49 protein-coding genes are annotated in these 52641 nt (G+C 72.6%); 25 read left to right on the forward strand and 24 right to left on the reverse strand.

What is annotated here, in order from left to right; all coding sequences use genetic code 11:
* Window positions 1-147: 147 nt before the first annotated feature.
* Genes AB0O53_RS32240 through AB0O53_RS32255 form a run of 4 tightly spaced genes read right to left on the reverse strand, consistent with a single transcriptional unit; the run spans window position 148 to window position 2802 of the window.
* Window positions 148-657, reverse strand: coding sequence for a GNAT family N-acetyltransferase (locus AB0O53_RS32240; RefSeq protein ID WP_365200338.1), 510 nt, complete (start codon window positions 655-657; stop codon window positions 148-150).
* Window positions 645-1751 (reverse strand): hypothetical protein, encoded by a 1107-nt coding sequence (locus AB0O53_RS32245; RefSeq protein WP_365200341.1) that lies wholly within the window; start codon window positions 1749-1751, stop codon window positions 645-647. The genes AB0O53_RS32240 and AB0O53_RS32245 overlap by 13 nt, the downstream gene beginning before the upstream one ends.
* Window positions 1748-1954: a DUF397 domain-containing protein gene (locus tag AB0O53_RS32250; protein ID WP_351001275.1), complete on the reverse strand. Its 207-nt coding sequence runs from the start codon at window positions 1952-1954 to the stop codon at window positions 1748-1750. The genes AB0O53_RS32245 and AB0O53_RS32250 overlap by 4 nt, the downstream gene beginning before the upstream one ends.
* Window positions 1951-2802, reverse strand: coding sequence for a helix-turn-helix domain-containing protein (locus AB0O53_RS32255; protein ID WP_365200344.1), 852 nt, complete (start codon window positions 2800-2802; stop codon window positions 1951-1953). Before AB0O53_RS32255 ends, AB0O53_RS32250 begins: the two co-directional genes overlap by 4 nt.
* Window positions 2803-2894: 92 nt before the next feature.
* On the opposite strand from AB0O53_RS32255, the gene AB0O53_RS32260 reads away from it, so the two are divergent.
* Complete coding sequence (locus AB0O53_RS32260; RefSeq protein WP_365200347.1) at window positions 2895-3704, forward strand: ATP-binding protein; 810 nt, start codon at window positions 2895-2897, stop codon at window positions 3702-3704.
* Complete coding sequence (locus AB0O53_RS32265) at window positions 3701-4552, forward strand: helix-turn-helix domain-containing protein (RefSeq protein WP_365200409.1); 852 nt, start codon at window positions 3701-3703, stop codon at window positions 4550-4552. Before AB0O53_RS32260 ends, AB0O53_RS32265 begins: the two co-directional genes overlap by 4 nt.
* Window positions 4553-4699: 147 nt before the next feature.
* Here AB0O53_RS32265 and AB0O53_RS32275 read toward each other — a convergent pair whose 3' ends face one another.
* A complete protein-coding gene (locus AB0O53_RS32275; protein ID WP_351001264.1) occupies window positions 4700-5269 on the reverse strand; it encodes a hypothetical protein in 570 nt (189 codons plus the stop codon).
* 628 nt (window positions 5270-5897) lie between these two features.
* Between AB0O53_RS32275 and AB0O53_RS32280 the strand changes: the two genes are divergently transcribed.
* Window positions 5898-6683: a CAP domain-containing protein gene (locus AB0O53_RS32280; RefSeq protein WP_365200350.1), complete on the forward strand. Its 786-nt coding sequence runs from the start codon at window positions 5898-5900 to the stop codon at window positions 6681-6683.
* Window positions 6684-6741: 58 nt separating this feature from the next.
* Here the strand turns inward: AB0O53_RS32280 and AB0O53_RS32285 are convergent, their stop codons facing one another.
* From AB0O53_RS32285 to AB0O53_RS32305, 5 genes are all read right to left on the reverse strand, one after another.
* Window positions 6742-7257, reverse strand: coding sequence for a hypothetical protein (locus AB0O53_RS32285; protein WP_351001259.1), 516 nt, complete (start codon window positions 7255-7257; stop codon window positions 6742-6744).
* Window positions 7258-7259: 2 nt separating this feature from the next.
* Window positions 7260-7757: a hypothetical protein gene (locus AB0O53_RS32290; protein ID WP_351001257.1), complete on the reverse strand. Its 498-nt coding sequence runs from the start codon at window positions 7755-7757 to the stop codon at window positions 7260-7262.
* Window positions 7758-7771: 14 nt separating this feature from the next.
* On the reverse strand, window positions 7772-9112 hold the full coding sequence (locus AB0O53_RS32295) for a hypothetical protein (protein ID WP_365200355.1): 1341 nt from the start codon (window positions 9110-9112) through the stop codon (window positions 7772-7774).
* A gap of 8 nt (window positions 9113-9120) precedes the next feature.
* On the reverse strand, window positions 9121-9558 hold the full coding sequence (locus AB0O53_RS32300) for a hypothetical protein (RefSeq protein WP_351001248.1): 438 nt from the start codon (window positions 9556-9558) through the stop codon (window positions 9121-9123).
* A 142-nt stretch (window positions 9559-9700) separates the two neighbouring features.
* On the reverse strand, window positions 9701-12718 hold the full coding sequence (locus AB0O53_RS32305) for a bifunctional [glutamine synthetase] adenylyltransferase/[glutamine synthetase]-adenylyl-L-tyrosine phosphorylase (protein WP_365200357.1): 3018 nt from the start codon (window positions 12716-12718) through the stop codon (window positions 9701-9703).
* A 191-nt stretch (window positions 12719-12909) separates the two neighbouring features.
* Here AB0O53_RS32305 and AB0O53_RS32310 point away from each other — a divergent pair, with 191 nt between their 5' ends.
* Entirely contained in the window at window positions 12910-15894 is a 2985-nt protein-coding gene (locus AB0O53_RS32310; RefSeq protein WP_365200359.1) for a PIG-L family deacetylase, read from the forward strand.
* 24 nt (window positions 15895-15918) lie between these two features.
* On the opposite strand, the gene AB0O53_RS32315 is transcribed toward AB0O53_RS32310, so the two are convergent.
* Window positions 15919-16929, reverse strand: coding sequence for a quinone oxidoreductase family protein (locus tag AB0O53_RS32315; RefSeq protein ID WP_351001239.1), 1011 nt, complete (start codon window positions 16927-16929; stop codon window positions 15919-15921).
* 286 nt (window positions 16930-17215) lie between these two features.
* On the opposite strand from AB0O53_RS32315, the gene AB0O53_RS32320 reads away from it, so the two are divergent.
* Window positions 17216-19276, forward strand: coding sequence for a PIG-L family deacetylase (locus tag AB0O53_RS32320; protein ID WP_351001237.1), 2061 nt, complete (start codon window positions 17216-17218; stop codon window positions 19274-19276).
* Window positions 19277-19342: 66 nt separating this feature from the next.
* Here AB0O53_RS32320 and AB0O53_RS32325 read toward each other — a convergent pair whose 3' ends face one another.
* The 3 genes from AB0O53_RS32325 to AB0O53_RS32335 form a co-directional block, all read right to left on the reverse strand.
* Window positions 19343-20008, reverse strand: a complete 666-nt coding sequence (locus AB0O53_RS32325) for a histone deacetylase (protein WP_365200363.1) — start codon at window positions 20006-20008, stop codon at window positions 19343-19345.
* Between the two features lie 190 nt (window positions 20009-20198).
* Window positions 20199-20453: a hypothetical protein gene (locus tag AB0O53_RS32330; protein ID WP_351001231.1), complete on the reverse strand. Its 255-nt coding sequence runs from the start codon at window positions 20451-20453 to the stop codon at window positions 20199-20201.
* Between the two features lie 139 nt (window positions 20454-20592).
* The gene (locus tag AB0O53_RS32335) at window positions 20593-21468 is read right to left on the reverse strand and encodes an arylamine N-acetyltransferase family protein (protein ID WP_365200365.1); all 876 of its coding nucleotides are present in this window, start codon (window positions 21466-21468) and stop codon (window positions 20593-20595) included.
* Window positions 21469-21588: 120 nt separating this feature from the next.
* On the opposite strand from AB0O53_RS32335, the gene AB0O53_RS32340 reads away from it, so the two are divergent.
* The gene (locus tag AB0O53_RS32340; RefSeq protein ID WP_351001226.1) at window positions 21589-22206 is read left to right on the forward strand and encodes a DUF7691 family protein; all 618 of its coding nucleotides are present in this window, start codon (window positions 21589-21591) and stop codon (window positions 22204-22206) included.
* A gap of 286 nt (window positions 22207-22492) precedes the next feature.
* On the opposite strand, the gene fdxA is transcribed toward AB0O53_RS32340, so the two are convergent.
* Window positions 22493-22816 carry a ferredoxin gene (gene fdxA, locus AB0O53_RS32345; RefSeq protein WP_351001223.1) on the reverse strand — a complete coding sequence of 108 codons (324 nt, stop codon included), beginning with the start codon at window positions 22814-22816 and terminating at the stop codon, window positions 22493-22495.
* 96 nt (window positions 22817-22912) lie between these two features.
* Here fdxA and soxR point away from each other — a divergent pair, with 96 nt between their 5' ends.
* The gene (gene soxR, locus AB0O53_RS32350) at window positions 22913-23377 is read left to right on the forward strand and encodes a redox-sensitive transcriptional activator SoxR (protein ID WP_351001220.1); all 465 of its coding nucleotides are present in this window, start codon (window positions 22913-22915) and stop codon (window positions 23375-23377) included.
* A gap of 121 nt (window positions 23378-23498) precedes the next feature.
* On the opposite strand, the gene AB0O53_RS32355 is transcribed toward soxR, so the two are convergent.
* A complete protein-coding gene (locus AB0O53_RS32355; protein ID WP_007263785.1) occupies window positions 23499-24860 on the reverse strand; it encodes a glutamine synthetase family protein in 1362 nt (453 codons plus the stop codon).
* A gap of 172 nt (window positions 24861-25032) precedes the next feature.
* Between AB0O53_RS32355 and AB0O53_RS32360 the strand changes: the two genes are divergently transcribed.
* The 4 genes from AB0O53_RS32360 to AB0O53_RS32375 all read left to right on the forward strand — a co-directional run bounded on the left by AB0O53_RS32360 (window position 25033) and on the right by AB0O53_RS32375 (window position 27498).
* On the forward strand, window positions 25033-25452 hold the full coding sequence (locus AB0O53_RS32360; RefSeq protein WP_365200370.1) for a hypothetical protein: 420 nt from the start codon (window positions 25033-25035) through the stop codon (window positions 25450-25452).
* 56 nt (window positions 25453-25508) lie between these two features.
* Window positions 25509-26210 carry a thioredoxin-like domain-containing protein gene (locus AB0O53_RS32365; protein WP_381897745.1) on the forward strand — a complete coding sequence of 234 codons (702 nt, stop codon included), beginning with the start codon at window positions 25509-25511 and terminating at the stop codon, window positions 26208-26210.
* Entirely contained in the window at window positions 26207-26884 is a 678-nt protein-coding gene (locus tag AB0O53_RS32370; RefSeq protein ID WP_351001212.1) for a DUF305 domain-containing protein, read from the forward strand. The genes AB0O53_RS32365 and AB0O53_RS32370 overlap by 4 nt, the downstream gene beginning before the upstream one ends.
* Before the next feature lie 194 nt (window positions 26885-27078).
* Window positions 27079-27498 (forward strand): CBS domain-containing protein, encoded by a 420-nt coding sequence (locus AB0O53_RS32375; protein WP_351001210.1) that lies wholly within the window; start codon window positions 27079-27081, stop codon window positions 27496-27498.
* Between the two features lie 16 nt (window positions 27499-27514).
* On the opposite strand, the gene AB0O53_RS32380 is transcribed toward AB0O53_RS32375, so the two are convergent.
* Window positions 27515-28516: an alpha/beta fold hydrolase gene (locus AB0O53_RS32380; RefSeq protein WP_351001207.1), complete on the reverse strand. Its 1002-nt coding sequence runs from the start codon at window positions 28514-28516 to the stop codon at window positions 27515-27517.
* Window positions 28513-29214 (reverse strand): DUF998 domain-containing protein, encoded by a 702-nt coding sequence (locus AB0O53_RS32385; RefSeq protein ID WP_351001204.1) that lies wholly within the window; start codon window positions 29212-29214, stop codon window positions 28513-28515. The genes AB0O53_RS32380 and AB0O53_RS32385 overlap by 4 nt, the downstream gene beginning before the upstream one ends.
* Before the next feature lie 75 nt (window positions 29215-29289).
* Between AB0O53_RS32385 and AB0O53_RS32390 the strand changes: the two genes are divergently transcribed.
* From AB0O53_RS32390 to AB0O53_RS32405, 4 genes are all read left to right on the forward strand, one after another.
* Window positions 29290-29673 (forward strand): hypothetical protein, encoded by a 384-nt coding sequence (locus AB0O53_RS32390; protein ID WP_365200374.1) that lies wholly within the window; start codon window positions 29290-29292, stop codon window positions 29671-29673.
* A gap of 102 nt (window positions 29674-29775) precedes the next feature.
* On the forward strand, window positions 29776-31365 hold the full coding sequence (locus AB0O53_RS32395; RefSeq protein WP_365200377.1) for a multicopper oxidase family protein: 1590 nt from the start codon (window positions 29776-29778) through the stop codon (window positions 31363-31365).
* Between the two features lie 114 nt (window positions 31366-31479).
* Complete coding sequence (locus AB0O53_RS32400) at window positions 31480-32787, forward strand: DUF4190 domain-containing protein (protein ID WP_365200379.1); 1308 nt, start codon at window positions 31480-31482, stop codon at window positions 32785-32787.
* A gap of 51 nt (window positions 32788-32838) precedes the next feature.
* A complete protein-coding gene (locus AB0O53_RS32405) occupies window positions 32839-34593 on the forward strand; it encodes an NAD+ synthase (protein ID WP_365200381.1) in 1755 nt (584 codons plus the stop codon).
* Between the two features lie 82 nt (window positions 34594-34675).
* On the opposite strand, the gene AB0O53_RS32410 is transcribed toward AB0O53_RS32405, so the two are convergent.
* Window positions 34676-35704, reverse strand: a complete 1029-nt coding sequence (locus AB0O53_RS32410) for an endonuclease/exonuclease/phosphatase family protein (RefSeq protein ID WP_351001190.1) — start codon at window positions 35702-35704, stop codon at window positions 34676-34678.
* A gap of 288 nt (window positions 35705-35992) precedes the next feature.
* Between AB0O53_RS32410 and panB the strand changes: the two genes are divergently transcribed.
* The 3 genes from panB to AB0O53_RS32425 all read left to right on the forward strand — a co-directional run bounded on the left by panB (window position 35993) and on the right by AB0O53_RS32425 (window position 38930).
* On the forward strand, window positions 35993-36862 hold the full coding sequence (gene panB / locus AB0O53_RS32415; RefSeq protein ID WP_328740151.1) for a 3-methyl-2-oxobutanoate hydroxymethyltransferase: 870 nt from the start codon (window positions 35993-35995) through the stop codon (window positions 36860-36862).
* Window positions 36863-37059: 197 nt separating this feature from the next.
* Window positions 37060-38082, forward strand: a complete 1023-nt coding sequence (locus AB0O53_RS32420) for an ATP-binding cassette domain-containing protein (protein WP_381897719.1) — start codon at window positions 37060-37062, stop codon at window positions 38080-38082.
* Entirely contained in the window at window positions 38079-38930 is an 852-nt protein-coding gene (locus AB0O53_RS32425; RefSeq protein WP_351001185.1) for an ABC transporter permease, read from the forward strand. The genes AB0O53_RS32420 and AB0O53_RS32425 overlap by 4 nt, the downstream gene beginning before the upstream one ends.
* A 57-nt stretch (window positions 38931-38987) precedes the next feature.
* On the opposite strand, the gene AB0O53_RS32430 is transcribed toward AB0O53_RS32425, so the two are convergent.
* On the reverse strand, window positions 38988-42479 hold the full coding sequence (locus tag AB0O53_RS32430) for an AfsR/SARP family transcriptional regulator (RefSeq protein ID WP_365200386.1): 3492 nt from the start codon (window positions 42477-42479) through the stop codon (window positions 38988-38990).
* A gap of 73 nt (window positions 42480-42552) precedes the next feature.
* On the opposite strand from AB0O53_RS32430, the gene AB0O53_RS32435 reads away from it, so the two are divergent.
* Window positions 42553-43353, forward strand: coding sequence for a site-2 protease family protein (locus tag AB0O53_RS32435; protein WP_351001180.1), 801 nt, complete (start codon window positions 42553-42555; stop codon window positions 43351-43353).
* Between the two features lie 70 nt (window positions 43354-43423).
* Window positions 43424-44317, forward strand: a complete 894-nt coding sequence (locus AB0O53_RS32440) for a S41 family peptidase (protein ID WP_351001177.1) — start codon at window positions 43424-43426, stop codon at window positions 44315-44317.
* A 31-nt stretch (window positions 44318-44348) separates the two neighbouring features.
* Here AB0O53_RS32440 and AB0O53_RS32445 read toward each other — a convergent pair whose 3' ends face one another.
* Entirely contained in the window at window positions 44349-44537 is a 189-nt protein-coding gene (locus AB0O53_RS32445) for a hypothetical protein (RefSeq protein ID WP_030849047.1), read from the reverse strand.
* Window positions 44538-44772: 235 nt separating this feature from the next.
* Between AB0O53_RS32445 and AB0O53_RS32450 the strand changes: the two genes are divergently transcribed.
* Window positions 44773-46872, forward strand: a complete 2100-nt coding sequence (locus tag AB0O53_RS32450) for a TerD family protein (protein WP_365200390.1) — start codon at window positions 44773-44775, stop codon at window positions 46870-46872.
* A 58-nt stretch (window positions 46873-46930) separates the two neighbouring features.
* Here the strand turns inward: AB0O53_RS32450 and npdG are convergent, their stop codons facing one another.
* Complete coding sequence (npdG, locus tag AB0O53_RS32455) at window positions 46931-47635, reverse strand: NADPH-dependent F420 reductase (RefSeq protein ID WP_351001171.1); 705 nt, start codon at window positions 47633-47635, stop codon at window positions 46931-46933.
* Window positions 47636-47719: 84 nt separating this feature from the next.
* Here npdG and AB0O53_RS32460 point away from each other — a divergent pair, with 84 nt between their 5' ends.
* Together AB0O53_RS32460 and AB0O53_RS32465 are read left to right on the forward strand one after the other, a co-directional pair.
* On the forward strand, window positions 47720-48328 hold the full coding sequence (locus tag AB0O53_RS32460) for a hypothetical protein (RefSeq protein WP_351001169.1): 609 nt from the start codon (window positions 47720-47722) through the stop codon (window positions 48326-48328).
* A 382-nt stretch (window positions 48329-48710) separates the two neighbouring features.
* The gene (locus tag AB0O53_RS32465) at window positions 48711-49922 is read left to right on the forward strand and encodes an IS110 family RNA-guided transposase (RefSeq protein WP_365200394.1); all 1212 of its coding nucleotides are present in this window, start codon (window positions 48711-48713) and stop codon (window positions 49920-49922) included.
* Between the two features lie 28 nt (window positions 49923-49950).
* Here the strand turns inward: AB0O53_RS32465 and AB0O53_RS32470 are convergent, their stop codons facing one another.
* Both AB0O53_RS32470 and AB0O53_RS32475 read right to left on the reverse strand, forming a co-directional pair.
* Window positions 49951-50358 carry a hypothetical protein gene (locus tag AB0O53_RS32470; protein WP_365200412.1) on the reverse strand — a complete coding sequence of 136 codons (408 nt, stop codon included), beginning with the start codon at window positions 50356-50358 and terminating at the stop codon, window positions 49951-49953.
* Window positions 50359-50514: 156 nt separating this feature from the next.
* Window positions 50515-50772 (reverse strand): hypothetical protein, encoded by a 258-nt coding sequence (locus AB0O53_RS32475; RefSeq protein WP_351001167.1) that lies wholly within the window; start codon window positions 50770-50772, stop codon window positions 50515-50517.
* 93 nt (window positions 50773-50865) lie between these two features.
* On the opposite strand from AB0O53_RS32475, the gene map reads away from it, so the two are divergent.
* A complete protein-coding gene (gene map, locus AB0O53_RS32480) occupies window positions 50866-51723 on the forward strand; it encodes a type I methionyl aminopeptidase (protein ID WP_351001164.1) in 858 nt (285 codons plus the stop codon).
* A gap of 132 nt (window positions 51724-51855) precedes the next feature.
* Window positions 51856-52503 (forward strand): biliverdin-producing heme oxygenase, encoded by a 648-nt coding sequence (locus AB0O53_RS32485; protein WP_031146183.1) that lies wholly within the window; start codon window positions 51856-51858, stop codon window positions 52501-52503.
* Window positions 52504-52641: the final 138 nt, after the last annotated feature.

Genomic DNA, 52641 nt, shown 5'->3' on the forward strand with positions numbered 1-52641 from the left:
GGGGTGACGACCTCTGCTTCGTTCGCGGGTGGTGGAGCGCTCACAAGAACAGCGCGCCCGGAGGACCGGAGAGGGTGCCGGATGTGACGTCGGCGGGTACGGCAGGCGAACGAAGGGCGGATTCCACCGGAGTTCGGCGCGCCGCCCTCAGCACCCCCGTTCGTACTCGACCTGGGTGAGGGGGTTGCCGTCACCGAAGTCGTAGGGGCGGTCGGCGCCGGTCTCCGCGAAACCGCACTTGATGTAGAAGCGACGGGACTGCGGGGTGTCGCGCAGGGTCCACAGGTGGGTGCGGGTGACGCCGTCGGCGCGCAGGTGCTCCAGCGTCCCGGTCATCAGGGCCGCGGCGACGCCCGTTCCCCAGCTGTCGGGGTGGCTGTAGAAGGAGAGGATCTCGGCGAGGCCGGGTGTGGTCGAGGACGGGCGGTAGACGGACATGGCCATCGGCCGACCGTCCCCTTCGGCCAGCAGGATCGTGGAGTCCTGCGCCGCGAGCCGTGCGTGCCAGCGGGTGCGCCTGCTCGCGATCCCGTCCGCGGCGAACTCCATCGCGAAGAACGGCGCGTACGCCGCCTCCCAGGCGGCGGCGTGGATCCCGCCGAGGACGTCCCCGTCGCCCGGGCCCGCGCGACGCACCGCGAACTTCACTTCCCCCACCCGTCGATCCCTTCCAGCGCTTCGGTGAGCGTGCGGACGTAGGCCTGGTCGGCGAGGATCCGTACGCCGTCCCAGGGCCGGCCGAGCCGTTCCTCCTGCGCGAGGATCCTGCGCAGCAGGGGCGCCGCCGAAACGGCCGGGGCACCGATCGCCCCGAGGATCCGGACGGCCTCCCGTACCGGTCGGGCCGGATTGCCGTCCCAGGCCGGGTCCACCTGCGCCAGCAGCACCGGCACGGCCGGCTCCGGGTCGCCGGTGATCCGCCAGTACGCGTGCGCGGCGTACGTCCTGGTCCACGCTCCGGGCGAATCCATCAGGCGGCGCACGGGCGTTGCGTGTACGGCGGCCGGCGGGCCGAGGTCGGCGAGGAAGGGCAGGCCGTGGCTGGCGGTCCCGGACCGTACGGCCGCCCCGCACACGTCGAGGGCGAGGGCGGGATCGCCGGTGACCTTCCAGTGCGCCCAGGCCGCGCGGCGCGGGTGGGAGCCGCGGGCCCCCTTGCCCCGGCCGGTGGCGTACGCGGCCAGCCGGTCCGCCGTGGCGGCGGCCGGCGGGCCGATCCGGCCGAGGACGCGCATCGCGTCGTAGGCGTACTGCGTGTCCAGGCGCACGGCCACGTCGTCCACGGCGAGTGCGGCGTCGGCACCGCAGAGCGCGAGGACTTCGAGGGCGGTGGTGTTCCCGTGGTAGCGGTCGCCGTCGCGCCGCAGCGTGGTCCGCATGACGGCGGCCAGCTCGGCCGGGGGCAGGGCGGCCATGATCCGGGCTTTGGGGCGGCTGTACGGAAGCCCGCCGTGCGTCGCGAGGGAGTGCAGGGCCGGGAGGGCGCGCAGGTCACCCGCCCCCGCAAGAGCGAGGGCGCGCACGGTCACGCCGTGGCCGACGGCAGTCCCGAAGGACCCCTGCTGTCGGCGGAGGTCCGCGGCGATCCGGTCGGCGTGCCGGGCGATGGCCGTGCCGGCCTGGATCAGCGCCTGGTCGGCGTCGTAGCTCGACTCCTCGGAGCACACCGCGTCGACCACGGCGTCCCAGCAGGCCGGGTCCGGCCACCGCTTCCGGAGCACGGTCTCGACGGCCGCGTCCCGGCGGCTCACACGAGGGCGGCGTGCGCCACGAATCCGGTCCAGGCGTCGGGGGTGACGGCGAGGCGTGCGCCCTCGGGCCGCTTGGAATCCCGGACGAGGACCGTGCCGGGGGTGTGGGCGACCTCGACGCACTCGGGCCCGTCGTTGGTGCTGTAGCTGCTCTTCACCCACGTCAGTGCGGAGAGGCCCTCGCCCGACGGCTTGATGCTCATGTCTCCCCCAGTACCTTTTCGATGAACGTCAGCGATTCGCGAGGCGTCAGAGCCTGTGCTCGGATCATGCCATAGCGCATGTCCAGGACCTGGACCTCCTTGGGTTCAGTGATCAAGCGACTGACCAGCTGAACTTCATTGTGTCCGACCGTCGTTCCATCCCTGAGGCGCATCAGCTGGAGCGACCCGGCCAGACCGGCATGCTCCTCGACGGCCGTGGGCATCACCTGGATCTCGACGTGCCGCAGCCTGCCCATCTCAAGCAGGTGCTCCAGTTGGCGGCGCAACACCATCCTGCCCCCGATCGGCCGTCGAAGCACCGCCTCTTCCTGCACAACGGTCAGCAACGGGCTCGCAGTTTGGCGCAGAACCTTCTGACGGTCCATGCGGGCGGCGACGAGGCGCCCGATCGCCTCCTCCGCGTAGGCGGGGCGCCGCAGCCCGTACAAGGCCCAGGCATACTCCTCCGTCTGCAGGAGCCCGTGCGCGACGATGTTGGCGTACGCGCCGATCTCCACCGCCTCGGACTCCAACTTGGCCAGATCCCGGACCTTCTTGGGATAGCGGGCCCTTTCGATGTCGGCCTTCATGGCGGCGATTTTCCCGCCCGCCCCGAGGACCTCGTCCGCCTTGTCCAGGAACTCCGGGCGCGGAATACGGGCCCCTCGCTCGATCTTGTAGATCAGGTTCGCCCCGTATCCCATCCGCTCACCGAATTTGGTTCGGTCAAAACCCGCCGCCTCACGCCACATCTTCAGCTGGCGCCCCACCGTGGCGATGACCGCCCCGGATTCGTCCTCCGGATCGAGTTCCCAACTCGATTCGTCGGCACCGTCCGTCGTGTTCACATCCGCCTCCCCTTGGACCGCGAGGACACCACGGGACCGCTCTGGACAACCGTCGTACACAGCGCCCTCAACTCTGTTCAGGGTACGCACGGATGGCCACGCTCAGTCACGTGAATCAGGAAACCTCACTCGTCGCCACGCTCCCGTCCACCCCGCGCGGGGCCCGCGCCGCACGCGCGCTCACGGTGGCCCAACTCGCGGAGCGAAAGCTTCCGTTCGAGGACGCAGCACAGGTCGTCGCCGAACTCGCCGCGAACGCCGTGACCCACGGCCGGGTGCGCGGGCGGGACTTCCGGCTCGTGCTGCACCTCGCGCAGGGGCCTACGCTCCGTATCGAAGTGTCTGACACGCGCCGGGAGTTCGAGCCGGCCGCAGCCTGCGGGGCGCCGGACCCCGAGGCGGAGTCGGGGCGGGGGCTGGTGCTGGTGTCCGCGCTCGCCTCGCGGTGGGGAACGGATCTCGGACCGACGCCACTGAAAACCGTGTGGGCGGAAATGGATTTGGCGAGTCCGATTTTCACCAGATCGAGGTTTCCACGACCCGGTGGATCAATATCCGGTCCCGCACGACGCTTAAAGACTAACCACCGGGAGAAACGACCTTCCACACCTCCCCCCTCCCCTCTCACTCGGTCGGGTGAATCACCTCAACCGGGCTGGCGCATACGCCAATTCGCCGGGCACTCTGACTCCCGACAACCCCATAAAACGCAATCGGCCCCCGGCCGGGACGGCAATCCCGGGCGAGGGCCTGACCACATCGGAAGTAAGCACCCTTCCCCATGGCTGACCAGCAGCTTAGCGCGCCGTCGCGCGTCCCGTCGGGTATCCGGCACGTCAACCACGACCACCGTCGCGGCTACGTCAAGATCGGCAACCATCTCGCCCAGCACCGCCGGCTGAGCCTGGCGGCGATCGGCCTGGCCGCGCACATCCAGTCGCTCCCGACCGGCTCCAAGGTGACCATCAAGGACCTCGCCGTACGCTTCCCGGAGGGCGAGGTCCGCATCGCGGCAGCCCTGCGCGAGCTGGAGCGGTACGGCTACCTGGCCCGCTTCCAGGAGCGGCTGCCGACGGGGCGCGTCGTGACCTGCACGATCTCGTACAACAACCCTCCCGCGATGGCCGAGGCCAGCCGCCGCGAACGGCAGGATCCGCCCCGACGACCCGAGCCGAAGCCGACCCCCCAGCCGGACCCCGAACCTGATCCGGACCCGGAGCCCGAACCTGACCCGGACCCGGACCCTGAACCCCGGCCCGACCCGGAACCCGCGCCCGCGCCCGCGCCCGCGCCCGAAACCGTCACCCCCGAGCCCGTCACCCCTGAGCCCGTCACCCCAGAGGCCGAGTCGGAGGCGCGGCAACTCCTCGCCCGGCTGCGGCTGCGCGATCCTCGGCTGACGCTGTCCGAGCGGGACACCGTACGGCTGGCGCCCGCCGCGGCGGAATGGCTGGACCGCGGGCTGGCCCCCAGCGCCGTCACCGCGGCCCTCACGCGCTCGCTCCCGACGCAGACGATCCACTCCCCCGCCGCACTGCTCGCCCACCGCCTGCGGGAACTGCTGCCGCCCCGCCTACCGGACGACCCCTGGGCGCCGCGCCCGGCGGGCGGCCCGGACCGCACCTTCCACCCCCTCCGCACGTGCGACGGCTGCGAACGCGCCTTCCGCTCCCCCACACCCGGCCACTGCCGCAGCTGCGCGCCACCGACACCGACACCGACGGCCGCAACGGCGACCGCCGCCGCCTGAGCCGCGCCGTAGGTATGGCCCGTCACGGGTACGCCCGCTTGCTGACGGGCAACCGCGCCCGTGTCCGAGCAGGCCACGGTGGTGGAGGTGGGGTGCGGCACGGGCTACTACCTGGCCAGGCCACCGCCTGCCGGACGGTGACACGACCTAGAGCGATTCGTCGGCGGCCCGGTCCATGAACGTCTGCACCGCGGCCAGCTGCGCCCGTACCGCCTCGGCGAACTCGGCGTCGGCCTTCGCGACATCGACCCCTTCGGGGCCCTTGCCGTACCAGTCCGTCGCCAGCTGCCCCACGCGCGCGGACCGGGTGTCGATCGCCGCCAGGTCCTTCCGCCCCTCGGGCGGTGCCACGAGGCGCGCCGTCGTGACGGCGCGGGCGAGGTCGGTGTTGGCCGGCGCGTATCCGTTCTCGAACTGGCGCCTCCGCTCCTGCTCGGACTTGGCCGGGTCGAGGCTCACGGTCAGCAGCTGGGTGGCCTGCTGGACGTACGTGTTCGCGGCCCCGGCCAGGTCCACGTAGGCCGCCCGGCGGATGTCCGAGCGGCGGTCCTGGGCCTCCTCCCGGCGAGTGTCCTTGGCCTCGAAGTAGGCGAGCGTGCTCCCGGTGAGGCCGGCCAGGGCGCCGATCAGTGCCCCCGCGAGCGCGGCGGTCGTCGTACTCGGCTGCCTCCGGCGGCCATTCGACCCGTCATCGGCCTTGTCCTTCTTCTGCGTCATGCATTTACCCGTACCGCGGCCGGCCCGGCGCGGCACCTGCAACCACCTGGAGGCACGAAGCCGCGAACACGCCGGGACCGCTCGAAGGAATTACCCGGGCGATCACGCCCCCTCCTCACTCTCGCCCTCCCCTCACTCTGATCATTTACCGGTTCGGCAATTCCTCCGAATGGGCCGCGGGGAATGCGGGCAGGTTCTCGGCGCACCCTTCGCAGGTGGCGCGGGCCCCGACGCCACGATCCGCGGCCCGGTTGCGTGACATGCGTCACGACGGGAACCTCGGCGCCGGAGGGCTTCCCGGGCGCGCCACCCCCTCGACATTTCGACATTTGTCCGTTTTGGATTCGACATTCCCCTCTCCTGCGGGAACGGAATCTCGGCTACCGCCTTACCCGGCCCCTACTTCCCTGGTCACGGGCGTTCCTGAATGCACATCACATGGTTGTGCCAGTGACCAGATCGTGACCATGCACGATCAACGGCCCGTTTCAAGCCGCGAGCCGAATCCCCCGTGTGAGCGCGAAACGGAAACTTGCCAGGTCAATGGCGGGCTTCTAAGAATGTCGACCATTCCGGCGTCCCGCAGTTCCGGCGCCGGGAGCTTCGCGATCACCGAATGAGGTTACGCATGCAGAAGCATCGGAAGAAGAAGCAGTACCGCAAGATAATCATCGGCGTCAGCGCACTCGGAATCGTGGGTGTCCCCACGGCCGCCATGGCCTGCTTCGACACGGGCGGCGACGACACCGGCCGCACCCGTACCGCGAGCCACCAGGCGCAGCGCCCCTGGCAGTACCAGCCCTCGGGCAACCCGGACCTCATGGTCCCGGCGGACGTCCCGACGACGCCGAGCAGCCCCACCGCGCCCGCGCAGCCGGTCGAGGAGACCTCCCGGCCGACGCAGGCCCAGCCCCCGCAGACGGAGGCGCCGCAGCCCTCGCAGCCGCCGCAGGCACAGCCGCAGCCCGCGAAGCCGCCGGTCACCAAGAAGCCGCAGGCGCCGCAGCCGCCGAAGACCTCGACCGCGCCGACCGCCTCCGGCTCCGTCGCCGCGGTCCTCGCCCTGGTCAACCAGGAGCGCGCCGCCGCCGGATGCCAGGCCGTCACCCTGAACGCGAAGCTCACGAAGGCCGCGCAGGACCACAGCGCGGACATGGCCGCGAACAGCAACATGTCCCACACGGGCTCCGACGGCTCCGACCCGGGCGCGCGCATCACCCGCGCCGGCTACGCGTGGAGCACGTACGGCGAGAACGTGGCCTACGGCTACAGCACGCCCGAGAAGGTCATGGAGGGCTGGATGAACAGCCCCGGCCACCGCGAGAACATCCTGAACTGCTCCTTCAAGGAGATCGGCATCGGCCTCGCCCAGCCGAACTCCTACTGGACCCAGGACTTCGGCACGGCCCGCTGACCCCGCCCCGAGCCGCGACACCGGACGGCAGACCCACGAAGGGTCTGCCGTCCGCCTGTCAGAACCGGTACACCACTCCGCGCCAGGTCCAACCCGCGCCGAGCACCATGTCGCGCAGGCGGTTCTTCATGTCCCGCGAGTCAAAGCGGAACGTCTCGACCTTGCGCCGCCGGCCGTCGGGCCCCTTCTCGAAGGTCCACTCCCGGGCGACCCTGGGCGCAGGGCCGCTCCCGGACTCACGCGACACGGCCAACTTGGGCGGATCCCCGACCCACGTCACCTGCACTTGCTCGTCGAGCGTGCGCACCTCGCGCTCCCCCGGGATGAAGCGCATCCGGATCTTGAGCCTCAGCTCCACTTGCTTGCGGGAGAGGCCGGAGCCCGAGGCCGGCTTCATCACCCGCCACTCCGCCACCAGGTCGGCCTTCTCCTTCGGGAAGGCATACCGGATACGGAACGGCACATCCTGGCCGTTGAGCGCAAGAAGTGCTTCCCGGAGCTCCATGGTCGGCAGCGGCGCGACACCGCTGTCGGGGTACCGGGTGCCGGTGTACTTGTCCCAGAGACGTCCCATCGTCAGCTCACCACACCGTTGTCCGGGCGTACCGAGCGTACGAAGTCTTGGAATTGGTGCAGGACTTCGCCGTGTTGGGCCGTGGTGGCAGTCAGGGCCAGACGGATCATCGCCCGCTTGTGCGGGTTCTCCGTGTCCACGAGGGACAGGTACACCTGGGACTGGACGAGCTCATGGCGGGCGCCGTCGGCCACGGCCGAGAAACCCAGCCGCTGGGTCAGGGCGGGCGCGTCCTCGGAACCGACCTCGCTGCGGTGGACCAGCTCCACCGACTCGGCGAACTCACGCAGTCGCTCCACCGACGCATCGGCGATCTCGGCCAGAGTCACCCCGTCCTTCGGGAACCCGCCGTCGATGGTGATGTTTGCGGTGAACCCGGCGCCCGGCCGGGAATGCACCGCGGCGAAAGCCACATCTGACACCCCGGCCCCCTCCGAACGGGCCGGGAGCCACCCCTCCGGCAGCCGGAACTCGATCGGCACCGGCAGTACTGTGGGCATCTCCAACCTTCCCTTCACTGAGACAGACGTAGGTCGATCAACCAGTTTCTGAAGTCGCCGACCGCTTCGCCGACCGAGTCGGCCGCGGCCCCGACGGCCTCCTTCACCTTGGCAGGATCGACGGTGATCTCGAACCCCAGTGCGCCGCCCCTCGGGAGGGAAGCACCCGCGTCGGCGTCGAGCCTCCACACGCCCGTCGTCTCGTCGTGCTTCCAACCCGCCCATGCCTTGGCACCGGGCCCGTTCCACCCCTCGGCAGTTCCGCCGATGCCGATCCCCGCATACTCCAGCCCCCCGGCAACACCGGCCTTCGCCCCGGCGAACGCCTTCACCCCCAGCGTGACCTCTTCCTTGGTCGCCTGGGCAGTGCCGCTCACCTCGCCGCCCGCGAAGCCCTCGAAACGCCCGTATGTACCGAAACGACCGGTCTCGGCACGTCCCTCGGCCAGTGCCCGTAGTCCCACGGATCCCTCGGCTTTGGCGACGACGCCCTCGCCGGTGACGCCGTAGTTCGCGGTGGCTCTGGCACCCCCATAGACATCGGCGATCCCGGACAGCGCCCAGTCGCCCTTGGGCATCGATCCTTCCGCGGTCACATGGAAGAGATCGGCGTACGCCTTGACCGAGCCCTCCTTGCCGTACTTGACACCGCTGACGGTGAAGCCCAGATCGGGCCCGGTAACCGTCACCCTTCCCTCGGGTCCGCCGGTCTTCGCAGGCGCGGCCTCGGACTTCTCGAACCTCTTGAGGTCGCCCTCCGCGTAGTTGTTGAACCCGGTGAGGGTCCCGTCCGCGCCGCTGCCCTTGCCGAGGGCATCCTTGTTCCTGTCGACCACGGCCGCTGTGAGGGCGTCGTGGACGTGTTGGTCTGCGTCGGCGGCGGCCTTCACCCGGTCGTCGATGTGCTTCTGCCACTTGCCGACCGCCGTCCGAACGGCCTCCTGGCCGTCGGGGTCGTGGTGATAGGCACTGCGTTCGGCGGGCGTCAGCTTGGAGTAGTCGAATGCGACACGCCCCTGCTCCGAAACGGTCATGCCAGCGGCGATCGCGTCGTCGCGGGCACTCTCCAGCTTCTTCCTGAGATCCGTGAGCAGCTCGTGCGCACCCCGTAGCAGGCTGGCGACGGCCTTGGCCTGGCGCTGCGCGGCGGAGTACTCGTAGCGGGTCGCCGTAAACTTCACCCGGGCGGTCTGGACGCTGAGGCCGGACCAGGTGTCACCCATGGTGATCTTCTGGACGGTGTCGCCGTAGTGGGTCTCGATCTTCTGCAGCTCGCCCGCCATCGCCTCCCACTTGGCAGCGGCCGTCGTCAGCAGGCCCAGATCCGTGGTCAGGATTTCGTAGTAGGTCAGCACCGGAACCCCTACATCCGGCTCAGTTGCGACTGCGACGCGAACTGGTTGCCCAGGCCGATGTCGTTGCTCGCGAAAGAACCCGAGGCTCGGCGCAGGTCGTCCTTCTCCCCGGCGAGGCGACCCAACAGGGTCGCGACCTGCTGGTCCCAGGTGTCCGCCACCTTCTTCAGGGCGGCCGCGGTCTGCCAGCCCTCGAAGCCCTTCCGGGCGGCCTCGGTGGCCTCGTCCGCGTCCCCGGTGTGCTTCTTGGTCTCGGGCTCCAGATAGGTCTGTATCGTGCTCGCCGCCGCGTTCTTCTCGGCGGGCGACGAGGCGAAGTCCGAGGCCCCGCCCCGAACGAACGGCCCGGACGGCGACGGGGTCACGCCCGGGGCGTACGGCACCACCGACGGCGCGGTGGCACCCGGAGCGTACGGGCCCGACCGCGGACCGCTGTTCACACGCATGTCGACCTGCTGATCCGGTATCGGACCTGCCGCGTCTGTCATTTCTGCGCCTCCCCCATGATCGGAGGCTGATCCTATGCAAACTGCGAAGGTACTTGCCAGGCACAGCAGGCTCGTTGGGCGGCTTGGCCTCCGGAATCGGCTACCCCCCGTAGAACCGTTCCTCGACCACCGCGCGGGCGCGGCGCGTGATGCGGCGGTAGTCGTCCAGCAGCTCGCCGACCGTGCCCTCCGCGTAGCCGAGGTAGCGGCCCACCGCCGCCAGTTCGCGGGCCTCGGACGGGAAGGTGTCCCCGGCGCGGCCGCGTACCAGCATCACGGCGTTGCGGACCCGGGTCGCCAGGACCCAGGCCTCGTCCAGGATCTGCGCCTCGTCGGTCGGGAGCAGCCCGGCCGCGTGGGCGGCGGCGAGGGCCTCACGGGTACGGGTGGTCCGCAGGCCCGGTTCGGCCCAGGCGTGCTGCATCTGCAGCAGCTGCACGGTCCACTCGACGTCGCTCAGGCCGCCGCGGCCCAGCTTGGTGTGCAGGGTCGGGTCGGCGCCGCGCGGCATCCGCTCCGACTCCATCCGGGCCTTGAGGCGGCGGATCTCCCGTACGGCGTCCTCCCCGAGGCCCTCCGCCGGGTAGCGCAACGGGTCGATGAGCTCGATGAAGCGGCGGCCCAGCTCCTCCTCGCCGGCGACCGGCTCGGCCCGCAGCAGCGCCTGGCTCTCCCAGGTCAGCGACCAGCGCCGGTAGTAGGCGGCGTAGGAGGCCAGGGTGCGCACCAGGGGGCCGGAGCGGCCCTCGGGGCGCAGGTCGGCGTCGATGAGCAGCGGCGGGTCCGCGGTGGGCAGCTGGAGCAGTCGGCGCATCTCGGCGATGACGGTCTGGGCGGCCTTGGCGGCCTCCTGTTCGTCGACGCCCTCGCGGGGTTCGTGGACGAAGAGGACGTCGGCGTCTGATCCGTAGCCCAGTTCGTGGCCGCCGAAGCGGCCGACGCCGATGACGGCGAAACGGGTGGGCAGGGTGTCGCCGAAGTGCGACTGCACGGCGGCGCGCAGGGCGCCCGCGACGGTCGCGGCGGTGAGGTCGGAGACGGCCCCGCCGACCCGGTCGACGAGGGCTCCGTGGTCCTCCTCGGCCGGGTTGTCCTCCGTACCGTACGAGCCGATGATGTCGGCCGCGGTGGTGCGGAACAGCTCGCGGCGGCGCACGCCGCGGGCGGCGGCGACGGCGGCCTCGGGGGTCTCGGCGCGCCCGACGGCGGCCAGGACCTCCTGTTCCAGGGCCTCGTGCGTACGGGGCTGCAGGCCCTCGGGGTCGCCGAGCAGGGCCACCGCCTCGGGGGCCCGCATCAGCAGGTCGGGGGCGAGGCGTCCGGCGGACAGCACGCGGGCGAGGTTCTCGGCGGCGGCGCCCTCGTCGCGCAGCAGGCGCAGGTACCAGGGGGTCTTGCCGAGGGCGTCGGAGACCTTGCGGAAGTTCAGCAGGCCGGCGTCCGGGTCGGCGGAGTCGGCGAACCAGCCGAGCATCACGGGCAGCAGGGTGCGCTGGATGGCGGCCTTGCGGGTGACGCCGGAGGCGAGGGCTTCGAGGTGGCGCAGGGCCGAGGCCGGGTCGGCGTAGCCGAGGGCTTCCAGGCGCTGGCCGGCGGCGCGCGGGGAGAGCCGGGTCTCGCCGGGGGTGAGCTGGGCGACGGCGTCGAGCAGCGGCCGGTAGAAGAGCTTCTCGTGCAGGCGCCGGACGACGGAGGCGTGGCGGCGCCAGGCCTTGTTGAGTTCGGCGACGGGTTCGGTGCGCAGGCCCATGGAGCGGCCCAGGCGCCGCAGGTCGTTCTCGTCCTCGGGGACCAGGTGGGTGCGGCGCAGCCGGTAGAGCTGGATGCGGTGCTCCATGGCGCGCAGGAAGCGGTACGCGTCGTGCAGCTGGGCGGCGTCGGCGCGGCCGACGTAGCCGCCGGCGGCGAGGGCGTGCAGGGCGTCGAGGGTGCTGCCGGAGTGCAGGGTGGCGTCGCTGCGGCCGTGGACGAGCTGGAGGAGCTGGACGGCGAACTCGACGTCGCGCAGGCCGCCGGGGCCGAGCTTGAGTTCGCGGTCGACCTGGGCGGCCGGGATGTTGTCGACGACGCGGCGGCGCATCTTCTGGACGTCGGCGACGAAGTTCTCGCGTTCGGCGGCCTGCCAGACCAGGGGGCTTATGGCGTCGATGTAGTCGGAGCCCAGGGCTTCGTCGCCGGCGACGGCGCGGGCCTTGAGGAGGGCCTGGAACTCCCAGGTCTTGGCCCAGCGCTGGTAGTAGGCCAGGTGGGAGGCGAGGGTGCGGACGAGGGGGCCGTTGCGGCCCTCGGGGCGGAGGTTGGCGTCGACGGGCCAGATGGTGCCCTCGACGGTGGTCTCGGAGCAGATCCGCATCAGGTGCGAGGCGAGGCGGGTGGCGGCCTGGAGCGCCTTGCCCTCGTCCGCTCCGTCCCCTACGGCTCCGCCGTGGGGAGACCCCACTGCAGCATCCCCGACGAAGATGACGTCGACGTCGGAGACGTAGTTGAGCTCGTTGCCGCCGCACTTGCCCATCGCGATGACGGCGAGGCGGCAGATGGCCGCGTCCTCGGGGGCGGCGGCGGTGGCGATCCGCAGGGCGGCGCGCAGGGTGGCGGTGGCGAGGTCGGCGAGCTCGGCGGCGGTCTGGGCGACGTCGATGGTGCCGCAGACGTCGCGGGCCGCGATGGAGAGCAGGCAGCGCCGGTAGGAGACGCGCAGGGCGACGGGGTCGTGGGCGTCGGCGAGGCCGCGCTCGAACTCGGGGAGACCCGGGTGCAGGTCGGCGGCCTCGTAGGTGACGAGGTCGATCCAGTCGCGGGGGTGGCGGGCGAGGTGGTCGCCGAGGGCCTCGGAGGCGCCGAGCACGCCGAGGAGGCGGTCGCGCAGGGGCTTGGCGCTGACGAGGGTGTCGAGGAGCCCGGGGAGTTCGCCGTCGGGCTGCGCCTCGGCGAGGCGGACCAGGCCGCGCAGGGCCAGGTCGGGGTCGGCGGTCGCGCCGAGGGCGTCGAGGAGCACGGGATCGGCGCGTACGGCGGCGAGCGCGTCGGAGTCGAGCAGCCTGGCGGCTGCGGAGGGGTCGGTGAAACCGCTGCGGAGCAGCCGGATGAAGGTGCTGCTCCTGCGTCCCGGGACCGTCATCCCGCCGCCTCCCGCGGTCGTCGCTGCCACTGCCTTGGCTCTGCGTTGCACTGCCCTGACCTGCCTGGGTCGAGCCTAGCCGGAGCAGGCGTTCGACTCACCGGGACGTACCATGGCCTGGATTATCGGATTATCCGAACATTTATGGCGTCATGGGGCCCGCTCCTCGCCGACCGGCCACGAGGAGCCCCATGCCCGACGGACACCCCGGCCCCGGTCCCGCCGCGGGCGACGGTGTCCCACCGGTGTACGGGCCGTACGGGCAGTACGCGTCGTACGAGCAGCACGGGCAGTACCAGTGGAACCAGTGGGACCAGTGGACCGAGTGGAACCAGCAACCCCAGCAGTACCACCAGCCCCACATACCCCACCAGCACCAACACCCCGAGCCCGTACGTGAGTTTCACCATGCCCCGCAGCACCCGCAGGGGCCCCAGGGATTCCCACAGCCCTTTCTGTCGCAGCAGGTCCACGGGACGCCCACCCCGGAGACCCGCCTCCCGCCCGACGCGGCCGTAGCCGCACGCTCAGCCGCGGAGGCAGCGGCCGACCCCGGCACCGCCGACAGCCCGGCACGGGCCTCCGCACCGCCGGAACAGCACACCGGCCGCAGGGCCACCCGGCGCGCCCGCGAAACCGACGCCGCACCCCCGAAGCAGCAGGGCCGCAGAGCCGCCCGCCGGGCCGGCGGGCCCCCGCCACAGGCACAGGACGCGGCCGAGGCCGCACTGCCGGAGCAGCGCGGCCGCAGAGCCGCACGCCGGGCCGGCGGGCCCCAGGCCGCGTCGCAGACCGAGCGCGGGCGGGCCGCCGCACGCCCCGGCGGCCAAGGCGCGGCCGAGGCCGACACCACCGCCCCGCACACCGCCGGCAGAGCCGCACGCCGGGCCGCGCGGGGCGAAGCCGAAGCCGCACCCCCGGAGCAGCGCGGCCGCAGGGCCGCGCGCCGGGCCGGCGGAGCGTCGCCGCAGGCGCGGGACGAAGCCGAAGCCGCACCCCCGCAGCAGCAGGGCCGCAGGGCCGCGCGCCGGGCCGGCGGGCCCGGGGTCACACCGCCGGCCCGTGGAGCATCGCCGCAGGCGCAGCGGCAGGCGCAGCGGCCCCACCGCTGGGCCCGCCTGGTCAAGGCCGTCGCCCTCTGTGCGGCCCTCGCCGCCACCGGCATGCTCGTGCTCCGCGGCAACGAAGCCCTCGCCGGCCTGGCCGCCCACCCCCCTGCCGTAGCAACGCCGCAGGCGACCGGCGCCGTACCCGACCCCGGCCGCATCGTCCAGATCGTCGCGCACCCCGACGACGACCTGTACTTCATGAATCCGGACCTGCGTTACTCCATATCCGCCGGCCACCCCGTGGCCTCCGTCTACCTCACCGCGGGCGAAGCCGACGGCATCAACGCCACCGCCGCCAAAGGGGCGGCCGCCAAGCCCGACAAGCCCGCCTACGCCGAGGCCCGCCAGAACGGCATCCGCGCCGCCTACGCCCAGATGGCCACCGGCGACCGCACCAGCGCCTGGCAGCGCACCGTCGTCCCGACGAAGGGAGGCGGCCACGCCGAGGTCGACGTCCTCGTCGCGAAACCCCAGGTCAACCTCGTCTGGCTGCAGCTGCGCGAGGCCGGCCACGGCTACGCCGACGTGCCCGACAGCCTGCACGGCCTGTGGAACGGCAAGGTCGCCCGCCTGGAGTCGATGCTCTCCTCCCGCACCCCGGTCAAGCAGCGGTTCGCGTACTCCAAGGAGCAGGTCGTCCAGACCCTCGTCGGCGTCCTGGAGCAGTACCGGCCGACCACCGTCCGCTTCCAGGACCCGACCCCCGGCCGGTACCCCGACACCAAGCAGTACACCGACCACCAGGACCACTTCTACGGCGCCCGGTTCGTGCAGATGGCCACCGCCGCCTACGCCAAGGACGTCAAGGACCGCCCGCACTTCGCGGTGCAGAACTACGTCGGCTACTTCAACGGCTCCCTCCCCAGCGCCCTGGACCCGCAGGAGGCCAAGGAGAAGCTGGACAGCCTCGACACCTACGCCTGGCTCGACCGGCAGAACCACTGCGGCAGCGACGCCGGCTGCGGCGACCTCAAGGTGTCCGACCGGCCGTCCGGCAACCGGTGGACGGACACCGTCAACTACGCCCGCGGCACCGGCACCGACTGGCTGACCTCCGACAAGGACCACGGCCTGTGGGCCTTCAAGGTGCTCGACGGCCAGGTCGCCGTCTGGCACCGGCCCGGCCCGGTCGGCCCCTGGCGGGGACCGGACCTGCTGCCCGGCACCGGGATGGACCCGGGCGCCGGCGCGGTGACGCTGAAGGACGGCCGCATCGCGGTCTTCGGCACCCGCACCTCCTTCGGTGCCCGGCCCGCCGACTACCGGCGCGAGGTCGTCTACACGGTCCAGACGCAGCCCGGGGCGGACGGGTTCGGCGAGTGGCAGTCGCTCGGCACCCCCGAGACCTCGGACGAGACGTGGACCTCCGACATCAGCGCGCCGGCCGTCTCGGTCGACGGCACCGGGCAGCCGGCGGCGTACGTGCGCGACGGCGCGTACGGCCTGCGCGGCCGGGTGCAGCGGCCGGACGGCGGCTGGGGGCCCTGGGAGAAGCTCGGCGGCGAGGACCTGCACGGCGCCCCGGTCACCGCGACCGACGGCGCGGGGCGGCGCATGGTCCTGTCCGCGACGTCGAAGACGGTCGTCGGCTGGGCGCAGCCCGGGCCGGGCGCCCCGCTGGGCCCCGTCACCGCCACCGGGCTGCCCGACACCGCGCTGCCGCTGACCGCGGCGGGCCGCGAGGGCGGGGTGCGGCTGTGGTTCCGCAAGCCCGGCTCGGGCAACGTCCGTACCGCCCTGCTGACGGCCGACGACGGGCTGAAGGTCAACAACATGACCGACCTCGGCGGACTGAACGGCTTCGGCTCGGTGACGGCGAGCGGGCACGTGCTGGCGGGCCGCGCGGCGGGCGGACAGCTCGGCTCGGAGGTCGGGCCGGGCCGGCCGTGGGGGCGCTCCCCGCTGATGTTCGTCGGCGCGCCCTCCTCCACGACGACCGGGCGGAACCTGGTCAGCCTGGCGGTGGTGGGGCTCGACGCGCGGCTGTACGTGACCTCGTCGGCGGACGCCCCGGACGCGTACCTCGCGCCGTGGCAGCCGGTGGGCCCGCGCAACGCCGCTCCCTGAGATCCCCGCCCCCGTCCCCCGCGATCAGCTCCGCGTCTCCTCGCGGGGTCCGGCAGCGGCCGCATCGGGTACGAGGAGCAGCTTGCCGGTGGTGCGCCGGGCCTCCAGATCGCTGTGGGCCCGGGCGGCCTCGGACAGTGCGTAGCGGCCCGTCACGGTGACCTCGAGCGCCTTGGAGCGCACCCACTCGAACACATCGGCGGCCCGGCGCAGCAGTTCGGACCGGTCGGCGATGAAGTCCCCGAGGCTGGGCCGGATCAGGGTCAGCGAACCGCCGTGGGCGAGCCTGATCGGGTCGAACGGCGGCACGGCACCGCTTGCCGCGCCGAAGAGCACGAGATGGCCGCGGGTCCGCAGGCTGGCGAGGCTCGCGTCGAAGGTGTGCGCGCCGACGCCGTCGAAGACGACCGGCAGTCCCTGACCGCCGTTGAGCCGCCTCACCTCGGCTGCGAGATCGTCGACCGCGGAGGAGAGGATCACCTCGGCGGCCCCGGCGCGCTTCGCCAGCTCGGCCTTGGCCGCGGTCGACGTCGTGCCGATCACCCTGCCGCCGAGATGGGTGATGAGCTGGGTCAGAAGCAGCCCCATGCCACCGGCGGCCGCATGCACGAGCACCGTGTCGCCGCCCCGAACCGGGTAGGCGTCCTTGATGAGATAGTGCGCGGTCATGCCCTGGAGGAGCACGGCGGCGGCCGTCTCGAAGTCGATGTCGTCGGGCAGCGGCACCAGCCGGGAGGAGTCCACGACGGCCCGTTCGGCATACGAGCCGGGAATCTCCACCCAACCGACCCGGTCCCCGACCGCGACGTCGGCGACACCGGGTCCGACTTCGACGACCGTGCCGACGCCCTCGGCGCCCGGGGTGAAGGGCAGCGGGAGGCTGTAGCGGCCCTCGCGGTGATAGACGTCGAGGAAGTTGACCCCGGACGCGGCGACCTCCACGACCGCCTCGCCCGGACCCGGCCGCGGCAGGTCCACCTCGGCCTCCTGCAGCACCTCGGGACCGCCCACCTCGTACACCTGAATCGCTCGCATGACCCTCCGATCAACAGCTTGTCCCCCCACCAACCCCCTTGATGGCGATCCGATTCCCGGCCGGCAGACCGGTCCGCGCGTCCGCACCACCACCGCCACCGCCACCGCCACGGCCACCGCCTGGAGTGGACGAACAGCCTCCGCTTTGGCGGCACTTATCCGCCCCGTCCCCGGCTTTCCGCACAACAGGAGTCATCGGCCGCTCCGGTGAACCAAGTCCGCCGATTCGGCCTCTCTCTGACTGCTCAGTCATTTCTCCTGCCGGAACGAACCCGAGGCGTGCCCGATGCCGTTGACCCGTCGCCGCTTCGCGGCCCTGCTCACCGTGCTGACAGCCGGCACCACCGGCGTACTGTCCGTGGCCTCCGGCCAGCAGACCTCCGCCGGGGCCACCCCGGGGAAGGCCCCGACCGTCGTCCTGCCCGCGAGCGTCACCACCGGCTCGGTCGTGCAGGTCGTCGCGCACCCCGACGACGACCTGTTCTTCATGAACCCCGACCTCAGCCGCTCCCTGCGCTCCGGCACCCAGGTCACCACCGCCTACCTCACCTCGGGCGAGTCCGACGGCCGCAACGAGGCGCACGGCGACGCGGCCAGCGATCCCGAACAGCCCGCCGACCGCGCCCACTACGCGGAGGCGCGGCAGAACGGCATCCGGTCCGCCTACGCCCAGATGGCCACCGGCGACCGCACCAGCGCGTGGCGGCGCACCGTCGTCCCCACCGCCGGCGGGGGCCGTGCCGAGGTCGACGTACTCATAGCCAAACCGCAGGTCAACCTGGTGTGGCTGATGCTGCGCGAGGCCCGCAGCACCGGCCAGGAAACCCCCGAGAGCCTGCGCGGCCTGTGGAACGGCCGGATACCCGCGCTGGAATCGCAGCTGACCTCCGGGACCCCGGTCAAGCAGGGCTTCTCGTACACCAAGGACCAGCTGATACAGGCGATAGCCGGGGTCCTGGAGCAGTACCGGCCCACGACGATACGCATGCAGGACCCGACGCCAGGCCGGTACGGGGAGAACGGCCGCTTCACCGACCACCAGGACCACATGTACGGCGCCCGCTTCGTGCAGGCCGCCACCACCGCCTACGCCGAACAGGTCCAGCGGCGCCCGCACTTCTCGGTCCAGAGCTACCTCGGCTACCACAACAGCACGCTCCCGCACTCGCTGGACCCGCAGACGGCCGAGACGAAGACCGGCTACCTGCGGACCTACGCCTGGCAGGACCACCAGGACTACTGCGGAAGCCCCTCCGGCTGCGGCGACCGCAAGGTCGCGGGCAACCCGACCGGGCGCAACTGGGCCCAGTCGCTGCGCTACACCCGCGCCGACAACGCGTCCTGGCTGACGGAGGGGGCACCGGGCACCCTGTGGGCCTTCACCGTCCTCGACGGCCGCATGGCCTACTGGCGGCGCGACGCCGACGGGCTCTGGGAGAAGGCGGTCTTCCTCGCGGGCACGGGCATCGACCCGGGGGCGACCGCCGCCCGGATGCCCGACGGCCGCGTCGCCGTCCTCGCCACCCGCACCGTCCTCGGCCCCGCCCCCTCGGACTACCGGCGCGAGGTCGTGTACGCCGTCCAGGTCTCGACCGGCGGGGCCTTCGGCGCGTGGCAGTCGCTGGGCACCCCCGAGAAGGGCGACGACGACGGCACCTCGGCGATCAGCGCCCCCGCGGCGGCGGTCGACGCCCGCGGCCTCCTCACGGTCTACCTCCGCGACTCCCGCCGCACCCTGCGCGCCGTCGTCCAGCAGCCGGACGGCGGCTTCTCCCCCTGGCAGCGCCTGGGCGGCGAGGACCTGCAGAGCGACCCGGTCGCGGCGGTCGACGCCGCCGGACGGCGGCACGTGTACGCGACGACCACGGCCTCGGTGCTGGCCTGGACCCAGGCGGACCCGGACGGCCCGCTGCGCGGCCCCTCGCCGACGGGCCTGCCCGCCACGACGGTCCCCCTGACGGCCTCCCCGGACGGCGCGGGCGTCCGCCTGTACTTCCGGCGGCCCGACTCGGGGGTGGTGCGCACCGCCGTGGTCACGGCGGGGCCCGCGACCAGGCCCCAGGTCTCCGCCGTCACGGAGGCGGGCGGCCGGGCCGGCTACGGAGCGGTCGGCGCGGCGGGCCGCCACGTGGCGGGCCGCGCCGACAGCGGCACGGTCAGCACCTCCGGCCTCGGCGGCCCGCCGGCCTGGGCGGAGTCCCGGATGCTCTTCGCGGGCGCCCCGGCGGCGGTCCTGGAAGCGGGCGGCACGACGACCACGGCGGTCCTCGGCCTCGACGCCGAACTCCACACCTTCACCACCCCGTCCACCCCCACCCGCCCCACCTGGCACCGCGCGGTCCGCTGACGCTCAGGGGGGGCTGTACCCAGGGGTGGCTGCACCTAGGGGGCCGTGCCCAGGAGGTGGCCGTGCCTAGGGGGTGGCCGTCAGGAGGGCGTGGACACGGTCGGGGGTCCAGGTGCCGGCAGCTCCGGGGCAGGCGGAGAGGTACTCGGCGGTGTCCTGCCGGCTCCAGGGGCCGGAGTCCAGGAGGCCGGTGGCCAGGTGGCGCAGGTAGGCGGCGGCCGGGGTGCGCAGGGCGACGTCCCCCAGGGTCCACGGCGCGGTGAAGGTCACCACGGGGATCCCCTCGATCGTGCCCGGGCAGACGAGGGTCTCGTACCGGCCGGGGCCGAGGGCGTGGCGGCCGTCCCGCAGGACCGTCGTGAGGTCGAGGTCCGCGCCGGGTTCCCGGGCCATCTCCTGCGCGGCGATGTCGGACAGCTGGCCGGTGGTCACCAGGTGGGCCCGGCCGCGGAGCCGGCCGGGGGCGGTGGGGTCGTAGTAGCCGCGCCCGCCGGTCCACACCAGGGACTCGGTGGCGAAGTACAGCCGGCCGTCGAGCTCGACCGGGACGGAGCGCTCGGGCGCGCGCCGGTCGCGGCAGCCGGGGTGGGCGTGCGTCGCCCCCGGCGGGCTCCCGCCGGCGATGTAGGCGGTGAGGCGGTCCATGTGCATGTTGGAGCCGTAGGAGGCGTACCAGACCTGCTCGGGGGCGGGTACGGCCCGGGTGAGCGGGCGAACGGTGTGTACGGCCATGCACGGTTCCTCGGGGTCCTCGGGGCTGCGCGGTACGGCTTCCACCGGTTCGCCTGCTCGCGCCGGGCGGAACGTATGCGACACACCGGGCAAAGTTCTCCCCAAAGCTCTGGGTGCGCCGGAGCCCGGGTACGCCGCGGGGGCGGCCGACGTGGGTGTCGGTCCGCCCCCGCAACGCGGGCCGCCGGGGTCAGGCGCCCAGGTGGTGACCCTTCGCCCACTCCAGCTCGCCGTCCGCGACACAGTTCGAGGTGTAGACCGGGCCCGTGAACGCCGGGCGGCTGGCGGGCACCGCGGCGAGCGAGGAGCAGTTCGACGAGTAGCCAGCGCGACCGCCGGAGAAGTAGTCGATGTCGACCCCGTCGTTGGCCAGAGCGGCACCGGCCCCGCCCAGCAGGATGCCGGCGGCCAGGACGGACGCGGTGACAGCAGAACGAATACGCATGACTCCCCTAAGGATCTGTGGAACGACGACGCGCTGGTGAATGTGCGCGTCGGCCGGTCCAACAGCCCGGGGGCACCGCCGGGAACGGCAGTTCACTCCAATGCCCGCCGCTGTATCGTTTCGACATTTCGCGCCCCCTTCACGCCCCCCTGCGCACCCCCTGGGGCCGGGGGTGGAGCGGCACGGGCAGCCGGTCCAGCACGATGCCGAACCGGGTGCGGTAGGCCTCCCGTACCTCTTCGTCGGTCGCCAGTTCCTCCTCGCCGCGGTCGCCGTCGGCCGAGGTGGTGATGAGGGTGTGGTCGCGCAGGGTGATCCGGCCGCCGTCCTCGGTGATCCGGGAGCAGACCGGGCCCCTGGTGAAGCCGGACTCCGGGCTCGTGCTGTGCCACCAGGCGCCGGTCCGGAAGTCGGCGAGGACCCGGGGCCGGGTCTCCAGCCGGTACGCGGGCACGCCGTCGCGCAGCACGTCGAGGTCGCCCTCGGTACGGTCCGTACCGTCGGTGCCGTCCGTACCGTCCGTACCGTCGGTGCCGTCCGTGCCCTCCCCGGCCGGCCTGATCAGGAACACCCCGCCGGGATCCTTCTGCTCGCCCGGCTCGTCCAGGTCGAGCGGGTACGTGCTGTGCTCGCCGAAGCCCACGTCGGCGAGCCAGCGCCCGTCGACGCGCAGCGCGAGGTGGTCGTAGGGGATCCCCGGCTCGCCGTCCTTGCCGTACACCCGCGCCTGCAGGAGCTCCACCCGGTACCCGAGGGAGACCAGCAACTCGGCGAACCCGCCGTTCAGTTCGTAGCAGATGCCACCGCGCCCGGCGGTCACGAGCTTGTCGAAGAGGGCGTCGCGGGTGAGCGCGATCTCCTCGCCGAGGTGGATCGCCAGGTTCTCGAACGGCACGGTCCGCAGGTGCAGCAGGTGCAGTTCGCGCAGCGCCTCGGGCGAGGCCCGTCCGGGCCGCGAATCCACCCCCAGGCGGCGCAGGTAGGCATCGGTACGGGCATCGTCGAGAGGTTCCATCCCCCCACTCTCCCCACCCCGGCCCTTCGCCACCATGCGCCATTGGACCTAGTCCCCGCCCGAATCATCGATCATGAACCGATACGCGAACTCATGATCGACACACGGAGGAATGGGGCCATGGGGAACCTGGAGATGAGCACCGGCGACATGCGGGACGTGATCCGGCTGCTGACGGCGGTGGAGCGGACGCCCGAACAGGAGCGCGCGCTCGCCGTCGCCCGGGACCGGTGCGCGCAGATCGACGCCCGCTTCGAGGCAGACGACATCACGCTGGACGTGCCAGTCGTCCAGGCCCTGGAGGAACTGCTGGCGGGCAGCCCCAGCGCGGACATGGAGCCCGGCTACCGGTACGCCTTCCAGGCACTGGTGGCGATGAACTTCTCCGACACCTACGACCTCGGCCACTGGCGGCGGCCCTCCTGGTTCCACACCGTCGACGACGAGATGACCGGCCACGGGGTCCCCGCCGACCTGGCCCCCGCCGCACTCCTCTTCTCGGGCCCGCCGATCCGCCTCCCGCACCCGGGCGACGCCCTCCCGGCCATCGGCACCTTCCCGGCCTCCCGTGCCGCCGAACTGGTCGAGGCCTACGAGGCGGTCCTGGACCGCCTCGACCCCGAAGTCCGCGAGACGGCCCAGGTCCTGCTGGAGCCGATGCGGATCGAGGCCAGGGAATGGGAACGCACGAAGCAGGCGGGCCGCACAGAGGACACGGTCTTCTTCTGGATGCACTGACCGCCGGAGTGGGCGGCGGACAACCACAGGCCCGGCACGGCCTCCGGGCGGGGCGAGTGCACCTGGGGCGGCGCCCCCTGCCCCCACCCGGCGGCCTGGAGCGTACGGGTCAGCTCCGCCGCCGGCGACAGCTGGTGGGCCGCCTGCCCGGCCCACGCCACGGCATCCCCGGTCCTGTCACCCCCCGCCGCCGGCTGAGGGGCTCTCTCCGGCCCACGACCGGAACATCGTCAGGAGCTCGGTCAGGTTGCCGGGCCTGGAACAGAGGCCTGGCGCCCCCGGTGGGTCAGACGCTGTCCTGGACCGGCAGCGCCGCCACCATCGGATGGTCCCTCTCGATCAGGCCGAGCTTCGCACTGCCGCCGGGGGAGCCGAGGTCGGTGAAGAACTCGGCGTTCGCCGCGTTGAACTGCTGCCACGGCTCTGGGGTGTCGTCCTCGAAGTAGATCGCCTCGACCGGGCAGGCCGGCTCGCAGCCGCCGCAGTCGATGCACTCGTCGGGGTGGATGTAGAGCATCCGCTCCCCCTCGTAGATGCAGTCGACGGGGCACTCGTCCAGGCACGCCTTGTCCTTGACATCCACACAGGGCAGGGCGATCACGAATGTCATCGGGCTGCCGTCCTCTCCGGTTCGGTGCTGCTTGCCGCTCTGGCGTAGCCGACCGTAGGTGCTCAAGTTGACTTGAGGTCAAGAGGAAGGCAGTGCATGACGACGCATCAGCCCGGCGACGCCAGGGCCACCCCGGACGACTGGCTGGGCATCGGCGAGGTCAGCGCGCGGACCGGGGCGGCGGTGTCCGCCCTGCGGTTCTACGAGGAACTCGGCCTGATCGCGTCCGAACGCGACGAGCGCAACCAGCGCCGCTACCCCCGGCACATGCTGCGCCGGATCGCCCTGATCTCGGTGGCGAAACGGATCGGCATCCCGCTGCAGGACCTCCGGGAGGCGTTCGTCGACGTACCGCTCGACCGGCCGCCGAGCCACCAGGAGTGGCAGCGCGCCTCGCGCGGCTGGAAGCGCCGTCTGGAGGAGCGCCGGCAGACCATCGAACGACTCGAGGCCGAACTCACGGGGTGCATCGGCTGCGGCTGCCTCTCGATGAAGGCCTGCGCCCTGCTGAACCCGGGCGACACACTCGCCGAGGACGGCGCCGGAGCCCGACGCCTGTAAGGGGTCCCGGGGCCGGCTCTCTCCCGGATCTTGCCGGACCAGCACACGGCTCCCCCGGCCCGAGACGGCTCCGGGCCGGCGGTCGATGACCGCCGGCCCGGAGTAGCCGGTCGTTCTGCTGCTACAGGACCGGGAGGTTCTTGCGGAGTTCGAAGGCCGTGACCTCCGAGCGGTACTCCTCCCACTCCTGCTTCTTGTTGCGGAGGAAGAAGTCGAAGACGTGCTCGCCGAGGGTTTCGGCGACCAGTTCGCTGCGTTCCATCAGGGAGATGGCCTCGCCGAGGTTCTGCGGGAGGGGTTCGATGCCCATCGCGCGGCGTTCGGCGTCGGAGAGGGCCCAGACGTCGTCGTCGGCGCCCGCCGGGAGTTCGTAGCCCTCCTCGATGCCCTTGAGGCCGGCCGCCAGGAGGACCGCGTACGTGAGGTACGGGTTGGCGCCCGAGTCGATCGAGCGGACCTCGACGCGGGAGGAGCCCGTCTTGCCCGGCTTGTACATCGGGACGCGGATCAGGGCCGAGCGGTTGTTGTGGCCCCAGCAGATGTACGAGGGGGCCTCGCCGCCCGAGCCTGCCGTGCGCGAGGAGCCGCCCCAGATGCGCTTGTAGGAGTTGACCCACTGGTTGGTGACCGCGGCCGTCTCGGCTGCGTGCCGCAGCAGGCCCGCGATGAAGGAGCGGCCGACCTTCGAGAGCTGGTACTCGGCGCCCGACTCGTAGAAGGCGTTGCGGTCGCCCTCGAAGAGGGAGAGGTGGGTGTGCATGCCCGAACCCGGGTACTCCGAGAACGGCTTCGGCATGAAGGTGGCCTGCACGCCCTGCTCCAGCGCGACCTGCTTCATGACCAGGCGGAAGGTCATGATGTTGTCGGCCGTCGAGAGGGCGTCGGCGTAGCGCAGGTCGATCTCCTGCTGTCCCGGGGCGCCCTCGTGGTGGCTGAACTCCACCGAGATGCCCATCGATTCGAGCATGGTGATCGCCTGGCGGCGGAAGTCCATGCCCACGTTCTGCGGGGTGTGGTCGAAGTAGCCGGAGTTGTCGGCCGGGACCGGGCGGGTGCCGTCCAGCGGCTTGTCCTTCAGCAGGAAGAACTCGATCTCCGGGTGGGTGTAGAAGGTGAAGCCCAGGTCGGAGGTCTTGGCGAGGATGCGCTTGAGGACGTAGCGCGGGTCCGCGAAGGACGGGGAGCCGTCCGGCATGAGGATGTCGCAGAACATGCGGGCGGTCCCGGGGGCCTCGGCGCGCCACGGCAGTATCTGGAACGTGCCCGGATCCGGCTTGGCGATCATGTCGGACTCGTAGACCCGTGCGAAGCCCTCGATGGCGGAGCCGTCGAAGCCGATGCCCTCGTCGAAGGCCTGCTCCAGCTCCGCGGGGGCGACCGCGACGGACTTGAGGAAGCCCAGTACGTCGGTGAACCACAGGCGCACGAAGCGGATGTCGCGCTCCTCAAGCGTCCGGAGGACGAATTCCTGCTGCTTGTCCATGCCTTCATCCTCGCAGTTCAGACGGCCTGTGCACCACCGCCTGACCGGTCGCGGCGCACTCGGGCCGGCTCAGTATCGCCAGTGGTGGTTTCCGCCACATTACGCACCCGCGAAAGGTCGCGGCACCCCCGCACTGACCTCGGCCGGGTCATGAGCATTACCATCTGCGCCCATGGGGGGCCGGGAGTACGTTCAGCGGGGGCGTCAGGGACGTTCCGCACTCCGGCGTGCCGTCCTGCTGACGGTCCTCGGCGTGCTGGCCGGCGCGCTGTTCCTCTGTGCGCGCTCGGGCGAGCCGCACTCCGTCTCCACCGCAGATGCCGCCTCCACCGCAGATGCCTCCGCCGCCTCCGCCGAGGCGCGGGCGCACGGTACGGCCCGCGCCGTCTGCGTGTCCCCGTACGACCTGCCCGGCTGCTCTCCCCTCGCGCACGTGACCCCGGCCGTGCTGCCCGTGCCGCCGCCCGCCGTGACCGTTCCCGGCGGCAGGACGCCGCCCGGCACGCTCACGGCGCCGACGGGACGGGTCCGGCCGCCCGAGACGCTTGCGCGCGCCCCTGACCTGCATGTTCTCCAGGTGCTGCGGACCTGACGGGTCCGGTTTCGCGTTCCGTCCACCCCCCTCATCAGAAGAAGGAACCAGGGCACATGGCCAGCAAGTCCGCTAGGACCCCCCAGCACACCGACCCGAACTCCCGCCAGGCGCGGATAGCCGAGATGCGCCGCGTCGAGAAGGCCCGGGAGCGGCGCAACAAGGCGATCGCGATCACCGTCTCGTCGGCCGTCGTCGTCGGTCTCGTCGGTTTCGGGACCTGGGTGCTGATGGAGCAGAAGCAGGAGGAGAAGCGGCAGGCGGCGGCCGCGGAGAAGCTCCGCAAGGAGGCGGAGGAGATCCGCAAGAAGCCGGTCGAGGGCGAGCAGCTCTGGGACGTGAAGAACCTCGGCCGCAACCACGTCGAGACCCCCGTGAAGTACGAGATGAACCCGCCGGTCGGCGGTGACCACCACCCCCGCTGGATGAACTGCAACGGCGACGTCTACAAGAACCCGGTGCCCGAGGTGAACGCCGTCCACTCGCTGGAGCACGGCGCCGTCTGGGTGACGTACAACGACAAGGCCGCCCCGGCCGACGTCGACAAGCTCGCCGCGACCGTCGGCAAGACCCCGTACACGCTGATGAGCCCGGTCAAGGAGCAGACCGGCACGATCATGCTCAGCGCGTGGGGCAAGCAGCTGACCGTGGACAAGGCGGACGACCCGCGGGTGGCGCAGTTCTTCACCAAGTACGTGCAGGGCGAGCAGACGCCGGAGCCGGGCGCGGCCTGCACCAGCGGCGTGGCCGCCAAGTGAGCCGCGCGATACCCCGTACGTACTGGGTCGCGGGCACGGCCGTGCTGCTGGCGCTGCTGTTCGCCGCGGCGGCCACGGTCGCCGCGGCGAAGGGGTCCGGTGCGCCGGCCCCCCGTACGGAGCCCCGTACGCCGGGACTGCACTCCGCCGACGCCGGTTTCGCCCGGGACATGTCGGTCCATCACCAGCAGGCGGTGGAGATGTCCTTCATCGTGCGGGACCGCACCCAGGACGAGGCGGTGCGCACCCTCGCCTACGACATCGCCAACACCCAGGCCAACCAGCGGGGCATGATGCTCGGCTGGCTGGACCTGTGGGGGCTGCCGAAGGTGGTGGCCGGCGAGCCGCCGATGTCGTGGATGGGGAGCTCGGCGGGCCACGGCGGGCACGCGGGGCACGGCCCCGCCAAGCCCGGCGCGCTGATGCCCGGCATGGCCACCAAGGAGGAGCTGGAGCAGCTCGGCGCCGCCTCGGGGCGCGACGCGGAGGTGCTCTTCCTGCAGCTCATGACCGACCACCACAAGGGCGGCGTGACGATGGCCGAGGGGTGCGTGCAGAGTTGCGTGACCCCCGTCGAGCGGGAGCTGGCGCAGGGCATGGTCGACGCGCAGCGCTCGGAGATCACCCTGATGACGGACATGCTGGCGAAGCGCGGGGCCACACCGCGCGGCTGACGGGACACGCTCGTACGGTGGTGGGAGGCGCCCTCTCACCCGTACGGGCGTGTGCTCCGCCGCCGTCCGCGGGCCGTCGGATCGGCAGGCCGTCGGGGAGGCGGGGTGTGGGCCGGACGGCCGCATCCCGGTGGGGACGCCGGGCCGGGCGCGCCCGCACCCGGCTGTGAACGGCGTGCTCAGGAGGTTCAGTCATGACCACCGCCGCAGACATCATGCACCCCGGCGCCCAGTGGATCCCGGCGCACGAGACCCTCGACCGGGCCGCCGAGCTGATGGCCCGGCTCAATGTGGGTGCGCTGCCCATCAGCGACACCGAAGAGCGCTTGTGCGGCATCATCACCGACCGCGACATCGTCGTGAACTGCGTGGCCAAGGGCCTGGACCCGTCGAAGATGACGTGCGGGGACATGGCCAAGGGCACCCCGCGCTGGATCGACGCCGGCGCGGACGTGTCCGACGTGCTGGACGAGATGGAGAGCCACCAGATCAAGCGGCTGCCCGTCATCAGGGACAAGAAGCTGATCGGCATGATCAGCGAGGCCGATCTGGCCCAGCACCTGTCCGAGGACCAGCTGGCGGGCTTCGTCGAGAAGGTCTACGCCCGGCGCTGACGGGCACGCGCGCACGTCACTGCGCGTCGCGCCGCCCCCGCTCGCTCGTCTCCACGACCGTCCGGGCCACCTGGTCCGGGCGGTCGAGCATGACCAGGTGTCCGGCGGGCTCGGCGACCTCGAAGCGGGCGCCGAGCCGGTCGGCGAGGTCGGCCTGGCGGCCCAGCCAGCGCAGCGCGCCGCGGCCGGACGTTCCGTCGTGACCGGCGAGGACGGTGGTGGGGGCGGTCAGCGGGCGGGTGCGGCTCAGCGCCGCCAGCTCGGCGGCCATGTCCAGGTAGCGGGAGTTCTCCAGCAGGGCTCCGCGCCAGACGCGGCCGGTGCGGTAGCAGCGGCGTACGAGGTCCGGCGCGGCCGGGTCGCCGCCGCCCGTGCGGGAGGCGCGTACGGTGGCGCGCCGGGCGGCGGGGCCCAGTGCGGCCGGCAGCCCGACGGCGGTCACGGCCCGGCCGAGGGCGCGGGCGGCGCCGGTGCGCAGCGCGGGGGGCAGGACCGTACGGGGATCCTCCTCGACGCTGGCGTCGACGAGGACCAGGGCGGCGGTGCGCTCCGGGTACAGGCGGGCGAAGCCCTCGGTGTGGAACGCGGCGATCGAGTGTCCGACGACGGTGACCGGGGCGGCCTCGGGCCCGCCGAGTCCCAGCGCGTCGAGGAGGCCGGCGATCCGGTGGGCCTCCCCGGCGGTGGTGGGCGGTGCGGCGGCGGGGGCGCTGAGGCCGTGTCCGGGCCGGTCGAAGCGGACGACGGTGCGGCCCGCGGCGACGAGCTGCGCGGCGACGGCGTCCCAGTCGAACCAGGCCATGGCGAGTCCGGCGCTGAGCACGCACACGGGGCCGCGGCCCTCGACGACGACGTGGAGGGCGGTCCCGTCGACGTTCAGGAACAGGCCCGGGCCCCGCTCCCCCGGGCCCCGCTCCCCCGGGTACGGCGGCTCGTGCGGCCCGTTCGGCTCGTGCGGCCCGTCGGACTGACGCGGCCCGTTCGGCCCGTTCGGCTCGTGCGGCTCGTGCGCGGTCATGTGCGGCGTTCCTTGTGGACGGAGTAGGCGAGCAGGCCCAGCCAGAGTGCCACGAGCAGGACCTGGAGCCGCTGACCGGCGCCGAGTGCCCACGTGCCGCGTCCCGCGGTGAACATCGCGATGGCCGACAGCGTCCAGGCGGTGGCGAGCAGTTCCATGACGACCAGCGCGGGGCCGTAGCGGGCCAGCGGGGCGAACCAGCCGTAGCGGCGGGCCGCGACGGTCATGGCCACCAGTCCCACCAGGGCCCCGGTCATGGCGAGGCTGCTGCTGACGGCATGGGCCTGGTGGGTGGCGGGGACCAGCCCGGCGGTCTCCCGGGCGGCGCATTCGGGGTCCGCGGTGGGCGTGCAGCTCAGCGGGAGCCAGGCGTCGGCCGCGGTGGCCGCGCCGAAGAGGGTGACCCCGGCCCAGCCGGCCACCGCCCACGCACGGCGGGACTCGGCGTACTTCAGCAGCCGTACGAGGGCCAGCAGGCCGCCGGCGAAGGCGAGCATCCCGGCGGTGAAGTCGGTGGCCCGGAAGAGGCCGCCGAGCGGCTGGTCCTGGGCGGCGAGTTCGCTGACGTACGTCTCGATGGGGTTGAGACCCGTGGAGACGACGACTTCGAGCACCCACGCGGTGTACGCCGCGGCGGCGAGGCCGATCAGGAGGGCGACCGGCCGGGCGGTACGCGGAGTAAGTCCATATGGGGACATAAAGTTACTGATCCTAGTCAAGCTCGGGGTCGGTCCTCCGCCGATCGGATACCCACCCCGGGTAGGGTTCCGGCCATGACGCGCAGTGCTCGGCGAGCTGCCCCGGGGTCCCGGCCGCCGCTGCTCCCGCTGCTGCTCGCCGTACTGCTGGGCGCGGTCGCCCTGCTGTCCCCGGGCCGTCCTGCCGGGCCCCACGCCATGGAGGACGTGTCCCCGGCCCGGTGCGTTGCCTCGGCAGGGGCTTCCGGTGCGGCCGCGCGCGGTGGCGCTCACCACACCCCCGCCACCCCGCCGCAGGTACGCGGAGCCGGCCGGGAACCGGCTCCGGAGCCGGAGCGGGCCGCCCGGTCGGCCATGTCCGGAACCGGAACGGGCCGTCCCGGATCCGGCTGCCCCGCCGCCGCCCCCGCCGCGGGCGCCCGCGATCTCCCCGTCCGGCCGGCGGTCCTGCGGATATAGGCAGGCCCCCGGTACCGCCCCCGCATCTCCCTGCATCTCCCCGGGGCGCCGCCGGACCGCGCCCGCCCGTGCGTCCACCACCCCACACCCCGAGGTGTTCCCTTGCGCTGTCTCCCCACCCGCCGCTCCGTACTCGGCGCCGCCGCGGCCGCCGTGGGCTCCGGGCTGCTCGCCGCCTGCTCCGGTCCCGCGGGCTCCACCGGCTCCGGCTCCCCGGGCTCCGCCGCGGACACCCGTACGGGCCACGGCTCCATGCGCCACGGCGGCCCGAAGGCCGACGGGCCCGCGGGGTACGTCGACCCGGCCGGGCCCGAGGTCCGGGCCGCCGAGGCCGCCCGCGGCGCCACCGGACCGCTCACCGAGGTCAAGGTCACCGCCACCGCCACCACGCTCGACCTCGGCGGCGGCCGCACCGTGCGCTCCTGGGCGTACGGCGACCGGCTGCCGGGCCAGGAGGTCCGCGCCACCGCGGGCGGCACCCTCTCCCTCACCCTGGCCAACAACCTCCCCGAGGCGACCTCCCTGCACTGGCACGGCCTCGCGCTGCGCAACGACATGGACGGGGTCCCGGGGCTGACCCAGCGGGACATCGCCCCGGGCGGGTCCTTCGCGTACAAGTTCGCCGTCACGCACCCGGGGACGTACTGGTTCCACCCGCACACCGGGGTGCAGCAGGACCGCGGCCTGTACGCGCCGCTCATCGTCGAGGACCCGAAGGAGCCGCTCTCCTACGACAAGGAGTGGGTGGTGGTCCTCGACGACTGGATCGACGGGGTGGACGGGGCCACTCCGGACGCCGTCCTCGCCGAGCTCCGCAAGGGCATGAGCACCCGGGGCGCGGGCGGCGCCGTCCACGGCCGCACGTACGTGCACATGGGCGGCGAGAGCGACGTGCTCGGCAAGGACGCGGGCGACGTCGTCTACCCGCACTACCTGGTCAACGGGCGGGTCCCGGAGGACCCTTCGGTCTTCACGGCACGCCCCGGGGACCGGATCCGGCTGCGCATCGTCAACGCCGGCGGGGACACGGCCTTCCGGATCGCCCTCGGCGGCCACGAGCTGACGGTCACCCACACCGACGGCTTCCCGGTCGAGCACGCCACGGCGCGTTCGCTGCTGCTGGGCATGGGCGAGCGCTACGACGTCCTGGTCACCGCGCAGGACGGGGTGTTCCCGCTCACCGCGCTGGCGGAGGGCAAGGACGGGTCGGCGCTCGCGGTACTGCGCACCGGGACGGGCACGGCCCCCACGGCGGCGACCCGCCCGGCCGAGCTGGAGGCACGCCCGCTCATGGCGGACGCGCTGCGGGCCGCCGGTGCGGCCGTACTGGCGCGGCGCGAGCCGGACCGTACGCTGCAGATCCGGCTGACGGGCTCCATGAGCCGCTACAACTGGGCCTTCGACGGCACTCCGTACACGCCGGACCAGCGGCATCCGGTCAAGGCGGGCGAGCGGGTCCGGCTGGAGTTCCGCAACGCGACCCCGATGTGGCATCCGGTGCACCTGCACGGGCACACCTTCGCGCTGGGCACGGAGCCCGGCGGGGCGCGCAAGGACACTGCGATCGTCCTGCCGGGCGGGCGGCTGACGGCGGACTTCGACGCCGACAACCCGGGGCTGTGGATGACGCACTGCCACAACGTCTACCACTCGGAGTCCGGGATGATGACGGTCCTCGGCTACCAGCTCTAGGGGGCGCGGGCCGGCCCCCACCGCGAGCGGGCGGGAATTCGGAAGGGCGTTCGCCACCGGCATGGCACCCTTGCTCTGATCACGACAGCCGCGACAAAGGACGCCTCCGCCGGTATGACCACCCCGCCGAACCCGCCCAGCACCCCCTCCGGCCCGCCGACGGAACCGGCGGGCACGCCCGTTCCGGAGACGGCCCCGATACCGGCGCCCGCCCAGCCCCTCTCGCTCGAAAAGAACCAGGCAGCCGAACCGGCCGGGGCGGCGGCGGAGGCCCCGGAGGCGGCCCCGGCTGCCCCCGAAACGGCTCCGGAGGCAGCCCCCGAGGCCGCTCCGGCCGCCAAGGCTCCGGCCACGGAGACACCCGCGCACGCACCCGCACCCGCACCCGAGGCACCCGCACCCGCCGCCGAGGCCCCTGCCGCCGAACCCGCCCCGGCCCCGGCCGCGGCCCCCTCGGCGTTCGCCCCGCCCTCCCCCGGACCGGCGGCTCCCGGCGACCCCGCCGCGCCGTACGGCGTCCCGGGCGCTCCCGCCGCCCCCACCGACCCGTGGGGGCAGCCCGTTCCCGGCTACGCCCACGACTACGGCTACGGCTACGGCTCCGCCCCGTACGGCGGCTACCCGCAGCCCGCCAACGCCACGAACGGCCTGGCCGTCGCCGCCCTGATCGTCGGCGGTTTCGGCCTCGTCCTCGGCTTCGTGCCGTTCCTGTTCTGGCTCGGCGGCATCCTCGCCGTGACCGGCGTGGGCCTGGGCATCGGCGCCATCGTGCGCGCCAACAAGGGCGCCCCGAACAAGACGATGGCCGTCATCGGCACCGTGCTCGCCGGTGCGGGCATCCTCGCCTCGGTCGGCGGCTTCTTCCTGACCGCCGCCGTCATCGACCGCACCACCGACCGCATCGAGGCGGGCGTCGACGACTTCGACGCGTACGACCCGGAGCTGGACGGCCCGTTCCCCAGCGGCGAACCCTGGCCGTCGGTGTCCAAGGCCCCGTCGCCCTCCCAGGTCCCCGGCCTGACGAGCGCGCTGCAGTTCGGCGAGACCTTCACCTACCCGAACGGGGTCAAGGTGAGCCTGTCGAAGCCGACGAAGTACGAGCCGAAGGGCATCATCGCCCGCGAGCAGGTCAAGAACGCGGTCCAGATCACGATCACCATCACCAACGGCTCGTCCGCGCCGCACGAGGTCATCTACGCCGTGCCCAACGTCCGCGACGACAAGGGCATGACCGCCGAGATGGTCTTCGACAGCGGCGGCGGCACCACCGTCCCGAAGATGGTGAAGGGATCGATCCTGCCGGGCGAATCCGCCAGCGGCGTCGTGGCGTTCGAGATCCCCGAGGGCACCAAGAACCTCACCGCGGACATCGCCGCCGGAACCCTGCTCGACGACGTGAAGTACGCCGGTCCGATCGGCTGACGCGCCCGGGGCCCAGGACATCGCGTCAGAAAGACGATTAAACTGGGCCCCGTGCCTCAACTACGCCTCGCTCTGAATCAGATCGACTCGCACGTCGGCGACATCGCCGCGAACGCCGACTCGGTCGTCCACTGGACCCGGCACTCCGCCGAGCAGGGCGCCCACCTGGTGGCGTTCCCCGAGATGATGCTGACCGGGTACCCCGTCGAGGACCTCGCCCTGCGCAGCTCCTTCGTCGAGGCCTCCCGCGCCGCACTGCGCGGCCTCGCGGAGCGGCTGGCCGCCGAGGGCTTCGGCGAACTGCCGGTCGTCGTCGGCTACCTCGACCGGACGGAGAAGGCGACGCCCCGCCTCGGGCGCCCGGCCGGCTCCCCGGAGAACGCGGCGGCCGTCCTGCACCGCGGCCGGGTGGTGCTGCGCTTCGCCAAGCACCACCTCCCCAACTACGGCGTGTTCGACGAGTTCCGGTACTTCGTGCCGGGCGACACCCAGCCGGTGATCCGGGTGCGCGGCGTCGACGTGGCCCTGGCCATCTGCGAGGACCTCTGGCAGGAGGGCGGCCGGGTCCCGGCCACCCGCTCCGCCGGGGCCGGGCTGCTGGTCTCGATCAACGCCTCCCCGTACGAGCGCAACAAGGACGACGTACGCCTCGAACTGGTGCAGAAGCGCGCCCAGGAGGCCGGCTGCACCCTCGCCTACCTGGCGATGATCGGCGGCCAGGACGAGCTGGTCTTCGACGGCGACTCGATCGTCGTCGGCGCCGACGGCGAGGTCGTTGCCCGCGCCCCGCAGTTCTCCGAGGGCTGCGTCCTGGTCGACCTCGACCTGCCGGCCGCCCGCCCCGACGCCCCCGAGGGCGTGGTGGACGACGGGCTGCGCATCGACCGCGTGGTCCTGTCCGAGGAGCCGGTGGAGCCGTACGAGCCGGTCGTGACCGGCGGCTATGCCGACCGGCTCGACGACGACGAGGAGGTCTATGACGCGCTGGTCGTGGGCCTGCGCGCGTACGTACGGAAGAACGGATTCCGATCCGTCCTGGTCGGGCTCTCCGGAGGCATCGACTCCGCGCTCGTCGCCGCCATCGCCTGCGACGCGATCGGCGCGCAGAACGTGTACGGCGTCTCGATGCCCTCGAAGTACTCCTCGGACCACTCCAGGGGCGACGCGGCCGACCTGGCCGAACGCACCGGCCTGAACTTCCGGACCGTGCCCATCGAGCCGATGTTCGACGCCTACATGGGCTCGCTCGGCCTCACCGGCCTGGCCGAGGAGAACCTCCAGTCCCGGCTGCGCGGCACCCTGCTGATGGCCCTGTCCAACCAGGAGGGCCACATCGTGCTGGCCCCCGGCAACAAGTCGGAGCTGGCCGTCGGCTACTCCACCCTGTACGGCGACTCGGTCGGCGCGTACGGCCCGATCAAGGACGTCTACAAGAGCGACGTCTTCCGGCTCGCCCGCTACCGCAACCGCGCGGCGGCCGAGCGCGGCGAGACCCCTCCGATCCCGGAGAACTCGATCGTGAAGCCGCCGAGCGCCGAGCTGCGCCCCGGACAGGTGGACACCGACTCGCTGCCGGACTACCCGGTGCTCGACGCGGTCCTCGCCCTCTACGTGGACCGGGACCAGGGCCTGGAGGAGATCGTGGCGGCCGGTTTCGACGCCGAGCTGGTCGCGAAGACCCTGCGGATGGTCGACACGGCCGAGTACAAGCGCCGCCAGTACCCGCCGGGCACCAAGATCTCCGCGAAGGGCTTCGGCAAGGACCGCAGGCTGCCCATCACCAACGGCTGGCGCGAGCGGGCCTGAGCCCTGAGCGCACCGCGGAAGGGCCCCACCGCCACCGGTGGGGCCCCTCCGCGTCTCTCCGGTTCCGCGTGCGGGAGCGCCGCTACTTGTTCACCGTCACCCGCGCGGCGACCGGCAGGTGGTCGCTGCCCGTGCGGGGCAGGGTCCAGGAGGCCTCCGGCCGGATCCCGCGGACCATGATCTGGTCGATGCGGGCCATCGGGAACTGCGCCGGCCAGCTGAAGCCGAAGCCGTCGCCCGCCGCGCCCTGGGTGGAGCGCATCTGCGAGGTCACCTCGGACAGGGCGCGGTCGTTCATGGTGCCGTTGAGGTCGCCGAGGAGGAGGACCTTCTTCAGGGGTTCGGCGGCGAGCGCCGCGCCCAGCGCGTCGGCGCTGTCGTCGCGCTGGTTGGCGGTGAAGCCCGCGTTCAGCTTGACCCGGACCGAGGGCAGGTGGGCGACGAAGGCCGCGACCTCGCCCTGCGGGGTGGCGACGGTGGCCCGCATGGCCCGGGTCCAACCCATCCGGATGTCCACGGGCGCGCTGCCGCTCAGCGGGTACTTGCTCCACAGGCCGACGGTGCCCTCGACCGAGTGGTACTTGTACGTGCTCGCCAGGGCCTTTTCGTAGACGGGGACGACGCTGCCCTTGAGCTCGGTGAGGGCCAGGACGTCGGCGCCGGAGCGGGCGACCGACTCGGCGGTGCCGCGCGGGTCCGGGTTGTCGGCGTCGACGTTGTGGGTGGCGACGACGAGGTCGCCGCCGGTGCCGGACTTGTCGAAGACCAGTCCGCCGAAGAGGTTCAGCCAGACCACCGCGGGCAGCACGACCGCGATCAGCGCGGTCGCCGACCGGCGGAAGACGGCTCCCGCCACCAGAAGCGGAACGGCCAGGCCCAGCCACGGCAGGAAGGTCTCGGTGAGGCTGCCGAGGTTGCCCACGTCGTTGGGCAGGTCGGCGTGGAAGATCATGACCAGTGACAGCAGGACGGCGATCGCGGCCAGGACCAGGCCCCGCCGCCAGATGCCCGGATCCCTGCGCAGCTCGGCCAGCCGGCGCCGGAAGCGGGGCTCGGAGTGCTCGTGCTCCGAGCCGCCGTTCCCCGATTCCGTCCTGTACGCCTGTGCCATGCCGCTGCCCTCACTGCCGTGCTCGCGCTCCGTCCCCGCCCCTTGACCCTAGGCGATGAAGCGGAGCCTTCCGTGCCGTACGTCACGACCGTCTGTCACGGTCGTACGTCCGGGAGGACGAACGGCCGTACGCAGCGGGTTCCGCTTGTCACGAAACGCGCACATTGGCGTACCCGGTCCGGCGGGCCGCCCGCACCACTTCCGCCCACGGCCCCGGGGATGCCACCATGGTGGGTGAGTCCGGGGACACCGTGAGGGTGCCTCGAGATGACACAAGGAGCAGTTGCAATGACGCATGCCGTTTCGCCTGCCCGCGAACCCGCAGCCGCGGCCTCCCCCACCCTGTACGGAGGCACGGGCACCCGGCGCATCACCGTCCGCGACCTGACCCTCGCCAAGGAACGCGGCGAGAAGTGGCCCATGCTCACCGCCTACGACGCGATGACCGCGTCCGTCTTCGACGAGTCCGGCATCCCGGTCATCCTCGTCGGCGACTCGATGGGCAATTGCCACCTCGGCTTCGACTCCACCGTCCCGGTGACGATGGACCACATGACCATGCTCTCGGCGGCCGTCGTGCGCGGCACCAGCCGTGCGCTGGTCATCGGGGACATGCCGTTCGGCTCGTACCAGGAAGGCGCCGTGCAGGCGCTGCGCAGCGCGACCCGCCTGGTCAAGGAGGCCGGAGTGGGCGCCGTGAAGCTGGAGGGCGGCGAGCGGTCGCTGGCCCAGACGGAGCTGATCGTGCAGTCGGGCATCCCCGTCATGTCCCACCTGGGGCTGACCCCGCAGTCGGTCAACGCCATGGGTTACCGGGTCCAGGGCCGCGGCGACGAGGCCGCGCACCAGCTGCTGCGCGACGCGAAGGCCGCGCAGGACGCGGGCGCGTTCGCGGTGGTGCTGGAGCTCGTCCCGGCCGAGCTGGCCGCCGAGGTCACCCGGTCCCTGCACATCCCGACGGTCGGCATCGGCGCGGGCGCGGAGTGCGACGCCCAGGTCCTGGTGTGGACCGACATGATGGGCCTGACCGGCGGGAAGATGCCGAAGTTCGTCAAGCAGTACGCGAAGCTCCGCGAGACGATGACGGACGCGGCGAAGGCCTTCGCCGAGGACGTCGTCGGCGGAACCTTCCCGCAGGCGGAGCACGCCTTCCACTGACACCGGCACGGCACCGGCGGCACCGGCGGCACCGGCGGCACCGGCACGGGCCCTGACCTGGGCCGACCTGGGCCGGTCCCGCCGGTGCGGGGTGAACCGCTCCGACAGCCCGCCGACGCCCGCGTCGGCGGGCTGTCGTATGTCTGTCGTACCTTTGTCGGTCGCCTGTCGGTGCTTTGTCAGTGGCGCCTGTTCCCATGGTGGGCATGACGCGAAACGACAAGAACCCCAACGCCGTGGAGGTGCGGGGGCTGGTCAAGCACTACGGCGAGACCAAGGCCCTCGACGGTGTCGACCTCGATGTCCGCGAGGGCACGGTCCTCGGGGTCCTCGGCCCCAACGGCGCCGGCAAGACCACGCTGGTGCGCTGCCTCTCCACCCTGATCGTCCCGGACGCCGGGACGGCGACCGTCGCCGGCTTCGACGTGGTCCGCCAGCCGCGGCAGCTGCGCCGCACCATCGGCCTGACCGGCCAGTACGCCTCGGTCGACGAGAAGCTCTCCGGCTGGGAGAACCTCTACATGATCGGGCGGCTGCTCGACCTCTCCCGCAAGGACGCCCGCAGCCGCGCGGACGAGATGCTGGAGCGCTTCTCCCTGACGGAGGCGGCGAAGAAGGCCGCCATGAACTACTCCGGCGGCATGCGCCGCCGGCTCGACCTGGCCGCCTCGCTGATCGGCCGGCCGGCCGTGATCTACCTGGACGAGCCGACCACCGGTCTCGACCCGCGCACCCGCAACGAGGTGTGGGACGAGGTCCAGCGCCTGGTCGCCGAGGGCGCCACCGTGCTGCTCACCACGCAGTACATGGAGGAGGCCGAGCAGCTCGCGAGCGAGCTGACGGTCATCGACCGCGGCAAGGTCATCGCCAAGGGCAAGGTCGACGAGCTGAAGGCCCGCGTCGGCGGCCGCACCCTGAAGATCCGTCCCGTCTCCGCCTCGGACCTGCCGGGCATGGCCCGCTCGCTGGCCGAGGCCGGACTGGACGGCGTGGCCGGCTCCCAGGCCGTGCCGGACGAGGGCGTGCTCCTCGTCCCGATCCTGAGCGACGAGCAGCTGACCGCCGTGGTCGGCCTGCTGGCCGCCCGCGGATACGCGATCGCCGACCTCGGCACCTACCTGCCCAGCCTCGACGAGGTGTTCCTGGCCATCACCGGCCAGAAGCCCACGCTCGTCGAGGACTCCGTCCCCACCGAGAAGACCGAGGAGGTCGCGGCATGAGCACCGTAACCACGACGAAGCCCGCTCCCGCCGCGCCCGGTCCGGCCCCGGTGGCCGCCGCCCGCGGCGAGGGACGGATCGGCCTGCGGGCCAACCTGCGGCACATCGGCGCGCTGGTGCGCCGCAACGCCCTGCAGATCAAGCAGGACCCGGAGTCGATGTTCGACGTCCTGTTCATGCCGATCATCTTCACGCTGCTGTTCGTCTTCGTCTTCGGCGGCGCGATCTCCGGCAAGGGCAACCAGGCGGACTACGTGAACTACGTGGTCCCGGGCCTCATGGCCATGATGGGCATGAACATCGCGATGGCGGTGGGCACCGGCGTCAACGACGACTTCAAGAAGGGCGTGATGGACCGCTTCCGGTCCATGCCGATCGCCCGGTCGTCCGTACTCCTCGCCAAGATCGTCGTCGAGCTCGGCCGGATGATGGTGGCCATCGCGATCCTGCTGGGCGTGGGCTTCCTGCTCGGCCTGTCGATCAAGTCCTCGGTGCTGGACCTGTTCCTCGCCATCGGCCTGTCGGCCGTCTTCGGCAGCGCCCTGATGTGGATCTTCATCCTGCTCGGTCTCACCATGAAGACCGCCCAGGCCGTCCAGGGCATGGCGATGCTGGTCCTGATGCCGCTGCAGTTCGGCAGCTCGATCTTCGCCCCGCCGTCCACGATGCCGGGCTGGCTGCAGTCCTTCACGGACTACAACCCGCTGTCGAACCTGGCGGACGCCGCCCGCGCCCTGATCAACGGCACTCCCGTCGGCGACTCGGTGTGGATGACGCTGCTCTGGTCGCTGGCCATCACCGCGGTCACCATGCCGCTCGCCGTCCGCAAGTTCCGCCAGAAGACCTGACCCGCGGACCGGTCCACTCCGGATCGCGTCCCGGACGGGCACCGGCCGGGGGCCGGGTCAGAGCAGGGCGGTGGCCTCCTCCAGGGTGAGGCCGCCGCCCTCGGCGTACGCCGCCTCGTAGGCGGAGTCGCCCAGCGCCGACCGCGCGTGCTTCTCGGCGAAGGCGAAGTCCTCGCGCTCCGTGGTCACCGGGAAGTGGCCGGGCGGCAGCAGCGCCCGGTAGGCGCCGATCAGCCGCGCGCCGTCGTACTCCCGCTGCGGGCCGCCCGGCGACACCAGGGAGACGGCGGCCGTCAGCAGGAAGGTGGCGGGCAGCTGAGGGGCGACCATCAGCGCCAGCGGGTGCCGGAAGGCGGCAGTGGCGTCGCGGATCCCCTGCAGGGCGTCCTCGTGGCGGCCGTCCTGGTTGTCCAGCCAGGCCGACGTGGCGAGCAGGAACACGTCGAAGATGGCGTACGCGCCGAAGGCGAACTCCTCGCGCAGCACCCGGATCTGCACGCGGGCCTCGTCGATCCGCCCGGTGCGGCCGAGGATGCCCGCGAGGAACATCCGGGCGGCGGGCATCGCCTCGTTGCCGAACCGCTGCACCGTTGCGGTGATCTCGGTGAGGATCCGCTCGGCCTCCGCGATCTCGCCGTTCTCGGTGAGCGCGCCGGCCATCCGCACGCGCAACACCGTCACCTGCGCCTTCGCACCGAGACGTTCGGCGTAGGCGATCGCCTCGCGGTAGTCGCGGGCGGCCAGGGCCTGCTCGCCGCGCCGCTCCCGGGACTCGGCGCGGGCGGAGAGCGCCTCGGCGCAGCCCCAGTCGTCGCCGAGTTCCCGGAAGAGCTCCAGGCTCTCGTCGGCGTCGCGCGCGGCGTCGCCCGCCCAGTCGGAGCGGTTGGCGAGGATGTTGGCGCGCAGCTGGAGGGCCGAGGCCAGCTCCCAGCGGTGGCCGAGTTCGCGGGCGGTGGCCACGGTCGCGTCGATCACCCGCTTGAGCAGCCCGGCGTCGCCCGCGATCATGACGGCGTACACCCACAGGGACGCCGGGGTGTAGCAGGTCTGCGGGAGCCCGGGCCGGTAGGTGGCGATCACCCCGTCGACCAGGGCGCGGACCTCGGGGTCGTCCCAGTCCTTGTTGGTCTGGTCGCGGGACGCCAGCCGGACCAGGTGCAGGGCGCGCCAGGCCTCGGCCAGCACCTCGCCCTCGTAGGGCGGCGGCGCGTCCACGAGCTGCCCGTAGACCGGCTCCGCCGGGACCACCGTCCCGACGAAGGGGTTGGGGCCGAGCGCCGCGACCGCCTCCGCCCAGTGCCGGGACTCGGCCCGCTGGTCGTGCAGGTGCCAGTACCAGCCCAGGGAGTGGACGAGGCAGAGCGCCTCGTCGGCGTCGCGGGTGGTGACGGCCCGGCGCAGGGCCGTACGGATGTTCTCGTACTCGGTGGCCAGCCGCTCCGCCGTCTCGCGCTGGCGGCGGCCGCGGAGCAGGGGGTCGCTGGTGCGGGCGAGCTCGCGGTAGTGGACGAGGTGGCGGCGGGCGGTGTCCTCGCGGTCGCCGCCGGCCGCGGTGAGGCGCTCGGCGGCGTATTCGCCCACCGTCTCCAGGAGGCGGTAGCGCATGCCGGAGCCGTCGGGGGCGGGAGCGGCGACGACGAGGGACTTGTCGACGAGGGAGCCGAGGGTGTCGGCGACGTCGGGGCCGGTCCCGTACCCATCGCCGGCTCGGTCCCCGTCGCCGCAGACGGCCTCGGCGGCGGCGAGGTCGCAGCCGCCCGCGAAGACGGACAGGCGGCGCAGGACCGTGCGCTCGGCCTCGTCGAGGAGTTCCCAGGACCAGTCGACGACGGCCCGCAGGGTCTGCTGGCGCGGCAGCACGGTACGGGCCCCGCTGGTCAGCAGCCGGAAACGGTCGTCCAGCCGGTCCGCGATCTGCCGCGGCGTCAGCAGCCTCAGCCGCGCCGCGGCCAGCTCGATCGCCAGCGGCAGCCCGTCGAGGCGGCGGCAGATCTCGGCGGCGGCGGCCGGGTCCTCGTCCACGGTGAACCCGGCGCGGGCCGCCGCCCCGCGGTCGCCGAGCAGCCGCAGCGCGATGGGGTCGGGCAGCGGTTCGACGGGGCGCAGGGACTCCCCGGGCACGCCGAGGGGTTCGCGGCTGGTGGCCAGGATCTGGACCCCGGGGCAGTGGGTGAGGAGGCGTTCGGCGAGCTCGGCGGCGGCTTCGACGACGTGCTCGCAGTTGTCGAGCACGAGCAGCAGGCTGCGGCGGGCGCAGTGCTCGGCGAGCCGGTCCAGGGGGTCGTCGCCGTTGCGGTCGGTCAGCGCCCGCAGCTCCTCGGCGGCGGCGCCGCGCAGCTTGGTCTCGCGGGCACCAACGGCGGCGAGGGTGGCTTCGGCGACGTCCTCGGGGTCGTCGACGGGAGCCAGTTCGACGAGCCACACGCCGTCGGGCCAGCCGCCGCGCGGCTCGTGCGCCTCGGCGGCCTCCTGCGAGAGCCGGGTCTTGCCGGCGCCGCCGGGCCCGAGGAGCGTCACGAGGCGGGCCCGCGCGAGATCGTCGCCGATGACGCGGATGTCGTCCTCCCGCCCGACGAAGGTGGTCAGCCGCGCCCGCAGATTGCCGCCACCACGCCCGGCGGGGGACTGCGGACCGGGTGCCCCGCCGTCGGCGGCACCGTGCCCCGCCCCCTGGGCCGGGGCATGGCCCGCGGCCGGCCCCTGCGCGGAGACCGGGGCGGGCCCGTGGCCGGGGCCCGGGGCCGGGGCGGGGGCCGGGGCCGAGGCGGGGGCCGGAGCCGAGGCGGGGGCCGGAGCCGAGGCGGGGGCCGGAGCCGAGGCGGGGGCCGGGGTGGGGTCCGCCGGGGTCAGCAGTTCGGCGTGCAGGGCGCGCAGGGCCGGGCCGGGGTCCGTGCCGAGCCGGTCGGCCAGGCTCCGGCGGACGTCGTCGTAGGCGGACAGGGCCTCCGCCGGGCGGCCCGCGTCGCGCAGGGCCCGGATCCGCAGCGCCTGGAGCGGCTCGTCCAGCGGCTGCTGCGCGCACAGCGCGGTCAGCTCCGGCAGGGAGCGCTCGGCCTCGCCCAGGGCCAGGGCCGCCGCGAGCCGGCCCCGGCGCGCCTCCATCCGTACGGCGTCCCAGCGGGCGGCCTCCGCGGCCGGGTCGGGCAGGTCCGCGAGGGCCGGTCCGCGCCACAGCGCGAGGGCCTCCTCGTACCGGGCGGCGGCCTCGGCCGGGTCCCCGGCCTCGGCGCCGGCCCGGGCCAGCCGCTCGAACCGGTACAGGTCGACGTCCTCGCGCTCGGCGGCCAGCCGGTAGCCGCCGTCGGCGGACAGCACGGCGGTGTGCCCCAGCGCCCGGCGCAGCCGGGCCACGAGGGCCTGCAGGGCGGCCACGGCGTCGGCCGGCGGGGCGCCGTCCCACACCTCGTCGACCAGCAGCCGGGTCGGCACCACCCGCCCCGGCCGCAGCGCGAGCGCCGTCAGGAGCGCGCGCAGGCGCGCCCCGCCGACGGCCACGGGGGTCCCGTCGTCGCGGAGGGCCTGGACGGAGCCGAGGATCGCGTAACGCACCGGCCCATTGTCCCCGCACCCCGGCCCGGCCCCGAACCGTTTTCCCCGCGCGGCCCGGGATAGGTTTCCCCGCATGGGTCATCAGGGCACCCGCCACGAGCGGCGGATCAGTTCGGTATTCCTCGGCATCTTCGCCGTCATGGCCGTCACGGGCTGGGCGGTGTGGACGGGGTACTCGACGAGCACCGGGCTCGCCGTGTTCCTCTTCGTGACGTCGGCCTGGATCGTCTCCCTCTGCCTGCACGAGTACGCGCACGCCCGTACCGCGCTGCACGGCGGCGACCTCACCGTCGGCGCCAAGGGCTACCTGACGCTGAACCCGCTCAAGTACACGCACGCGCTGCTCAGCATCGTCCTGCCGGTGGTCTTCGTGATCCTGGGCGGGATCGGCCTGCCGGGCGGCGCGGTCTTCATCGAGCGCGACCGGATCCGGGGCCGCTGGAAGCACAGCCTGATCTCGGCGGCGGGGCCGCTGACGAACGTGGCCTTCGCGATCGTCTGCACGGCGCCGTTCTGGCTGGACGCCCTGGACGGGGTGCCGCTCGCCTTCCGCTACGCCCTCGGCTTCCTCGCGATGCTCCAGGTGACGGCGGCGATCCTGAACTTCCTGCCGGTTCCGGGCCTCGACGGCTACGGCGTGATCGAGCCGTGGCTGTCGTACCGGGTGCGGCGCGAGGTGGAGCCGCTGGCGCCGTTCGGTCTGATCGCCGTCTTCGCGCTGCTGTGGATCCCGTCGGTCAACGTCTTCTTCTTCGGGGTGGTCGACGGCGTGCTGTCGGCGCTGGGCGTGTCGGACCTGGAGACGTACTGCGGCCGCGACCTCTACCGCTTCTGGCAGGAGGGCAGCGGCGTCTGCGAGATCCCGCAGGACTAGACCGTCCCTTTCGGATCCTGCCCGGGAAACCCGTCGCCGCCGGCCCGTCCGGCACCTAGCATGACCGGCCGTGCCTACACACGAAGAGATCATCGAGCGGGCCCTGGAGCGGATCGGCGCAGGGTACGTCTTCCCCGAGAAGACCGCGGACATCGACGCCGCGGTCCGCGGCCGGCTGGCGGCCGGCGCGTACGACGGCCTGGACGAGCGGACGCTGTGCGAGACGGTCACGGCGCACATCCAGGAGGTATGCCCGGACAAGCACCTGCGGCTGCTGTGGGCCGAGGAGCCCCAGTCGCTGGAGCCGGAGGACCAGGACGCCGGAAAGGCCGCGTTCCTGGCGCTGCTGGAGGCCGAGAACCACGGCGTACGGCGGGTCGAGCGGCTGGAGGGCGGCGTCACCCTCGTCGACCTCCGCCTGATAGCGACGGCCGCCGAGGGCGCCGCCGTGATCGGCGCCGCCATGCAACTGGCCGCCCTCGGCTCCGCGCTCGTCCTGGACCTGCGCGCGTGCCGCGGCGGCTCGCCGGAGGGGGCCGCGATGTGGTGCAGCTACTTCTTCCCCGACGACCAGGTGCACCTGAACGACATCTACGAGCGCTCCACCGGGACCACCCGCCAGTACTGGACGCTGGCGCACCTGCCCGCGCCGCGCTTCCTCGACCGCCCCGTGTACGTGCTGACCAGCGCGGTCACCTTCTCCGGGGGCGAGGACGTCGCCTACACCCTCCAGGCCCACGGCCGCGCGGTCGTCGTCGGCGAGACCACGCGGGGCGGCGCGCACCCCACGGACCGGCACGCGGTGAGCGAGCACGTCGTGGTGGCGGTGCCGGCCGCCCGGACGATCAGCACGGTGACGGGCGGCAACTGGGAGGGCGTCGGGGTCGTCCCCGACATCGCGGTCCCGGCCGATCAGGCGCTCGACGCTGCGCTCAAGGCCGCCCGGGCGGCCACCGGGAACTGATCCCCCGGATCCCCCGGGTCCGCCGGGTCCCTCAGGCGTTGCGGGCGGTCGCGGCCTTCTCGGCCTTGGCCTTGCGCATGTAGTACCAGGCCATGTTGGACGTGAGGCCCGCCAGCAGCACCCACACGATCCCGAGGAAGCTGCCCTCCACGAAGGCGACGACGGCCGCGGCCACAGCAAGGACGCACACGACAACGGCGAAGACGGCAAGGCGGGGCATGGGAAGAGCTCCTCGGGGACACGGAAGGCGGTAGAGCCCCTCCAGTGTCCCCCATGCCCCGCAGTGCTGCCGTAAGGGCCGCGCGCAGCCGCTTTCGATGCGTTTCCGGCTTTGCCTGACCTCCTCTCCCCCGCGGCGTTAGCGTTCGCCGGTGACGCGCCGTATCCGGAGCGCGACAGAACGAACGGCCCGGCCGCTCCGCCCGCGACGGCCGCCGGGGAGTGGGGGACGCCGCATGCAGGAGATCTCGAAGGGCGCGAACGTCAGCCTGACCGGGCTCAGCGAGGACGCCGGGGCGGTGGTCGTCAGCCTGAGCTGGACCAGTGCCTCAGGGGCCGGTGACGCCGACGTCTCCGTGCTGCTCCTGGACGAGAACGGCAAGGTCCGCAGCGAGAACGACTTCTACTTCTACAACAACCCCGCGGCGGACGACGGGAGCGTGCAGCTCCTCGGCAAGACCCCGACCGACAGCGGCGACGAGGACCGCATCGGCGTGGACCTGACCGCGGTCGCGGACGACGTCGTACGGATCGTGGTGGCGGCGAGCCGGTACGGCGGCGCCACGTTCGGGGACCTCGACGACCTGCGGATGACGGTCGCGGACCGGTCCGGCGAAGCGCTCGTCGGATTCTCCATCGAGGGCGCGGGCGTGGAGACGGCCTTCATCTTCGGCGAGCTCTACCGGCGGGGCGAGGAGTGGAAGTTCCGTGCCGTGGGCCAGGGGTACGAGACCGGTCTGGCCGGGCTCGCCACGGACTTCGGCATCGACGTCGACGGCGAGGGCGACGGCGACGGCGCGGACGGGGACGGGGAGGCCGACGGGCCCGGCTCGGCGGAGGCTCCCGCCGCGGCCGGGGAGCCCGGCCCCTCCGGCGCCCCCTCGGATGCGGCGGTCCCCGCCACCGACGCTCCGGCCCCGGCGGTCCCGCCCGCCGACCTCGCCGCAGGCTCACCCGCCCCGCCCGCCGCGGTGGATCCCGCTGCCGGCGCCGCCCCCGTACCGGCCCAGTCCCGCGGCCGCGGCCCGCGGACGACCAGGAAGAAGGTCACCCTCCCCAAGGTGGCCAAGAAGTCGCTCGCCGAGAACGACTCCTGGCGGACCGCCCGGCTGTTCCCGGTCCCGTCCCTCAAGAGCGACAAGGAGCGCGAGGTGCGGGCCACCTCGGTCCTGCTGTCGGTGATGGCCCAGGTCCCGGAGCTCGGACGCCGCCTCACCGCGGCGTTCGGGGCCCCCGCCGGTCGCATGCAGACGTTCACCGAGGTGGCGCTGCCCCACGGTGACGCCCCGAAGCGCCCGGACGGAGTCATCCGGGTGGAGCGCGCCGGGAAGCTGTGGACCGCGCTCGTGGAGACGAAGACGAACGGCAACCCCCTCAAGGCCGAACAGGTCCAGCAGTACATGGACATCGCGGCGCGCCGCGGCTACGAAGCCGTGATCACGCTCTCCAACGACGTGGCCCTCGAAGGAGCCGCCATGGTGGACGTCAAGACCGACGGGAGGCGCAAGCACAAGGTCAGCCTCTGGCACCTGTCCTGGGCCGAGGTCGCCCACCAGGCACAGATGCTGATCCGCCACGAGGGCGTCGGAAACGCCGCCCACGCCTGGCTCCTCCAGGAGCTCCTGGAATACCTGCAGCACGAGCACTCCGGGTGCCACGGCTTCCAGAACATGGGCCCCGCGTGGGTGCCGGTGCGCAACGGCATCGACGACGAGACCATCGGCATCGGCGACGCCCGCGCCGTCGACGTGGTGGAGAGCTGGGAGCGCCTCATCCGCCAGGTGTGCCTGCGGCTCGGCGGGGAACTCGGGCAGAAGGCCCTCCCGGTACAGCGGGCCCGGCGCGGCAGCGATCCGCGGGCGAGGCGCGTGGCGGCGGCCGAGAGGCTGTGCGCCGAGGGCAGGCTCGCCGCCGAACTGCGCATCGACGGGACGAGCTCGGTCATCGCGGTGGTCGCCGATCTGCGCACGATGAAGGTGCGCACCTCCGTGGACGTCCCGGCCTCCGAAGGGGCCTATCCGCTGGCGGCGGCCAAGCGGCTGATCCGCATGCTCGCCGAGGCACCGGCGGACCTGCACGTGCAGAGCCTGGTGGAGGCCGGGAACGGGCCCCGCGGCACGCTGGAGCGCCTGCGGCCCGAGCCGGGCGATCTGCTGCCCGCGGACGGCGCCCCGATCGCGGGCTTCCGTCTGACGCTCATCAAGGGGATGGGCAACACCCGGGGCAACACCGAGTCGGGGTTCATCCGCAGCGTCGACGACGCCGTCGACCGCTTCTACCACGGGGTGGTGGCCCACCTGGGCGCCGCCGAGGCCCGTACCGGCCGGCGGGGCTGAGCACGCAGCGCCTCGTCCGGCGGTGCGGTCCCGGGACCGTACCGCCGGGCGGGGGTGGTCAGACGTCCGTCGTGCGCAGGCCCGCGTGGGCCTTGTAGCGGCGGTTGGTGGAGATCAGGTTCGCGACGAGGGCCTCGACCTGGTGGGCGTTGCGCAGGCGGCCCGCGAAGATGCCGCGCATGCCCGGGATGCGGGCGGCCAGGGCCTGGACGATGTCGGTGTCGGCGCGGGATTCGCCGAGGACCATGACGTCGGTGTCGATCTCGTCGATCGACTCGTCCTGGAGGAGGACCGCCGAGAGGTGGTGGAAGGCGGCCGTGACGCGGGAGTCCGGGAGCAGGGCGGCGGCCTGCTGGGCGGCGCTGCCCTCTTCGACCTGGAGGGCGTAGGCGCCCTGCTTGTCGAAGCCGAGCGGGTTGACGCAGTCGACGACGAGCTTGCCCGCGAGGTCCTCGCGCAGGGCTTCGAGGGTCTTGGCGTGGCCCTCCCACGGCACCGCGATGATGACGATGTCGCTGCGGCGCGCGCAGTCGGCGTTGTCCGCGCCCTCCACGCCGAGCCCGAGTTCGTCGGCGGCGGTGCGCGCACGGTCGGCGGCGCGGGAGCCGATGATCACCTTCTGGCCGGCGCGGGCGAGCCGGTAGGCGAGGCCCCGGCCCTGGTCGCCGGTGCCGCCGAGGACGCCGACGACGAGGCCGGACACGTCCGGCAGGTCCCAGGGGTCCTTGGCCGGCGGCTTCTGCGTGCTGTCTGAGGAAGTCATGGGGGCGAGGGTACTGCCGGGTAGCCCACAGTCGAAGTGCCGGGAAGCGCCCCCCGTGTCGCCCCGATGCGCAAGGATGCGGGCATGGATGCCGTCAGGGTCGCCCTGCTGCGCGAGGTGCTCGCCGGTACGCAGTGGCCGGGCGACGCGCGCCGCTTCGCCGGCTCGCTGCGCCGGTCGGTCGCTCCGGCCGGCGGGAGGCTGCTGCTGGTGGGGACCGAGGGGTACGAGCCCTGGCACATGGCGGCGCACCTCGTGGACGAGGCCGCCTGGTCGGGCCTGCCGGAGCTGGCGCCGACGCTCGTGCGCCACCGGGTGCGGCGCGGCGAGCCGCCGCACCTGTCGGTGGGACTGGGCCGGCTGGCGGGGGCCGGGCGCGGGCACACGGTGCTGGTGGTGGCGCCCGGGGAGCCCGGTGCGGGGCTGCTGGAGCGCGTGCACGACGCCCGGCGCGCGGGGGCGACCGTACTGTCACTGGACGGCGGGGACCGGGATCTGGGCGCGCTCGCGCACGACGCGCTGTCGGTGCCGGACGGCGGCGCCGAGCTGGACCTGGACACCGTGCAGCACCTGGTCAGCGCCGCGGCCGGGGAGAACGGCCTGCCGGCCCAGCGGGGGTCCGGCGGGCGGCTGCGGGACCGGCTGGCGGGGCTGGCCGACCGGCTGACCGCACCGCCGCCGAGCCGCTGGTAGTCGGCTGCCGGCCAGGCCCACCCGCCACCCCGGCAGCGGCCGGCCACCGCACCGACCCGTGACCCCGGCCCGTGCCGACGCCGACTGCCGACTGCCGACTGCCGACCCGGCCTGCCCCCCCGTTATGTTTTTCGCGGCCCTGCAATGGGGCCGCTGGCCTCCGGGCTCGGTATGACTGTGTCCCCTCTGTCGAACGGATGACCTGGGGGGTGGTGTCGCCGGGTCCGGCAGGTGCCGTCAGAGACGCTGATGAGAGACCCGGCCACCGCCCGGTCCGGCGCAACGCCGGACAGAGACGTGGGCGGCAGGTCTGCATAACGTGGATGCGCGAGCACGGTGCCACGACCCGGGCCGGCACGGTCAACACCTGCGGAAGGGTGCGATGTTAGACACCGAAGGCATAGGCGTCTTCCTCGGGATGGACGTCGGCAAGACGGCCCATCACGGTCACGGGCTGACCCCGGCCGGGAAGAAGGTCTTCGACAAGGCGATGCCCAACAGCGAACCGAAGCTCCGGGCCGTCTTCGACAAGCTCAAGGCCAAGTTCGGCACCGTGCTCGTGATCGTGGACCAGCCCGCCTCGATCGGTGCCCTGCCGCTGACCGTCGCCCGGGACGCGGGCTGCGAGGTCGCCTACCTGCCCGGACTCGCGATGCGGCGGATCGCCGACCTCTATCCGGGCGAGGCAAAAACGGACGCGAAGGACGCGGCGGTGATCGCGGACGCCGCCCGCACCATGCCGCACGTCCTGCGCTCGCTGGAGCTGACCGACGAGATCACCGCCGAGCTCACGGTGCTGACCGGCTTCGACCAAGACCTCGCCGCCGAAGCCACCCGCACCAGCAACCGGATACGCGGCCTGCTCACCCAGTTCCACCCGTCACTGGAGCGCGTACTCGGGCCCCGACTGGACCACCCGGCCGTCACCTGGCTCCTCGAACGCCACGGGTCCCCGGCCGCTCTGCGGAAGGCCGGCCGCCGCAGACTCATCGAACTAATCCGCCCGAAAGCCCCGCGCATGGCCGCACGGCTTGTCGACGAGGTCTTCGACGCTCTCGACGAACAGACCGTCGTGGTCCCGGGAACCGGGACCCTCGACATCGTCATTCCGTCCCTGGCCGCCTCGCTCGCCGCGGTCCACGACCAGCGCCGAGCGCTGGAAGCGCAGATCAGCACCTTGCTGGAGGCTCACCCTCTTCACCAGGTCCTGACCTCGATGCCCGGAGTCGGCGTCAGGACCGCCGCCGTCCTGCTGGTCACCGTCGGCGACGGCACCGGCTTCCCCAGCGCCGCCCACCTCGCCTCCTACGCCGGCCTCGCCCCGACGACGAAGTCGTCCGGGACATCGATCCACGGCGAACACGCCCCCCGAGGCGGAAACCGGCAGCTCAAACGCGCCATGTTCCTCTCCGCCTTCGCCTGCATGAACGCCGACCCCGCCTCACGCACCTACTACGACAGACAAAGAGCCCGCGGGAAAACGCACACCCAGGCACTCCTCCGCCTCGCCCGCCAACGCATCAGCGTCCTGTTCGCCATGCTCAGAGACGGAACCTTCTACGAACCCCGCCTCCCCCAAGCGACGGCTGCGTGAACCAGCCCACAGGCGGGTCGATTCAGGGTCAACGCCTTGTGCCGTCTGCCCACGCCGAGATATCGGCGGCAGCCCGCCGGACAGCGTCTTCCTGGTCCTGGGCGAGGTTCGCGCAGGCCGCTGCGACGTTCGGCACACCGTCCGCTCCCACGATCGCGTCATGCACCCCGGTCTGCATCCAGTCAGCCTGGTTGTCGTCAGCTTCGGCAACCGCGAGAGCAATGAGCCTTACAGCGGCCACCGTCCCCACCCGGGCCAGGGCCTCTGCTGTCTGCCGGGTCACTGCCGTGTCCTCGACGTCTAGCAGCAGTCCCACCAGCGCTTCCGCAGCCTCAGGAACATCAACGAAGGAAGCAAGGTCGCGCCCGGCACGAACACGTTGCGCCCATGAAGGAGACGACGCCTCAGCCAAGGCCGCCTCCAACCCACTCATCATCTCTGGCACGACCAGACAGTCTCATGCGCAACGAAGAAGATCGAACCCGGGCCAGGGCTGCCCACACGCTTGACGAAGAACATAGAGACCCCCCCCCCGCCCCTGGTTGCCGGCTGCCGGGGCCGCCGGGGCCGGATCTGGTCCGCTACGGGGCCGTCAGCCGGCCGCGCCCGGGCCCGCGCCCGACGCGCCCTCTTCGTCCTCGCGGGTCTTGTCGTTCCACTTGGGGTCGTTCTGCCACTCCAGGTTTCGTTCCTGTGCCGTCTCCATGGCGTGGGCGGCCTCCTCGGGCGATCCGTAGGGGCCGAACCGGTCCTTCGCCGGGCACTCGGGGCCTTCCTCGACCTTCTGGTGGACCAGGCAGTAGTACCACTCGCCCGGTTTGCCCACCTGGCGCTTCTTGAACAGGGCCATCGTCGTCCAGGCTCCTCTCGATGCCTCCGCAAGCCGCTGTGTGCCGCTCTATCCCGCCATGCTGCCCCATCACCGCTGGATACACTCGCTTGCATGTCCGGTCAGTCGCTGCTCGTTCCAGGCGAGCTCTCTCCCGCCCGTTCCGTTCCCGGAAACATCCGCCGGCCCGAGTACGTCGGCAAGCCCGCGCCCACTCCGTACACCGGACCGGAGGTGCAGTCGCCCGAGACCATCGAGGCCATGCGCATCGCCGGCCGGATCGCCGCCCAGGCGATGGAAGAGGCCGCCAAGCTGATCGCGCCGGGGGTGACCACCGACGAGCTCGACAAGGTCGCCCACGCGTACATGTGCGACCACGGCGCCTACCCCTCCACGCTCGGCTACCGCGGCTACCCGAAGTCGCTGTGCTCCTCCGTCAACGAGGTCATCTGCCACGGGATCCCCGATTCCACCGTCCTGCGCGACGGCGACATCGTGAACCTCGACGTGACGGCGTACATCGGCGGGGTGCACGGCGACAACAACGCCACCTACCTGTGCGGTGACGTCGACGAGGAGTCACGGCTGCTGGTGGAGCGCACCCGCGAGGCGCTGAACCGGGCGATCAAGGCCGTGAAGCCGGGCCGCCAGATCAACGTCATCGGGCGGGTCATCGAGTCGTACGCGAAGCGCTTCGGCTACGGCGTGGTCCGGGACTTCACCGGCCACGGCATCAACTCGTCCTTCCACTCCGGCCTGATCATCCCGCACTACGACAGCCCGCACGCGACCACGGTCATCGAGCCGGGGATGACCTTCACGATCGAGCCGATGCTGACCCTGGGCACCCACGACTACGACATGTGGGACGACGGCTGGACGGTCGTCACGAAGGACCGCAAGCGCACCGCGCAGTTCGAGCACACGCTGGTGGTGACGGACTCCGGGGCGGAGATCCTGACCCTCCCCTAGCCGGTGCCCGACACGACCGGATTTTTTACCGACAAGGCGTCGGGAACTCATTGACTTAGGCAAGCCTAAGTAGGAGTATCAGGCGTGGCGGCACTGCCGCCACGCCTGCTTCCCCTTTCCTGGAGGTCCGCCTTGGACGCCTTCTCTACGGTCATCCGCGTCGCGTCGCACGAGCAGCACACCGAGGCCGAGACGTCGACCTTCATGAGCGACCTGCTGGGCGGACGGCTCGGAGTGGACGCGTACACGCGCTACACCGAACAGCTGTGGTTCGTGTACCGGGCCCTGGAGGAGGCGGCCGAGTCCCTCAAGGACGACCCGGTGGCGGGACCGTTCATCCGGCCCGAGCTGATGCGCGTCGCGGAGATAGAGCGGGACCTCGCGCACCTGCTGGGCCCGCAGTGGCGCGAGAACGTGGTGGCGCTTCCCTCGACCGAGGCCTATGCCGCACGGGTGGCCCAGTGCGCGGCCGAGTGGCCGGGCGGGTACGTCGCCCACCACTACACCCGGTACCTGGGCGACCTCTCCGGCGGCCAGATCATCCGCGACAAGGCGGAGCGCACCTGGGGCTTCGAGCGCAAGGGCGACGGCGTCCGCTTCTACGTTTTCGCGGACATCTCCAACCCGGCGGCCTTCAAGCGGACCTACCGCGAGCTGCTCGACGCGATCGCCGCGGACGACCTGGAGAAGCAGCGCATCATCGACGAGTGCAAGCGCGCCTTCGACTTCAACGGCGCGGTCTTCCGCGAGCTGGGCGAGGAGTTCCGCCTCACCGCGTGACCTCGCGCAAGGCTAGGGGTACGGCTGCGGGGCCGGTCCGGGTGCACAGCGGCTTTCCCCGCCCGGGCCGAAGGACTCACCGGCCTTCTCTTCGAGCGCCTTTGCGCACTCGGCCCATGCCTCGACGTTCGCGCGGAT

This window comes from Streptomyces erythrochromogenes, from assembly GCF_040684695.1.
GTDB lineage: Bacteria > Actinomycetota > Actinomycetes > Streptomycetales > Streptomycetaceae > Streptomyces > Streptomyces erythrochromogenes_C.

What these genes read in the sequence shown, in the direction of transcription:
- AB0O53_RS32250 (WP_351001275.1), bottom strand. Translation starts at nt 1,954, where the DNA reads ATGAGCATCAAGCCGTCGGGCGAGGGCCTCTCCGCACTGACGTGGGTG.
- AB0O53_RS32260 (WP_365200347.1), top strand. Translation starts at nt 2,895, where the DNA reads ATGGCCACGCTCAGTCACGTGAATCAGGAAACCTCACTCGTCGCCACG.
- AB0O53_RS32275 (WP_351001264.1), bottom strand. Translation starts at nt 5,269, where the DNA reads ATGACGCAGAAGAAGGACAAGGCCGATGACGGGTCGAATGGCCGCCGG.
- AB0O53_RS32280 (WP_365200350.1), top strand. Translation starts at nt 5,898, where the DNA reads ATGCAGAAGCATCGGAAGAAGAAGCAGTACCGCAAGATAATCATCGGC.
- AB0O53_RS32285 (WP_351001259.1), bottom strand. Translation starts at nt 7,257, where the DNA reads ATGGGACGTCTCTGGGACAAGTACACCGGCACCCGGTACCCCGACAGC.
- AB0O53_RS32290 (WP_351001257.1), bottom strand. Translation starts at nt 7,757, where the DNA reads ATGCCCACAGTACTGCCGGTGCCGATCGAGTTCCGGCTGCCGGAGGGG.
- AB0O53_RS32300 (WP_351001248.1), bottom strand. Translation starts at nt 9,558, where the DNA reads ATGCGTGTGAACAGCGGTCCGCGGTCGGGCCCGTACGCTCCGGGTGCC.
- AB0O53_RS32305 (WP_365200357.1), bottom strand. Translation starts at nt 12,718, where the DNA reads ATGACGGTCCCGGGACGCAGGAGCAGCACCTTCATCCGGCTGCTCCGC.
- AB0O53_RS32310 (WP_365200359.1), top strand. Translation starts at nt 12,910, where the DNA reads ATGCCCGACGGACACCCCGGCCCCGGTCCCGCCGCGGGCGACGGTGTC.
- AB0O53_RS32315 (WP_351001239.1), bottom strand. Translation starts at nt 16,929, where the DNA reads ATGCGAGCGATTCAGGTGTACGAGGTGGGCGGTCCCGAGGTGCTGCAG.
- AB0O53_RS32320 (WP_351001237.1), top strand. Translation starts at nt 17,216, where the DNA reads ATGCCGTTGACCCGTCGCCGCTTCGCGGCCCTGCTCACCGTGCTGACA.
- AB0O53_RS32325 (WP_365200363.1), bottom strand. Translation starts at nt 20,008, where the DNA reads ATGGCCGTACACACCGTTCGCCCGCTCACCCGGGCCGTACCCGCCCCC.
- AB0O53_RS32330 (WP_351001231.1), bottom strand. Translation starts at nt 20,453, where the DNA reads ATGCGTATTCGTTCTGCTGTCACCGCGTCCGTCCTGGCCGCCGGCATC.
- AB0O53_RS32335 (WP_365200365.1), bottom strand. Translation starts at nt 21,468, where the DNA reads ATGGAACCTCTCGACGATGCCCGTACCGATGCCTACCTGCGCCGCCTG.
- AB0O53_RS32340 (WP_351001226.1), top strand. Translation starts at nt 21,589, where the DNA reads ATGGGGAACCTGGAGATGAGCACCGGCGACATGCGGGACGTGATCCGG.
- fdxA (WP_351001223.1), bottom strand. Translation starts at nt 22,816, where the DNA reads ATGACATTCGTGATCGCCCTGCCCTGTGTGGATGTCAAGGACAAGGCG.
- soxR (WP_351001220.1), top strand. Translation starts at nt 22,913, where the DNA reads ATGACGACGCATCAGCCCGGCGACGCCAGGGCCACCCCGGACGACTGG.
- AB0O53_RS32355 (WP_007263785.1), bottom strand. Translation starts at nt 24,860, where the DNA reads ATGGACAAGCAGCAGGAATTCGTCCTCCGGACGCTTGAGGAGCGCGAC.
- AB0O53_RS32360 (WP_365200370.1), top strand. Translation starts at nt 25,033, where the DNA reads ATGGGGGGCCGGGAGTACGTTCAGCGGGGGCGTCAGGGACGTTCCGCA.
- AB0O53_RS32365 (WP_381897745.1), top strand. Translation starts at nt 25,509, where the DNA reads ATGGCCAGCAAGTCCGCTAGGACCCCCCAGCACACCGACCCGAACTCC.
- AB0O53_RS32375 (WP_351001210.1), top strand. Translation starts at nt 27,079, where the DNA reads ATGACCACCGCCGCAGACATCATGCACCCCGGCGCCCAGTGGATCCCG.
- AB0O53_RS32380 (WP_351001207.1), bottom strand. Translation starts at nt 28,516, where the DNA reads ATGACCGCGCACGAGCCGCACGAGCCGAACGGGCCGAACGGGCCGCGT.
- AB0O53_RS32385 (WP_351001204.1), bottom strand. Translation starts at nt 29,214, where the DNA reads ATGTCCCCATATGGACTTACTCCGCGTACCGCCCGGCCGGTCGCCCTC.
- AB0O53_RS32390 (WP_365200374.1), top strand. Translation starts at nt 29,290, where the DNA reads ATGACGCGCAGTGCTCGGCGAGCTGCCCCGGGGTCCCGGCCGCCGCTG.
- AB0O53_RS32400 (WP_365200379.1), top strand. Translation starts at nt 31,480, where the DNA reads ATGACCACCCCGCCGAACCCGCCCAGCACCCCCTCCGGCCCGCCGACG.
- AB0O53_RS32410 (WP_351001190.1), bottom strand. Translation starts at nt 35,704, where the DNA reads ATGGCACAGGCGTACAGGACGGAATCGGGGAACGGCGGCTCGGAGCAC.
- panB (WP_328740151.1), top strand. Translation starts at nt 35,993, where the DNA reads ATGACGCATGCCGTTTCGCCTGCCCGCGAACCCGCAGCCGCGGCCTCC.
- AB0O53_RS32420 (WP_381897719.1), top strand. Translation starts at nt 37,060, where the DNA reads ATGGTGGGCATGACGCGAAACGACAAGAACCCCAACGCCGTGGAGGTG.
- AB0O53_RS32425 (WP_351001185.1), top strand. Translation starts at nt 38,079, where the DNA reads ATGAGCACCGTAACCACGACGAAGCCCGCTCCCGCCGCGCCCGGTCCG.
- AB0O53_RS32435 (WP_351001180.1), top strand. Translation starts at nt 42,553, where the DNA reads ATGGGTCATCAGGGCACCCGCCACGAGCGGCGGATCAGTTCGGTATTC.
- AB0O53_RS32445 (WP_030849047.1), bottom strand. Translation starts at nt 44,537, where the DNA reads ATGCCCCGCCTTGCCGTCTTCGCCGTTGTCGTGTGCGTCCTTGCTGTG.
- AB0O53_RS32450 (WP_365200390.1), top strand. Translation starts at nt 44,773, where the DNA reads ATGCAGGAGATCTCGAAGGGCGCGAACGTCAGCCTGACCGGGCTCAGC.
- npdG (WP_351001171.1), bottom strand. Translation starts at nt 47,635, where the DNA reads ATGACTTCCTCAGACAGCACGCAGAAGCCGCCGGCCAAGGACCCCTGG.
- AB0O53_RS32460 (WP_351001169.1), top strand. Translation starts at nt 47,720, where the DNA reads ATGGATGCCGTCAGGGTCGCCCTGCTGCGCGAGGTGCTCGCCGGTACG.
- AB0O53_RS32465 (WP_365200394.1), top strand. Translation starts at nt 48,711, where the DNA reads ATGTTAGACACCGAAGGCATAGGCGTCTTCCTCGGGATGGACGTCGGC.
- AB0O53_RS32470 (WP_365200412.1), bottom strand. Translation starts at nt 50,358, where the DNA reads ATGATGAGTGGGTTGGAGGCGGCCTTGGCTGAGGCGTCGTCTCCTTCA.
- AB0O53_RS32475 (WP_351001167.1), bottom strand. Translation starts at nt 50,772, where the DNA reads ATGGCCCTGTTCAAGAAGCGCCAGGTGGGCAAACCGGGCGAGTGGTAC.
- map (WP_351001164.1), top strand. Translation starts at nt 50,866, where the DNA reads ATGTCCGGTCAGTCGCTGCTCGTTCCAGGCGAGCTCTCTCCCGCCCGT.